The organism is Pseudomonas sp. GL_103, from assembly GCF_057835175.1.
Genome location: NZ_CM174420.1, coordinates 630,953 through 688,623, shown reverse-complemented (window position 1 = coordinate 688,623; position 57,671 = coordinate 630,953). Strand labels below are relative to the sequence as shown.

52 protein-coding genes (1 of these 52 cut by a window edge) are annotated in these 57,671 nt (G+C 61.1%); 35 read left to right on the top strand and 17 right to left on the bottom strand.

Going from position 1 to position 57,671, the window contains the following annotated elements; translation table 11 throughout:
- Nucleotides 1-570: 570 nt before the first annotated feature.
- Nucleotides 571-1,353 (bottom strand): response regulator, encoded by a 783-nt coding sequence (locus AC3IP0_RS03070; RefSeq protein ID WP_489318209.1) that lies wholly within the window; start codon nucleotides 1,351-1,353, stop codon nucleotides 571-573.
- Nucleotides 1,354-1,806: 453 nt separating this feature from the next.
- On the opposite strand from AC3IP0_RS03070, the gene AC3IP0_RS03065 reads away from it, so the two are divergent.
- Nucleotides 1,807-2,043 carry a hypothetical protein gene (locus tag AC3IP0_RS03065; RefSeq protein ID WP_489318208.1) on the top strand — a complete coding sequence of 79 codons (237 nt, stop codon included), beginning with the start codon at nucleotides 1,807-1,809 and terminating at the stop codon, nucleotides 2,041-2,043.
- On the top strand, nucleotides 2,040-4,808 hold the full coding sequence (locus tag AC3IP0_RS03060; RefSeq protein ID WP_489326627.1) for an ATP-binding protein: 2,769 nt from the start codon (nucleotides 2,040-2,042) through the stop codon (nucleotides 4,806-4,808). Before AC3IP0_RS03065 ends, AC3IP0_RS03060 begins: the two co-directional genes overlap by 4 nt.
- A gap of 156 nt (nucleotides 4,809-4,964) precedes the next feature.
- On the opposite strand, the gene AC3IP0_RS03055 is transcribed toward AC3IP0_RS03060, so the two are convergent.
- From AC3IP0_RS03055 to AC3IP0_RS03040, 4 genes are read right to left on the bottom strand one after another with little or no spacing between them, the layout of a single operon-like run.
- Nucleotides 4,965-5,528, bottom strand: coding sequence for a DUF4136 domain-containing protein (locus AC3IP0_RS03055; protein ID WP_489318206.1), 564 nt, complete (start codon nucleotides 5,526-5,528; stop codon nucleotides 4,965-4,967).
- 55 nt (nucleotides 5,529-5,583) lie between these two features.
- On the bottom strand, nucleotides 5,584-6,192 hold the full coding sequence (locus AC3IP0_RS03050; RefSeq protein ID WP_489318205.1) for a DUF4136 domain-containing protein: 609 nt from the start codon (nucleotides 6,190-6,192) through the stop codon (nucleotides 5,584-5,586).
- A 12-nt stretch (nucleotides 6,193-6,204) separates the two neighbouring features.
- Nucleotides 6,205-6,954: a methyltransferase domain-containing protein gene (locus AC3IP0_RS03045; protein ID WP_489318204.1), complete on the bottom strand. Its 750-nt coding sequence runs from the start codon at nucleotides 6,952-6,954 to the stop codon at nucleotides 6,205-6,207.
- Nucleotides 6,954-7,256 carry a MazG-like family protein gene (locus AC3IP0_RS03040; RefSeq protein WP_160389556.1) on the bottom strand — a complete coding sequence of 101 codons (303 nt, stop codon included), beginning with the start codon at nucleotides 7,254-7,256 and terminating at the stop codon, nucleotides 6,954-6,956. The genes AC3IP0_RS03045 and AC3IP0_RS03040 overlap by 1 nt, the downstream gene beginning before the upstream one ends.
- 157 nt (nucleotides 7,257-7,413) lie before the next feature.
- On the opposite strand from AC3IP0_RS03040, the gene AC3IP0_RS03035 reads away from it, so the two are divergent.
- Both AC3IP0_RS03035 and AC3IP0_RS03030 read left to right on the top strand, forming a co-directional pair.
- Entirely contained in the window at nucleotides 7,414-7,707 is a 294-nt protein-coding gene (locus AC3IP0_RS03035) for a hypothetical protein (protein ID WP_489318203.1), read from the top strand.
- A gap of 175 nt (nucleotides 7,708-7,882) precedes the next feature.
- Nucleotides 7,883-9,232, top strand: coding sequence for an MATE family efflux transporter (locus AC3IP0_RS03030; RefSeq protein ID WP_489318202.1), 1,350 nt, complete (start codon nucleotides 7,883-7,885; stop codon nucleotides 9,230-9,232).
- A 28-nt stretch (nucleotides 9,233-9,260) separates the two neighbouring features.
- On the opposite strand, the gene AC3IP0_RS03025 is transcribed toward AC3IP0_RS03030, so the two are convergent.
- From AC3IP0_RS03025 to AC3IP0_RS03000, 6 genes are all read right to left on the bottom strand, one after another.
- Entirely contained in the window at nucleotides 9,261-10,061 is an 801-nt protein-coding gene (locus AC3IP0_RS03025; protein ID WP_489318201.1) for a DUF4123 domain-containing protein, read from the bottom strand.
- Complete coding sequence (locus AC3IP0_RS03020; RefSeq protein WP_489318200.1) at nucleotides 10,058-11,377, bottom strand: type VI secretion system Vgr family protein; 1,320 nt, start codon at nucleotides 11,375-11,377, stop codon at nucleotides 10,058-10,060. Before AC3IP0_RS03020 ends, AC3IP0_RS03025 begins: the two co-directional genes overlap by 4 nt.
- 231 nt (nucleotides 11,378-11,608) lie before the next feature.
- Entirely contained in the window at nucleotides 11,609-13,522 is a 1,914-nt protein-coding gene (gene speA, locus AC3IP0_RS03015) for an arginine decarboxylase (protein WP_056725278.1), read from the bottom strand.
- Nucleotides 13,523-13,741: 219 nt separating this feature from the next.
- Nucleotides 13,742-14,113 (bottom strand): translation initiation factor Sui1, encoded by a 372-nt coding sequence (locus tag AC3IP0_RS03010; protein ID WP_008053936.1) that lies wholly within the window; start codon nucleotides 14,111-14,113, stop codon nucleotides 13,742-13,744.
- A gap of 280 nt (nucleotides 14,114-14,393) precedes the next feature.
- A complete protein-coding gene (locus AC3IP0_RS03005; protein ID WP_046039968.1) occupies nucleotides 14,394-14,951 on the bottom strand; it encodes an NUDIX hydrolase in 558 nt (185 codons plus the stop codon).
- Between the two features lie 3 nt (nucleotides 14,952-14,954).
- Entirely contained in the window at nucleotides 14,955-16,022 is a 1,068-nt protein-coding gene (locus AC3IP0_RS03000) for a DUF2333 family protein (RefSeq protein WP_489318199.1), read from the bottom strand.
- A 486-nt stretch (nucleotides 16,023-16,508) separates the two neighbouring features.
- On the opposite strand from AC3IP0_RS03000, the gene gcbA reads away from it, so the two are divergent.
- From gcbA to AC3IP0_RS02930, 14 genes are all read left to right on the top strand, one after another.
- Nucleotides 16,509-18,179 (top strand): diguanylate cyclase GcbA, encoded by a 1,671-nt coding sequence (gene gcbA, locus AC3IP0_RS02995; protein WP_489318198.1) that lies wholly within the window; start codon nucleotides 16,509-16,511, stop codon nucleotides 18,177-18,179.
- 52 nt (nucleotides 18,180-18,231) lie between these two features.
- A complete protein-coding gene (locus tag AC3IP0_RS02990) occupies nucleotides 18,232-20,178 on the top strand; it encodes a methyl-accepting chemotaxis protein (RefSeq protein ID WP_489318197.1) in 1,947 nt (648 codons plus the stop codon).
- A gap of 161 nt (nucleotides 20,179-20,339) precedes the next feature.
- On the top strand, nucleotides 20,340-22,085 hold the full coding sequence (locus AC3IP0_RS02985) for a protein-disulfide reductase DsbD (RefSeq protein WP_489318196.1): 1,746 nt from the start codon (nucleotides 20,340-20,342) through the stop codon (nucleotides 22,083-22,085).
- A 132-nt stretch (nucleotides 22,086-22,217) separates the two neighbouring features.
- Complete coding sequence (aroQ, locus tag AC3IP0_RS02980) at nucleotides 22,218-22,670, top strand: type II 3-dehydroquinate dehydratase (RefSeq protein ID WP_489318195.1); 453 nt, start codon at nucleotides 22,218-22,220, stop codon at nucleotides 22,668-22,670.
- A gap of 48 nt (nucleotides 22,671-22,718) precedes the next feature.
- A complete protein-coding gene (gene accB, locus AC3IP0_RS02975; RefSeq protein ID WP_489318194.1) occupies nucleotides 22,719-23,174 on the top strand; it encodes an acetyl-CoA carboxylase biotin carboxyl carrier protein in 456 nt (151 codons plus the stop codon).
- A 17-nt stretch (nucleotides 23,175-23,191) separates the two neighbouring features.
- A complete protein-coding gene (gene accC / locus AC3IP0_RS02970; protein WP_489318193.1) occupies nucleotides 23,192-24,550 on the top strand; it encodes an acetyl-CoA carboxylase biotin carboxylase subunit in 1,359 nt (452 codons plus the stop codon).
- A 230-nt stretch (nucleotides 24,551-24,780) separates the two neighbouring features.
- Complete coding sequence (gene prmA, locus AC3IP0_RS02965; RefSeq protein WP_489326626.1) at nucleotides 24,781-25,659, top strand: 50S ribosomal protein L11 methyltransferase; 879 nt, start codon at nucleotides 24,781-24,783, stop codon at nucleotides 25,657-25,659.
- Nucleotides 25,660-25,689: 30 nt separating this feature from the next.
- On the top strand, nucleotides 25,690-26,943 hold the full coding sequence (locus tag AC3IP0_RS02960; protein WP_489318191.1) for a DUF3426 domain-containing protein: 1,254 nt from the start codon (nucleotides 25,690-25,692) through the stop codon (nucleotides 26,941-26,943).
- Between the two features lie 184 nt (nucleotides 26,944-27,127).
- Nucleotides 27,128-28,138: a tRNA dihydrouridine synthase DusB gene (gene dusB / locus AC3IP0_RS02955; RefSeq protein WP_489318190.1), complete on the top strand. Its 1,011-nt coding sequence runs from the start codon at nucleotides 27,128-27,130 to the stop codon at nucleotides 28,136-28,138.
- Complete coding sequence (fis, locus tag AC3IP0_RS02950) at nucleotides 28,135-28,455, top strand: DNA-binding transcriptional regulator Fis (protein WP_015093301.1); 321 nt, start codon at nucleotides 28,135-28,137, stop codon at nucleotides 28,453-28,455. The genes dusB and fis overlap by 4 nt, the downstream gene beginning before the upstream one ends.
- 82 nt (nucleotides 28,456-28,537) lie before the next feature.
- Nucleotides 28,538-30,145: a bifunctional phosphoribosylaminoimidazolecarboxamide formyltransferase/IMP cyclohydrolase gene (purH, locus tag AC3IP0_RS02945; protein WP_489318189.1), complete on the top strand. Its 1,608-nt coding sequence runs from the start codon at nucleotides 28,538-28,540 to the stop codon at nucleotides 30,143-30,145.
- Nucleotides 30,146-30,334: 189 nt separating this feature from the next.
- Nucleotides 30,335-31,630 carry a phosphoribosylamine--glycine ligase gene (gene purD, locus AC3IP0_RS02940; RefSeq protein WP_489318188.1) on the top strand — a complete coding sequence of 432 codons (1,296 nt, stop codon included), beginning with the start codon at nucleotides 30,335-30,337 and terminating at the stop codon, nucleotides 31,628-31,630.
- Between the two features lie 100 nt (nucleotides 31,631-31,730).
- Nucleotides 31,731-34,508: a hybrid sensor histidine kinase/response regulator gene (locus AC3IP0_RS02935; RefSeq protein ID WP_489326624.1), complete on the top strand. Its 2,778-nt coding sequence runs from the start codon at nucleotides 31,731-31,733 to the stop codon at nucleotides 34,506-34,508.
- Between the two features lie 65 nt (nucleotides 34,509-34,573).
- Complete coding sequence (locus AC3IP0_RS02930) at nucleotides 34,574-35,170, top strand: MarC family protein (protein ID WP_008053960.1); 597 nt, start codon at nucleotides 34,574-34,576, stop codon at nucleotides 35,168-35,170.
- An 84-nt stretch (nucleotides 35,171-35,254) separates the two neighbouring features.
- On the opposite strand, the gene AC3IP0_RS02925 is transcribed toward AC3IP0_RS02930, so the two are convergent.
- The 6 genes from AC3IP0_RS02925 to cobG form a co-directional block, all read right to left on the bottom strand.
- Entirely contained in the window at nucleotides 35,255-35,905 is a 651-nt protein-coding gene (locus tag AC3IP0_RS02925) for a hypothetical protein (RefSeq protein ID WP_489327776.1), read from the bottom strand.
- Between the two features lie 47 nt (nucleotides 35,906-35,952).
- The gene (locus AC3IP0_RS02920) at nucleotides 35,953-36,768 is read right to left on the bottom strand and encodes a hypothetical protein (RefSeq protein WP_489318185.1); all 816 of its coding nucleotides are present in this window, start codon (nucleotides 36,766-36,768) and stop codon (nucleotides 35,953-35,955) included.
- A gap of 211 nt (nucleotides 36,769-36,979) precedes the next feature.
- Entirely contained in the window at nucleotides 36,980-38,683 is a 1,704-nt protein-coding gene (gene cobJ / locus AC3IP0_RS02915) for a precorrin-3B C(17)-methyltransferase (RefSeq protein WP_489318184.1), read from the bottom strand.
- The gene (locus tag AC3IP0_RS02910; RefSeq protein ID WP_033063580.1) at nucleotides 38,683-39,414 is read right to left on the bottom strand and encodes a precorrin-2 C(20)-methyltransferase; all 732 of its coding nucleotides are present in this window, start codon (nucleotides 39,412-39,414) and stop codon (nucleotides 38,683-38,685) included. The genes cobJ and AC3IP0_RS02910 overlap by 1 nt, the downstream gene beginning before the upstream one ends.
- The gene (locus tag AC3IP0_RS02905) at nucleotides 39,414-40,040 is read right to left on the bottom strand and encodes a precorrin-8X methylmutase (protein WP_489318183.1); all 627 of its coding nucleotides are present in this window, start codon (nucleotides 40,038-40,040) and stop codon (nucleotides 39,414-39,416) included. Before AC3IP0_RS02905 ends, AC3IP0_RS02910 begins: the two co-directional genes overlap by 1 nt.
- The gene (gene cobG, locus AC3IP0_RS02900) at nucleotides 40,033-41,355 is read right to left on the bottom strand and encodes a precorrin-3B synthase (RefSeq protein WP_489326623.1); all 1,323 of its coding nucleotides are present in this window, start codon (nucleotides 41,353-41,355) and stop codon (nucleotides 40,033-40,035) included. The genes AC3IP0_RS02905 and cobG overlap by 8 nt, the downstream gene beginning before the upstream one ends.
- Nucleotides 41,356-41,523: 168 nt before the next feature.
- Here cobG and cbiE point away from each other — a divergent pair, with 168 nt between their 5' ends.
- From cbiE to urtC, 17 genes are all read left to right on the top strand, one after another.
- The gene (cbiE, locus tag AC3IP0_RS02895) at nucleotides 41,524-42,735 is read left to right on the top strand and encodes a precorrin-6y C5,15-methyltransferase (decarboxylating) subunit CbiE (RefSeq protein WP_489326621.1); all 1,212 of its coding nucleotides are present in this window, start codon (nucleotides 41,524-41,526) and stop codon (nucleotides 42,733-42,735) included.
- Nucleotides 42,728-43,825 (top strand): cobalt-precorrin-5B (C(1))-methyltransferase, encoded by a 1,098-nt coding sequence (locus AC3IP0_RS02890; RefSeq protein WP_489326620.1) that lies wholly within the window; start codon nucleotides 42,728-42,730, stop codon nucleotides 43,823-43,825. Before cbiE ends, AC3IP0_RS02890 begins: the two co-directional genes overlap by 8 nt.
- Nucleotides 43,822-44,547: a cobalt-precorrin-6A reductase gene (locus tag AC3IP0_RS02885; protein WP_489318180.1), complete on the top strand. Its 726-nt coding sequence runs from the start codon at nucleotides 43,822-43,824 to the stop codon at nucleotides 44,545-44,547. Before AC3IP0_RS02890 ends, AC3IP0_RS02885 begins: the two co-directional genes overlap by 4 nt.
- A 56-nt stretch (nucleotides 44,548-44,603) precedes the next feature.
- Nucleotides 44,604-44,939 carry a type II toxin-antitoxin system RelE/ParE family toxin gene (locus AC3IP0_RS02880; RefSeq protein ID WP_489318179.1) on the top strand — a complete coding sequence of 112 codons (336 nt, stop codon included), beginning with the start codon at nucleotides 44,604-44,606 and terminating at the stop codon, nucleotides 44,937-44,939.
- Between the two features lie 4 nt (nucleotides 44,940-44,943).
- The gene (locus AC3IP0_RS02875) at nucleotides 44,944-45,267 is read left to right on the top strand and encodes a helix-turn-helix domain-containing transcriptional regulator (protein WP_008016808.1); all 324 of its coding nucleotides are present in this window, start codon (nucleotides 44,944-44,946) and stop codon (nucleotides 45,265-45,267) included.
- A 110-nt stretch (nucleotides 45,268-45,377) separates the two neighbouring features.
- Nucleotides 45,378-45,776: a DUF2946 domain-containing protein gene (locus AC3IP0_RS02870; RefSeq protein WP_489318178.1), complete on the top strand. Its 399-nt coding sequence runs from the start codon at nucleotides 45,378-45,380 to the stop codon at nucleotides 45,774-45,776.
- Nucleotides 45,777-45,823: 47 nt separating this feature from the next.
- Nucleotides 45,824-46,303, top strand: coding sequence for a copper chaperone PCu(A)C (locus AC3IP0_RS02865; protein ID WP_489326619.1), 480 nt, complete (start codon nucleotides 45,824-45,826; stop codon nucleotides 46,301-46,303).
- Nucleotides 46,304-46,324: 21 nt separating this feature from the next.
- Nucleotides 46,325-46,780: a DUF2946 domain-containing protein gene (locus AC3IP0_RS02860; protein ID WP_489326617.1), complete on the top strand. Its 456-nt coding sequence runs from the start codon at nucleotides 46,325-46,327 to the stop codon at nucleotides 46,778-46,780.
- A 192-nt stretch (nucleotides 46,781-46,972) separates the two neighbouring features.
- The gene (locus AC3IP0_RS02855; RefSeq protein ID WP_489326615.1) at nucleotides 46,973-49,090 is read left to right on the top strand and encodes a TonB-dependent copper receptor; all 2,118 of its coding nucleotides are present in this window, start codon (nucleotides 46,973-46,975) and stop codon (nucleotides 49,088-49,090) included.
- Nucleotides 49,091-49,197: 107 nt separating this feature from the next.
- Nucleotides 49,198-50,577 carry a PepSY-associated TM helix domain-containing protein gene (locus AC3IP0_RS02850; RefSeq protein WP_489318174.1) on the top strand — a complete coding sequence of 460 codons (1,380 nt, stop codon included), beginning with the start codon at nucleotides 49,198-49,200 and terminating at the stop codon, nucleotides 50,575-50,577.
- 156 nt (nucleotides 50,578-50,733) lie between these two features.
- A complete protein-coding gene (locus AC3IP0_RS02845; protein ID WP_489318173.1) occupies nucleotides 50,734-51,522 on the top strand; it encodes an ABC transporter ATP-binding protein in 789 nt (262 codons plus the stop codon).
- A complete protein-coding gene (locus AC3IP0_RS02840) occupies nucleotides 51,519-52,478 on the top strand; it encodes an ABC transporter substrate-binding protein (RefSeq protein ID WP_489326614.1) in 960 nt (319 codons plus the stop codon). The genes AC3IP0_RS02845 and AC3IP0_RS02840 overlap by 4 nt, the downstream gene beginning before the upstream one ends.
- Entirely contained in the window at nucleotides 52,475-53,485 is a 1,011-nt protein-coding gene (locus tag AC3IP0_RS02835) for a FecCD family ABC transporter permease (RefSeq protein WP_489318171.1), read from the top strand. The genes AC3IP0_RS02840 and AC3IP0_RS02835 overlap by 4 nt, the downstream gene beginning before the upstream one ends.
- Nucleotides 53,486-53,682: 197 nt before the next feature.
- Complete coding sequence (locus AC3IP0_RS02830) at nucleotides 53,683-54,105, top strand: hypothetical protein (RefSeq protein WP_489318170.1); 423 nt, start codon at nucleotides 53,683-53,685, stop codon at nucleotides 54,103-54,105.
- A gap of 338 nt (nucleotides 54,106-54,443) precedes the next feature.
- A complete protein-coding gene (urtA, locus tag AC3IP0_RS02825; protein ID WP_489318169.1) occupies nucleotides 54,444-55,709 on the top strand; it encodes an urea ABC transporter substrate-binding protein in 1,266 nt (421 codons plus the stop codon).
- A 155-nt stretch (nucleotides 55,710-55,864) separates the two neighbouring features.
- Complete coding sequence (gene urtB, locus AC3IP0_RS02820) at nucleotides 55,865-57,367, top strand: urea ABC transporter permease subunit UrtB (RefSeq protein ID WP_489318168.1); 1,503 nt, start codon at nucleotides 55,865-55,867, stop codon at nucleotides 57,365-57,367.
- Nucleotides 57,367-57,671: the 5' end (the start) of an urea ABC transporter permease subunit UrtC gene (gene urtC / locus AC3IP0_RS02815; RefSeq protein WP_489318167.1), read on the top strand. The gene runs 775 nt beyond the window's last position; the window shows 305 of its 1,080 coding nt (coding positions 1-305); it begins with the start codon at nucleotides 57,367-57,369; its stop codon lies beyond the right edge, outside the window. The genes urtB and urtC overlap by 1 nt, the downstream gene beginning before the upstream one ends.

Here is a 57,671-nt window from a genome sequence, read left to right as displayed (position 1 = left end):
AAAACATGTCGGAGGTTTCCTCGGGACTTGAGGAAAACTACACAGGATTGGTCGGCTGACAGGCCGCCATCGCGAGCAAGCTCGCTCCCACAGTTGGGACGGGTACATCTGAAAGAAATGGGTCGGCTGTCAGGCCGCCTTCGCGAGCAGGCTCGCTCCCACAGAAGAGCAAAGGCAGGTCGGCGCACACCATCGTTCTTCACCACTCATCAGGCCGAGCGTTAGCTCGCCTGCAGCTCTTGATCTTGATCCACCCGCCCCCTCGGGAGGCTGAGCGGAGGTGTTCATCCGGGGATTGGCGCGCAGCGCCGTTCGACGCAGTCGAACTCATTGCATGCAGGTCGAAGCGAAGCCGACCGGAGGGCAATGCCCCCGGATGAATACCGCAGCGAAGGAACCCCGAGCCTTAGCGAGGGGCCGTACGTAAGGGGCGTGACCTTTTGGTTCCTTTTGGGGCGTTTGCCAAAAGGGACTCGCCGTAAGGGCGAAACCATAAGCCGCCATTACCGAAGAAATGGATATGTACACAACCCGAACCACCAGCATGGTCGGCCCAGAGGCCGCCAAGACTCAGTGCGCCGTAACCCGCTGCCACACCCCGGAATTGCTGGGCGACAAAGCCAACGCCAACTGCGTCCGATTATGCATATGCGTCAACCGCAAAACCTGCGACACATACAACTTCACCGTATTCTCGGTAATCCCCAACTCACAGGCAATCTGAAAATTGGTCTGCCCCTTGCCCACCAACCGCGCCACCTCCAGTTGCCGCGGCGACAGCTGATTGAAAATCGCCGGAGTCTCCACCGCATCAACATCAGCGACACCCCGGTCACCCGCGCCCACCGCATGCGGACCACGCCGCACCTTGTCCAGGTCCTGATACAGATCATCGATCGACTCGGACAAATGCTGCAGCTTCTGATTCAAATGCCCCAACTGCAGATTCTTGTGCTTTTCCTGCAAGGTCACTTCCTGACGTTGCAAACCTTCGAGCAACTCATCCAGATCGATCGGTTTCTGGTAATAGTCGGCAACGCCAACACGCAGGGCCTTGATCACGTCCTGCTTGTCGGCACACCCGGTGAGCATGATCGCCTCGAATGCCCGGTGCTTGCCCGATAGCCGTTGCAGCTCCTGCATCAGCTCAATGCCGTCCATGCCGGGCATGTGCAAGTCCAGCAGCACCAGGCCGATATCCAGGTCCTCGTTGAAACGCTCGATCGCCTGACGGCCCGACTCGCAAGGAACACAACGGTAGCCTTTGCTCTCCAGAAATTCGCAAAGCTCTTCAACGATCAATGACACATCGTCGACCACAAGGACTTTTACTGTCGAAGTAAACTTGCTCACGAGCAACTCCCTGTCAGGTCAAAGGTTGACCCGTCCCTCACCGATAGACACCGGCTGTACAACTTCTGCCTGAAAAGTAGACGTAGTTTCCGGCTATGTACATCTAAGGGCCGACTTGCGGGGCCAGGCGAATGTCAGCATCAGCCCCACCAGCACAAACGGAGCAAATGGCTGTTTCTTTGACATTTCAGGCGCCATACAAAAAGGATGGGTTCTAAGCCCTTGACTCACAGGAAGCCAGACTCTTGGCGCCCAAAACAGCCAGAAAACACTGGTCAAACCAGTGCCAGTAAACGTGTCGAGCACGTGCAGACCGTCCATCGCAAGGCCCAGGGCGGCGCAAAGCGCCAGTCAGATCAGCAGGACAAAGCTCTGCATCCGGTAAAAAACGTCCGTTTTGTCTGAATGATTCTATGCTGACATTACACAGTGATGGTCAGGGTAGACGCACTCATGAAAGCCAGCCTCCCCCACAAACAAAAAGGTGCCGTTGCGATTGAGTTTGCCCCGGTGTTCATCATTTTTTTTGGTGTGTTCACCACGACGTACACGAGCGGATTGCTGACCGTCGCCATTTATTACCCGACCAATAAAATCAACGCCACCATCCCGTTCCTGAACCTGTCGGGCACCGGTCAGGTGCCCAATCTGCCGGCGACCCTCACGGCCAGTGCGAGCCTGCAATTTTGAGTGCCGGGGATAAATTGTTCGGGCGCCTGCTCCACCGCCATCCGCCGCCCCCGCCGGAGCCGCCGGAGGCACTGCGGGTACACAGCTTCGGATTGCAGATGCAGCTCAATGCCGAGGGGCGTGTCGTTCAATTGAGCGGTCCGCTGCGGCACTTGCTGGCCCAGCAACCTCCCAGCGCACAGGCACCGCACCTGCTCGACTTCCTGTTGCCCCACAGCAGCCTCGTCATCGAAGGCTCGCCGGCGGACTGGCTGGGACAAACCCTGGACCTGGACTTTTACAGCCTCAAGGGTCCACCGCTGCATTTGCGCGGCTGGGTGCAGCCCTTGGCCGATGCCTGGCTGTTGCAGATGCTGGACATCGGCGACTTGTTGCTCGAACGCCGGCAATCGCGCAATCGCGAGCAATGCCAGGTGCTGGCGCTGCAAATCGCCGGACAGTTACGCCTGTGTAGCCTGACTCGCCTGCCCGAGGTGCTGGCCGAACAACTGCAAAGCCTGGCCCAGCGCTTTCAGATTCCGTGCATTGCCCTGGCCTTGCTCGATGAGCAGGAACAGGTTTGGCAAATTTACCAGCACTACGCGGCCCTCGATGCACCGCAACTTTGGCAAAACGATCAACGCCTGGGCACGGGGCTGGACAGTTTGAGCGGCTCGGCACCGCAACACCTGACCCCGCGCGAACACCCGCGCCTGCAAGGCACGTTCGGCAATACCGATGGCTTCGCCGTGCCTTATCACGATGCGCAAGGGGTGGTCGCCTGGTTGCTGTGCGGCTTCTTCATCGCGCAACAACGCGCCCCCGATGTCACGGAACGCGACTGGCTGCAAATCACCGCCGCGCTCGCCAGCCCCTTGCTCGAGCGCCTGCGCGAGCACCGGCATCATTTGCAACTGGAACGCCTGGAATCACTGCAAGCCTTGCTGGGAACCGGCTGGTGGGAAGTCTTGAGCGACAGCGACGAGGTTCAGTTGGCACCTTCGCTGGCCACTACCCTGAACCTTGGCACGTCGCGTTTGTCCATGCAGGACTGGCTCGATCAGGTGTTTCCCGCCGACCGCGAAGAGCTGCGCATCTGCCTGCAAGACTTGCAGGAGACAGGCACTCCCCTGCTGCTGTGCGTGCGCCTGTATCGCCATTACGGTGCGCCCGAACCCATCTGGTATCGCCTGCAGGGCCAGGCCCTGGGCGCGGGGAAAAACCGTCGGCTGGTGGGGTTCATGCTCGACATCAGCGACATCAAGAACCAGGAGCAGAGCGCCGCCGCCGCCCATGCCCGCCTGGACAATCTGATCGCCAGCTCTCCGGCGGTGATTTACGTACAGCGCTATGTCGAAGGCACCTTGCAACCGGTGTTCTTCAGCGACAGCCTGCTGCCGCTGCTCGGCTGGACTCTCGCCGACTGCGCACCCGGGGCGCTGGTGGAGCGGGTGCATCCCGACGACCGCCTGCAGTATTTCGAGCGCACGCGGCTGTTGCTGCGTGAAGGCTCGGTGCGCGCCCGCTATCGGTTGCGTGACAGTCGCGGCGACTATCACTGGCTGCTGGATGAAGCGAAGTTGTTGCGCGACGACCTCGGCTTGCCGGTGGAAGCCGTGGGCCTGTGGCTGGACATCACCGAAGCGACCCAGGCCACCGAACAGGTCAGGCAGAGTGAAGAACGCTACCGGATTCTGGTGGAAGACTCGCCGGCGATGATCTGCCGCTACCAGCCGGACCTGACCCTGACCTTCGGCAACCACCCGTTGGCCACCTATCTGGAATTGGCGCCCGAGCAATTGCCGGGGGTGAATCTGGGCAACTGGATGTCCGAGGAACAGCGCGATGCATTCACCCGACGGCTGAACCAGTTGAGCCCCGAGTTTCCGGTCAGCACCGCCGAGATCAACCTGCAACTGCCCGGCCGCGAACACGCCTGGTGGGGCTGGTCCGATCGCGGGGTGTTCGATGAGCAGGGCCGGTTGCTCGAGGTCCAGGCCGTGGGGCGCGACAACACCGAGTTGCGGCGCTCGCAGCAGCAGCTCACACAAAGCGCGAAAATGGCCACCCTCGGTGAAATGGCCACCGGCCTGGCCCATGAGATCAACCAGCCGCTGAACGTGATGCGCATGGCCATCGTCAATGTACTCAAGCGCCTCAACAACGGCGACGTACAGGTCGATTACCTGATCGACAAACTCACTCGCATCGACACCCAGGTGCAGCGCGCCGCGCGGGTGGTGGATCACATGCGGGTGTTCGGCCGCCGCTCGGAAATCGAGCAGCAACCGTTCAACCCGGCCCAGGCCATCGAAGGCACGCTGGCGCTGTTGTCCGAAGGGATGCGCGGTGAAGGCGTCGACCTGCGCATCAGCGAGACCGGTTTTGAAGTGCTGGTGCGCGGCTACGTCGATCAGCTTGAACAGGTGCTGATCAACCTGATGGTCAACGCCCGGGATGCATTGCTCGGCAAGCGCGAGGCCAACCCCGATTTCAGGCCGTGGATTTCGGTTTACGCCGATCGGGATACACACTCGGTACGCCTGTGGGTCGAGGACAACGGCGGCGGTATCGACTCGCGTTTGCTGGAGCGGATTTTCGAGCCATTCTTCACCACCAAACCGGTGGGTGTCGGCACCGGTCTGGGGCTCTCGGTGAGCTACGGCATCGTCGAGAACATGGGTGGCAAGTTGAGCGTCAGGAACTCCGCCGAGGGGGCGCGGTTTTGCATTGAACTGCCGATTGTAGTGCCGGGCCAGATCACCAGGGATGGGCGTCCCGAGTGACAACTGAGGTTGGCACCCACCTCGACTTTGTTCAGATGGATCCCCAGGCTCGCAGCAAGGTATTGATCAGTGTGGTAGTCGAGGCTGCTGGCAACTCGCCGGTATCGACCATAAAAAACCCCTGCTGGAGCACAGGGGTTCAGGGACTGGCTGATTCTAGGAAGCGTGCGGTGGGTAGTTGGCCAATATCCGCGTGACCGTTTCCCATATGGCATCGCGACGATCCGTCGGGTTCGGCGTTCGGCTGAGTATCTGTTCGTCACTGCCGCGCCATACCAGCTTGCCGTCCTTGCCATCGAGCAGGTCGATCTGGATGGTCGCCACTTTGTAGCTGACGTTGCGGGTTTCGTTATACATGGGGGCGCCGTAGTAGCCATACCACGGGTTACCCCAGCCGCCGCCGTAATTGGTGGTCACCTGTTGTTGCCGCTCTTCGACAATCAGGTAGGTCTGCACATTCAAGTCACCCTTGGCACCTGCGGCGGCCGGACGCAGACCGCGCTGATCCAGCTGATCGGCAACCGCCTGACGGATGCGCTGCTCGGTCAGGTCGCTCTTGATCCGTGGATCGTCGGGACGGTATTGCAGGGCGGGTTCTTTCCAGGTCCAGCTGCGATAGGCAGCAAAATCGCGGCTGGCGTCGAAGTCATGATTGACTTGGTTGGCGGCGCAGGCACTGAGCAGCGCGACCACTGCCAGTAAAACAAAACGGCGGAACATGATGAGTCTCCGGTTGAAGGCATGATCCTGCGGAATGCTTCTTATCTACAAGAAGCTAACTAGGAGGATACGCCGACATTGCCTTTTCCACAGCCTCCCGTATGGCATCGGCCCGCTCGCTTTCGCTTCCCCGGTTGCCGGTTTCAGCGCTGGCGCTCCACACTGGCTGGCCGCTCCTGGCGTCAAACATATCCACCTGAACCACCACGACTTGCTCCTGATAGGTACGAACGATCGGTACGGTGGCGTACCCGCCATATCCAGGGCCGTAGCCGTTGTAGCCGCCATAACCGCCGCCGTAATAGTCGTCCTGAACCTGACGCAAGCGGGTTTCCAGGCGCAGGTCGGCGCTGACAAACAGGTCGGCCGGGCGATTGTCGTGCAACGGGCGCAAACCGCGTTGATCCAGCGCATTGCTGACCGCTTCGGCAACCTGCGCCGAGTCCGCCCACGCGGTGCCCGGCGGCAGATGGCCATTGAGCCAGGCCCAACTGCGGTACTTGCCGTAGTCACGGGGCGCCGCCGGGTAGGCGCTGCGGTCAAAGGTGTTGGCGGCCTGGGGTGGCGCCGGTGGCAAGGGGTTGGATGTGGCGACATAAGGGTTGCTGCCCTGACAAGCGGCCAGCCCCAGGCAGAACACCAGTACACCTGAATGATTTTTCATTGCGTGCTCCGATCAGACAGGCCGACAGATCCAGTGCAAGTAACGCCCAAGCCCGGCAAAGCTCGGATGGCGACGGTGGGCCAGCTCCATTTCCAGCAGGTCCGCCAGCTCGGCGCGGGCCTGGAATTCCACCGGCATGTAATCGTGAAAAACCCGCACGCCACTCTGTGTTTCGACCTGCCACAGACCTTCAAGTTGCGCCGCCAATTCGCGCGGATCAAGGGGCTGTTGCGGGGTCAGGCTCTGCTTTTCGCCGGCCATGTCGTTCTTGCGCATCTTGCGGAAATGGCCCTTGAGCAAGTTGCGATAAATCAGCGCGTCGCGGTTGTAGAACGCCAGGGATAGCCAGCCGTCGGCCTTGGTCAGTTGATGCAGCACCGGCAGGATGGCGTGGGGTTCGGCCAGCCATTCCAGCACGGCGTGGCACAGCACCAGGTCGTAGGGTTCGGTGAGTTGCCCAAGCAGTTCCTGCCAGGGTGCCTGAATGAACGTGGCGCTCTGCCCGGCTTCGGCAAAGCGCTGGCGGGCGCCTTCAAGCATCGGCGCGGCCGGCTCGGCGAGGGTCACCTGATGGCCGCGCTGGGCCAGCCACAACGACATGTGGCCAAGGCCGGCGCCAATGTCCAAAACGCGCAGCGGTCGGTCGGGCAAGATTTCGACCAGATCGGCCTGCAACACCGCCAGACGGATCGCCCCTTTGGCACCGCCGTAGATTTTTTCGGCGAAACGGGTCGCCAGTTGATCGAAATGACGGTCGCTCATCAGCTGAACCTCCGCTCGCTGTCCGCCAGTTTGCTGCGCACCACGGCGTCCATGTCCAGGCCCAGCTCGCTGCACAACAACAAAAGATAAAGCACGATGTCACCGACTTCCTGCCCGGCGTGGGCGAGTTTGTCCGCCGGCAACTGGCGTGACTGGTCTTCGCTCAGCCACTGGAAAATTTCCACCAGCTCGGACATTTCCACGCTCGCGGCCATGGCCAGGTTTTTCGGGCTGTGAAATTGCCGCCAGTCATTGCGGTCACGGATGGCGTGCAGGCGTTCGGTCAGTTCAACAAGGTTCATCGGGCTCTCCTGAAGGCGTATAGCTTCGGGGGGATCACAGGTGAAGGCAAGGGGCAGAAGATGCATGCTCATCTGTGCAACGCTCTATGCTTGTGGGAACTCGGCAGCATGATCGACAGCCCAAGACTCAATTCTCTTTAATCAGGACGTTCACTCCATGCAGGTAGAAGGTTTTTCCGAATGGCTCGGCCAGGTACTCGGCTCGATCATCCGCTTCATCGTTGATGGACTCAGCGGGCTGTTCAATCTGTTGAGCAACGCCAGCAGCAATTTTGTCGAAGGCCTGTCCCAGGCGCTGGGCATGGATACCTCGGTGATCAGCATCGCGACCTTGATCATCGGGCTGATCCTGCTGTGGTCGGCGATCCGCGCCTTTCTCAATGCGTCGTTCATCATGGGTTTCATCTGGTTGGTGCTGGGGCTTTGGTTGCTCAGCTGGATCATCCACTGACACCACCGAACACCTGTGGGAGCGGGCTTGCTCGCGAAAACGGAGTGTCAGTCGAATGATTATTGACTGGACGACCGCTTTCGCGAGCAAGTCGGATCGCCGCACCGCCGCTCCCACAATTGATCGCGGTTTGCTCTCGATGTGCCGCTACAATGCCTGCTCCCAAGGAGCCTGCATGTCCAACCTGACCGCCGACTGGCGCGACCGCCCTACCCATCGCCGGGTCTGGGCACTCGCCGCGCCGATGATTCTTTCGAACATTTCCGTACCGCTGGTGGCATTGGTCGACAGCACCGTCATCGGTCACCTGCCCCACGCCCATCAACTCGGCGCCGTCGCGGTCGGGGCCAGTCTGTACACCTTCCTCGCCTGGGCCATGGGCTTTCTGCGCATGGGCTCCACCGGGTTCGCCGCCCAGGCAGCGGGGCGTGGGGATGGTGCGGCCTTGCGGCAGATTCTGCTGCAAGGCCTGCTGCTCGCCATCGGCCTGGCCGTGGTCCTGGGGGCGGTGGGCGTGCCTTTGAGCGGGGTCGCGTTGCACTTCATGCAACCCTCGGCGGAGCTCGATCAGCTGACCCGCGAGTTCTTCCACACCCGCCTGTTCGGCCTGCCGGCGGCGCTCGCCAGTTATGCACTGGTCGGCTGGTTTCTCGGCACCCAGAATGCCCGGGCACCGCTGGCGATTTTGCTCAGTACCAACATGGTCAACATTGCCCTGAACCTGTGGTTCGTCCTCGGCCTGGAATGGGGCGTGGTCGGTGCTGCCCGGGCCTCGGTGATTGCCGAATGGACCGGCGCACTGATCGGTTTGCTGATGACCCGCAAAGCCCTGCGCGCCTACCCCGGGCATATCGCCTGGGCGGCATTGGCACTGTGGCAGAGTTGGCGGCCATTGCTGGCGGTCAACCGCGACATCTTTATCCGCAGCCTGGCGCTGCAATCGGTGTTCTTCCTGATCACGGTGCAAGGCGCACGGCTGGGCGACGCCACGGTCGCGGCCAATGCTCTTTTGCTCAATGGCCTGCTGCTGACCGCCCACGCCCTCGATGGCCTGGCCCACGCTGTCGAAGCCCTGTGCGGACATGCGCTTGGCGCCCGTGACCGCGATGCCCTGCGCCGTTCATTGGTGGTGGCGGGTGGCTGGTCGTTGCTGGCAAGCCTGGGCTTTGCCGCGCTGTTTCTGTTCGCCGGACATCTGTTCATCGAGATGCAGACCGACATTCAAACTGTGCGCGACACCGCGTTCATCTACCTGCCCTACCTTGCCGTACTGCCGCTGATTGCCGTCTGGAGTTACCTGCTCGACGGCCTGTTCATCGGCGCCACCCGCGCAAGGGAAATGCGCAACGGCATGCTGCTGACCGTGGCGCTGGTGCTGCCTTTCGGCTGGGCACTGCAAGGCGGGGGCAACCATGGCCTGTGGATAACCTTTCTGTTGTTCATGCTGCTGCGCAGTCTGACCCTCGGAGTGATCGCCTGGCGCCTGCGTCGCAACGATGGCTGGTTCGCCGGTGGCATTCACTGATCGGGCGTAGCCCCGACAATATTCGACCTCATGGCCAGGGTCGATCGTTCTGCCACAGGCGACGCAGGCTATCGAGTCGTTCCTGTTGAGTCCCGCCCGGCAGCGGCTGCACGGGCACGGCATCGGGATACTGCAGGCGTAGCCATATCCAGCCATCGAGCACCGGGCGTTCGCTGAAACCCAGCGCCAGCCCTTCCTGCACATGGGTCCACAGACGGGGGAAATCGACACCGGTGGATCGGTTCCAGCGCCAGGCATGCTGTTCGAGCAGGCAGGTTTGCAATTTCCCCTGCTGCCCGGCGCTGAGGCTTTCCTCGACTGCCAACGGGCTGACCGCCAACCCCGGGTTGGACAAGCGCTGCCAGCCCTCACACCCCATCGCACGGTCGGCCCAACTACCGCCGAACCAGCGTAACTGGTGGATAGGCCCTAGCCAGCGACTCAGTTCAACGGCGTCACAGGCATCGAAAAAATAGCTGGCCGTGGTTGGGTTGTAGTAACTCAAAAGCGCCCGGTGCAGGCCAAGCGTGACCGTAAGCATGCGCCGCAAATGCACCAGCAACGACGCAGCGCCGGCTTCGCTGACCATCAGCAATCCGGGCCAGCGTTGTCCGTCGACGATGCATAAATCGGCCAGTGCCGGGCAGGTGCGCAGATCGACCAGGACCGGCCCCTGTTCATGCAGCGCATGCCACTCCGTACCTTCGAACAACCCGAACCATCGGGCCTGGGCAAACATCTGCCGAAGTGTGACACCCGCCTGCGGCGTGCCCGGCACATCCAGCAACAGCCACTGCGGGGGTGCCTCGGGCGTGCGTGTGGCGATCATGTTCCAGAGCTCTGGCCAAGCTGCGTCGCCAGACGACAGGTGCACAAAGCCTGTGCGCAATGGTTGAAGCTGCCGCCACCGGGTAGCAGGCACAACATCAGCAATGGCTCCCCCGAGCGCAACCATTGCTCCAGGCCCTCATCATGGGTGCAGCCGGGCTCGGGGGTGTCAGGGTCCGCCACCTCGACCGTTGCCGGCGCATGCAGCAACCCGGTTATCTGCGGTTGATCGGGATCGCCCTCGACAAAACTCACGACCAGTTCAGTCCCTTCCCGCAAGGGCGAGAACGTCGAGGCCTGTAACTGCCTGGCCAGGGGCAGCCAGCAATGACTGGGCGTCGCCCCTTCGCCCTGATAAAGCCAGTCGAATTGCACCGGTACCGGCCTTGCCGGGTCGGGACCAGGCTCATCGACCTCGACCACCCACGCCCGTTGCGGACCATGCATCCTTGGTTTGACCGCCGCACAGGTTGGCTCGATGGGTGCCGGCCACTGCAGGGCACGGGCCTGATTGTGGTAAGGCGTCGTCGCATCCTGGCTGCCCCAGTGTTCAACGCGGGTCAGCAGCCAGAGCCGATTGCAATCGGCAACCGGATGACCGGACAGTGGCATCAGTCGACCGCTGCGCAAGGCCGCCAGGTCCGTCCGGCATTCGGCGCTCTGCACCGCAGTCCCACCGTAGCGCTGACGCTCGAACTGCCGCACCGCCGGCCGTTCGCCCTCGCTGCGCAATACCGCAGGTTCGCCGGTTGGAAAATGCTGCCGGTCATCACCAAACACCACACAGTGCCCGCGGGCCCGGTGTTCGAAGTGGTAGTGCAGCCCTTCCCGGGCGCACAGTCGCTGGAGAAATTGCAGGTCTGACTCTCGATATTGCGTGCAAAAATCCCGGGGCGGGTATTCACCGCTTAGCTCCAGGCGTCGATCCTTGCCGGTAATGCCGTGCTCCTTGAGCACCTGGTCGAGGATTTGCGGCACTGAGCGAGCGCTGAAGATTCGTTGGCTGAAGCGCTGGGCCAGGCAAGCCAGCCTTGGCCCCAGGCGCACCTGGCAGAGTCGGGGTCCGCAGGCGTAGTCACGCTGGACGAGTTCATGCAATTGTCCATGCACGTGGCTTCCGGCGGGTCCGAAATGCAACGAGGCCGGGCGGTACAGCAAACTGGCAAGGTCAAGCACCGGGTCTTCGATCAGCAGTTCCAGGTCGAACACGAACGGCTCGCTGATGGCTTCTCTGCCGGTAAAGGCCAGGACCTCTAAGGAGTCGGGCAGACCTGCAACATCCAGACGAAATGACGGTTCGCTGACTGGATTGAACATCGGCGTTTCTCTACAGGAGGGGCGGCCGGGGATTCTCGCTGAGAGACATGGCCGAGTAGAGAGCCGAAATACAAATTAGGAAATAACCTACGCGAAAAGAGGACCAAATGCGTTGGGTTTCGAAGATGCTGGAAATTTCGCCTGGAACAGGAGAATCGCCGCACCAGGTCATCTGAAATTTCCGCAGCAAACGGAAAATTTTCAGACAACCTGATGAGCGTGACGCTTACCTCAGGAAGACAGGTAAGACGAACGGGTCAGCCCCAGACGCAAGGCATCGAGGAACTGCGTGCGCTCGGTTGCGCTGATGCGGGCACTGGCGCACTTGTCGCGGTAGTGGGTCATCAGTTCTTCCGGCGACAAGTGCACGTAACGCAGCATGTCTTCGATGGTGTCGTGGGTTTCGATACCGGCGTGGTACACGCTGCCGTCGGCGTTCTGGTAGATGTTCACCGAGTCGGTGTCACCGAACAGGTTGTGCATGTCACCAAGAATTTCCTGGTAGGCACCGACCAGGAACACACCCAGCAAGTAGTCTTCACCTTCCTTGAGTGCGTGCACTGGCAAGCTGGTCTCGATGCTCTGCTCGTCGACGTACTGGTTGATCTTGCCGTCGGAGTCACAGGTCAGGTCTTGCAGTACCGCACGACGCAGCGGCTCTTCGTCGAGACGGTGCAGCGGGATGATCGGCAGGACCTGGTCGATGGCCCAGGTGTCCGGCAGGCTCTGGAACACCGAGAAGTTGCAGATGTACTTGTCGGCCAGCTTGTCGTTGAGTTCGTCCAGCACCTGACGGTGGGAACGCTGGCGCGCCTTCAACGAGTTGTGCAGGCGACGGCACACGGCGAAGTAGCACTGCTCGGCCAGGGCTTTCTCGGCCAGGGTCAGCTTGCCGTCGGCGTACTGGGAGGCAACATCACTCATGTAGTGCGTGGCGCGCCAGTAGGTTTCGGTGACCATCTCGATGTCGGTCGGACCCAGCAGGTCCACCAGCCACTGCACGGTTTCCGGCAGCGCTTCCTTGTTCTCGATCTGCGGCACGTCGTCGTTGTGTTTCTCGACGTCGGTCACCTGGATCACCAGCATGGCGTGGTGCGCGGTCAGGGAACGGCCGCTTTCGGAGAAGATGTTCGGGTGCGGCAGGCTCTGCGCATCGCAGAATTCCTTGAGCATCCCGACCACGACACCGGCGTAGTCGTCCATGTCGTAGTTGATCGAACTGGCGTTACGCGAGTGCGTACCGTCGTAGTCCACGCCCAGGCCACCGCCGACGTCGATGTGATCCACCGGCAGGCCGAGGTTGCGCAGTTCGCCGTAGTAACGGATCGCTTCCTTGAAACCGTGCTGGTAGTCCGCCAGGTTGGCGATCTGCGAGCCCATATGGAAGTGCAGCAGGCGAATGCCCTGGTCCAGGCCGGCCGCGCGGAAACGTTCGACCACTGACAGCAGTTGCGCCGCTGACAGGCCGAACTTGGATTTCTCGCCGCCGGTGTCCGCCCACTTGCTCGAGGCCAGGGACGACAGGCGCACGCGCAGGCCGACCTGAGGCTTGACCTTGAGCGAGTTGGCTTCTTCGATCACCAGGCCGACTTCGGATTCTTTCTCGATCACGATGAACACGTTGTGGCCGAGCTTCTGGCCCATCAGCGCCAGGCGAATGAATTCGCGGTCCTTGTAGCCGTTGCAGACGATGGTGCCGCCCTTCGGCGCCAGTGCCAGCACTGCCAGCAGTTCAGGCTTGGACCCGGCTTCCAGGCCGATGGAAACGTTCTGGGTGGCGATGATGTTTTCGATCACCGCTTCCTGCTGGTTGACCTTGATCGGGTACAGCGCGGTGTACTTGCTCTGGTATTCCAGACGCTCGATGTTCGAATCGAACGCGCCGGTCAGCTGACGCACGCGGTCTTGCAGGATGTCCGGGAAACGGACCAGCAATGGCAAGGACAGGCCGCTTTTGCGCAGCTGGTCGACTTGCTCGTACAGGTCGATAGGCGAGCTGCTCGGACCGTTCGGACGAACTTCGACGCGACCGGCGTCATTGATCGCGAAATACCCGGCCCCCCAATGGCGAATCCCGTAAACACTGCGGCTGTCCGCAACTGTCCATTGGCTGCCATCGTCTTTGCGTGTGCGTCGTACGGACATCGAAGTCCCCTATAAAGAAGTCATAGTGCGTCGCCTGGGTTCAGGCCGGCGCAGTCTAAAGAATGAAAATGACGGTTCGTCAACGAGGCAATAGACCCCGCCGACCGCAGTGAGTTTAGATACCGGTCATGAACAGGCTCTGTGAAAACCATGTAGACGATGCCGGACCTGAATGTCATCAGGAGCGGATCAAGCCGAGGGTGGTTTTCACAGAGGCTGCTAGCCGCCGGACTTCTTCGCTTTGAAACCGAGCTTGATCAGTTCTGCCAAGAGTAGCTCGACATGATCGCCCTGGATTTCGATGACACCGTCTTTCAGCGCCCCACCGGTACCGCAACGTTTCTTCAACGTCGTGGCCAGGTCCTTGAGCGCGTCTTCAGCCAACGGCACGCCGGTGATGGTGGTCACCGTCTTGCCGCCACGGCCCTTGCTTTCGCGACGCACGCGAGCGATGCCGTCGCCGGCCGGGATAACGGTTTGTTTGCAGATACAGGCGTCCACCGGCTTACTGCATTCCGGACAATGACGACCTGCGTCGGTGGAAAATACCAAGCCACCGAGGGCGGCGAAGGATGCGGCTTTTTTGGCCACCGGCAATCCTCTTCGGAGGACAAAGACTGGTCGCAGCACTTGGGAAGGCTATCGACCGCGAAGCCCCACTCAGGCAGGGGCAGCGCTACTGAAACGGTAAAACTCTTTGTAGGAGCTGACGAGTGCAACGAGGCTGCGATCTTTTGATTTCGACGCAAAAGCAAAGTCAAAAGATCGCAGCCTGCGGCAGCTCCTACAACGGGCAATGCCGGTTCAGCTTGAAAAGGTCGCGCAGTGTAACGGCAAAAACGCCGATTGCTAAGAGCCAATCGGCGCCAATTTATAGCTGTTTTGCGACGTCGATCCGGCGTGAGCGCAAATAGCGCTTCAACGCGGCCAGAGAGTCCGGGCAATAAGGCTTTTGCTCGATTTCCAGCATGACCTGATCGATGGGGATAAAGCGCGCTTCGAGCACCTCTTCCGGTTGCAGGATCAACGGGCCGTCCCACACCGCCGAGAACGCCGAACACCACAGGCGATTGCCGGTGTCTTCGAAGAAGAAGTGGTCATGGGCGGTCAGCTCCACGCCACTCACGCCCAGCTCTTCCTCCAGCTCCCTTGCCGCCGACTCGGCGTAGGTTTCACTGGCGAGCACCATGCCCCCCGCCGCCACGTCCCAGTAACCGGGATAGATCGCCTTGCTCAGGGTGCGCCGGTGTACGCACAACTCGCCAGCGGAGTTGAACAACATAATGTAGGTGCCGCGCCCGATCAGCCCGCGCTCGCGCAAATCGGAACGGACCAGGGCGCCGAGCAGGTTGTCCTGCTCGTCGACCCAGGCGATCTGTTCGGCATCGGAAGCCGCACGGTGCGCGGCCTCCCTGGCGTTATCGACCATGACTCAGCCCTGATTGAGCAATTGACGCAAATCGATCACCGCGGCGTTGGCCCGGGAAATGTAGTTGGCCATGACCAGCGAGTGGTTGGCCAATACGCCAAAGCCACTGCCGTTGAGGATCATCGGACTCCACACCGGCTCCTGCGACGCCTCCAGCTCACGAATGATCTGGCGCACGCTGACCGTGGCGTTCTTCTTGGCCAGCACATCGGCGAAGTCGACTTCGATGGCGCGCAGCAAATGCGAGAGGGCCCAGGCCTGACCGCGAGCTTCGTAGAACACGTTGTCGATCTGCAGCCATGGGGTTTCGACGATTTCTTCATCGACCTGCGGCGCCACACCCGGTGCCACCACCTCGGTCTTCAGCGCAGTGTTGAGCTTGACCCGGCCGACACTGGCCGACAGCCGTTGCGACAGCGAACCCAGACGGGTGCCGACGTCACCCAGCCAGTTGTTCAGGTTGTCGGCACGGGCATAGAACAGCGCGCTCTTCTGGTTCGGATCGGACAGGCGCGCCTGATAGCGGCTCAGGGAATTGATGCCTTCCTGGTACTCGGACTCACTGGATGGCAGCACCCAGCTCTTGTTGTCGAAGTTGAAACGCGGCTCGGCCTTGGCCAGGTCGGCGTCTTCGGCGGACTGCGACTGCGAACGGGCGAAGTCTTTACGCAGTGCCCGGCTCAGGTCGCGGACCTGCACCAGCACGCCATATTCCCAGCTCGGCATGTTGTCCATCCACAGGCCTGGCGGGAACCGGTCGTTGGAAATATAGCCGCCCGGCTTGGTCAGCAAGGTGCCGGCGACGGTCTTGAGGGTTTCCACCGTGGTGTAGCCGACGACCATCTGCTTGCCTTCTTTCTCGGCCGCCAGTTGCGCGGTTTGCTGGACCGGGAACAGCGCCGGCTCCTGGCTCCAGTACCAGCCCAGGACACCCGCCACCAACAGGTAGATGCCCAGCAGAGTGGCCAGTGCCCGGCTGAACAACAGACCACCCAGATAACTGCGGGTCTCCGACTTCGGTTCAGCGGCACGTTCAGGCGCACTGTCTGTGCGGTTCTTCCAGTCCAGCATGGCGATATCCTTTCAAGCTCTTGAGTTCAACGGTTCGACCACAACCATACAACAACGTGCCTTGGCCCGGCACCCGCCATCGCACCGATGCGGAAAATTACCGGGCTTGAGGATCAAACGAGTGCCTGTGCACCTGACGACGCCGTCGCCATCGAAATCTTCCCCTAATGGTTTGGATTGCCACCCTAAGGGAATCCCCGACCCTCTGAAACCCAAAAAAAGTGCCGATCAGCACCGGTAAAAAATCATGAATGGCCGATTGTCAGCCACTTGCCCATTTCCACCTCATACCCGCCAAGTGCCCTGATTCAAGCACTTCGCCCCCTGCAAAGCGCGACTAGAAAGGCCAAAACAAGACCGATCAGTCACAAACTGAATGAAGTCACATTGCAGATTATTGACGTACAGCACTCATGCAATGGAAAAGTGGTGCTAGCATAGAGCCACCACTCGACCTCAGTGTGCACCCTAACTAGTAGTCAGGATATGACCGAGCCAGAAGACCCCAGCCGCGAGCGCCTCAAGCACCACTTTGCCCAGCGGGTAATTCATCAGGCTCGTCAGATTCTTGAGATATGGCAGCGCCTGCAACGCAGTGAGTGGTCCACCGCCGACCTTTCGGAACTGAGCGAGGCCAATCTGCGCCTGCTGCGTTTCGCCGAGCGTTTCGAACAACCGGAACACTCGCAACTGGCACGCCACATCGGTCAGTCCCTGGAGGCGGTCGACGCCAATCGCGGACGCCTGAGCAGCGGCCTGATCACCGACCTCAATCGTTTGATGCAGCGCCTGTCACGCACCGGCCTGCGCCATGGCGACCAACTCGATCAAACCTTCCTGCCACCGCTGCGCAAGCCCATCTACGTGATGCTGCAGGATCACGACCGTGCCGAGCGCCTGGCCAAGCAACTGGAATTCTTCGGCCTCAGCGCCCAGTCCCTGGACAGCGTAGACGCGTTTCGCTCATCGATGGTCGAGCGCCTGCCGGCGGCGATTGTCATGGACGTGGATTTCAGTGGCGCCGGCGTCGGCCTGAAACTGGCCGCCGAAGCCCAGGAAGGCCTTGATCATCAGCTGCCGCTGCTGTTCTTCAGCCTGCACGAAACCGACACTCCGACTCGCCTGGCCGCCGTGCGTGCCGGCGGCCAGGAGTTCCTCACCGGCACCCTCGAAGCGTCGAGCCTGCTGGAGAAGATCGAAGTCCTGACCTGCGTGGCCCAGTACGAACCTTATAAAGTGCTGATCATCGACGACTCCCGCGCCCAGGCCCTGCACACCGAGCGCCTGCTCAACAGCGCCGGTATCGTCACCCGCACGCTGATCGAGCCGATCCAGGCCATGGCCGAACTGGCGGATTTCCAACCGGACCTGATCATCCTCGACATGTACATGCCGGCCTGCACCGGTACGGAACTGGCCAAGGTCATTCGCCATAACGACCGTTACGTCAGCGTGCCGATCATTTACCTGTCGGCCGAAGACGACCTGGACAAGCAACTCGACGCCATGAGCGAGGGCGGCGATGACTTCCTGACCAAACCGATCAAGCCCCGGCACCTGATCACCACCGTGCGCAACCGCGCGGCACGGGCCCGCAACCTCAAGGCCCGGATGGTCCGCGACAGCCTCACCGGGCTGTACAACCACACGCATATCCTGCAATTGCTCGAAGACTGCTCGTTCCGCGCCCGCCGCGAAAGCAAGCCGCTGAGCTTTGCCATGCTCGACATCGACCACTTCAAACGGGTCAATGACAGCCACGGCCACCCCATGGGCGACCGGGTGATCAAGAGCCTGGCGCTGTTTCTCAAGCAGCGCTTGCGCAAAACCGACTTCATCGGCCGCTACGGTGGCGAAGAGTTCGCCATCGTCATGCCGGACACCGATATCGAAGCGGCCTACAAGGTGCTCGATGAAATCCGTCAGCGTTTTGCCGAGATTCACTACCCCGCGCAGCCCGAGGATCTGTGGTGCACCTTCAGCGCCGGAGTGGTTGAGCTTTGCGAAAGCTCCGACAGCCTGATGATGGCCAGCCAGGCGGACGAAGCGCTGTACCGCGCCAAACACGGCGGACGCAATCGCGTCCAGGCTGCGCGAACGTCAAAGCAAAGTGCCACTTTTTTATCGGAATCGACCGATACAGTCATAACCCTGTAACAGAAACGCAATAACTTCAGGCACTTACCATTTCTGCCGTTGGTAGTCCGTAATGCGCCTGAAGCTGCTGACCAATCTCAATACCCTCCTTCTGGTGGCCGTGTGCGTGGCCCTCGGCGCTACGCTGTGGTGGTCGCAGAAAGCCCTTGAGCGTCCGTATCTATTAATGGAGCGCTACCTGGGCCTGTCGCAGCAGTTTCAGAATGACGTCGCCCGCAGCGTCGAGGATTACCTGGGCAGCGGCGATGCGCTGCGTCTGAGCAGCGCAACCCAAGGCATCGACAGCCTGAAAAAAGAACTCGACGAATTGCCACCAGCCCTGGCCGAGACGTTGCGCCCCAGCCTGTCGACCCTTGAAGAATTCAGCAAGACCGACCTGCTGGCCGCCGGCAAACTGGCAGGCGATCCACAGGCCTTGCTGCTGCAGGCCGAGCGCGAACTGGGTGCCAGTCTCGATCAGCTCAACCAGTACGCCAGTGGCAATGCGGCCTACCTGACCCCGCTGCTCACCGCATCGCAACACCTGGGTAAATTGTCCCTGGCCCGGGACAAACTGGTCAGCAGCGGCCGCAGCGAACTGGCCGCCGATGTCGAACGCGAAGTGGCCAACATCCGCACCCAGGCCGAAAAACTCGACGCCCTGCCATTATTGGGCGTGACCACCAGCAGCGAATCGAACACCGATGATTTCGCCTCGATGATGGGCCTTGAGAACAAGGAAAAAACCGTCGCCGAAGATGCCGGCGTCGGTCTCAAGCGCGAGCTCAACAGCCTGCTCACCCGCTACCCGGCCGAGCTCTCGCGCACCCGCGATCAAATCCAGAAGCGCGCCGACCTCAGCGCGGCGACCCACCTGAAAATCGCCGACGTGCAACAGGCCATTGCCGGGCTGGAACCGGTGGTACGCGCCCAGCACGGGCAGATCCAGGGTGAAGTGCGGCTGATGCAAGGCGTGATGATCGGCTTGATTCTGTTGATCGCCCTGCTGATCGACACCCTGCAGCGCAAGCTCGCCAGGACCCTGACCAACCTCGCCCCGGCCCTCTCGACCTGGGCCGAAGGCGACTTCAGCCGCGACATTCAACTGGGCAACACCAACCGCGAATTGCATGACATTGAAGCCTCGCTCAACCGCTTGCGCGCCTATCTGGTGGACTTGGTGGGAACCATTCGCCGCAACGCCGAGCAGGTGGCCGACAGCAGCCGCACCCTGGCCGACCTGAGCAACGACCTGCATGACGGTGCCGAGCATCAGGCCGGTGACACGGCACTGATCCGCGACTCCCTCAGCGAACTGGAGGCGACCATTCAACAAGTCGCCGGCGACGCCAGCCAGGCCGCCGACGCCAGCCGCCACGCCGGCCTGGCCGTGGAGCATGGACAGAAAGTCATCGGCCTGAGCCTCACCGGCCTGCATGCGCTGGTGAATGAAGTGCAAGGCAATGCGCAAATGATCGAACACCTGGCCGAAGAGTCGGCGACCATCGGTGGCGTGCTGACGGTGATCCGCTCGATTGCCGACCAGACCAACCTGCTGGCCTTGAACGCCGCCATCGAGGCGGCCCGGGCCGGGGAAATGGGCCGAGGCTTTGCGGTGGTGGCCGAAGAGGTGCGCTCACTGGCGCAACGTACCGCCGGGGCCACGGCAGAAATCCAGACGCTGATCGCAGGGCTGCAAACCGCCGCGCGGCAATCGGTGGAAGGCATGCGCGCCCAGGTCGAACACGCCGAAGCCACGGCCAGCCAGGCCCAGGCCGCTGATGGCGCGCTGGATAAAATCGTCGGGGCGATCCAGACCATTTCCGACACGGCGGTCCGCATCGCCGACGTCACGGCCCAGCAAAGCGGCGCTGTCAGCGAAATCCGCGACCACAGTGAGCGAATTCATCAGTTGGGTGGGGATAACCTGCTGCGTATCGGCGAAGGCCGTGAGCAAGGGGAGAATCTGCTGGTGCTGGGCGGTCGACTGCATACCGCCGTTCAGGCCTTCCGCGTCTGATCAATCGCCTTTACTGTAGGAGCTGCCGAAGGCTGCGATCCTTTGATCTTGCTCTTGAGAGGCAAAGTCAGAAGATCGCAGCCTTCGGCAGCTCCTACGCAGTTCGATGTGGTCATGCTCTCTCAGCTATCATCCCCCCAATTCCGATACGCGAGATTGTCATGCGCCGTTTGCTTTGCCTGCTGTTTTTAGTGTTCGCCCTGCCGGCCAGCGCCACTGGCTTGCTGGAGAACCGACCCAGCTCAAGCCTGGGCTCGATCAACAACAGCGCCGACTTCCTGCCGGTGCGCGAAGCTTTCCAGCTGAGCCTCGTAGAAAGCACGCCGCAATCGATCAAGCTGCGTTTCGTCGCCACCGAAGGTTATTACCTCTACCGTCACCGCTTTCAATTTCGCGCCGATCCGGCCGATGTCGTCCTCGGCGCGGCGAAACTGCCCGACGGTCAGAAAAAGCACGATGAATACTTCGGCAATGTCGAGGTCTACCACGGCATTCTCGACGTCGAGTTGCCGCGCTACGACCAACGCGCCTTCACCCTGGCCGTGACCTATCAGGGATGCGCCGACAAAGGCCTGTGCTATCCGCCGGAAACCGAGCGCCTGAGCATCGACGGCAGCGGCGCTCCGGCGACGGTTTATCCATGGAGCTGGCGCGAACTGGCGCTGTTTTTCCTCGCGGGCCTGGGCCTGACGTTCACGCCATGTGTGCTGCCTATGCTGCCGATCCTGTCAGGCGTGGTGCTGCGGGGCCAGGTCGGTGGCTGGCGCGGTTTCAATCTATCACTGGCCTATGTGCTGCCGATGGCTGCCTGCTTTGCCCTGCTCGGAGCCCTGATGGGCCTGTTTGGTGCCCAGCTCAACCTACAGGCGCGACTGCAGTCGGCCTGGGTGCTGGTGCCGTTCGCGATGTTTTTCGCCGTGTTTGCCTTGGCGATGTTCGGCGTCTTCGAGCTCAAGTTGCCGCACGCCATCAGCAGTCGCCTGGACCGCATCGCCGGTCGCACCAAAGGCGGGTCATTGTTGGGTGCCGCGGTGTTGGGCGTGGTCTCCAGCTTGCTGGTTTCACCCTGCGTTTCCGCACCATTGGCCGGGGCGCTGCTGTACATCAGCGCCAGTGGCGATGCACTGGGCGGCGGCTTGAAACTGTTCATGCTCGGCCTCGGCATGGGCGCACCGCTGTTGCTGGTAGCCACCGGTGGCGCAGCCTGGCTGCCGAAAAGCGGTCCGTGGCTGGTCTACGTGAAAAACGCAATTGGTGTGTTGTTGCTCGGGTTGGCCATCGGCCTGCTCAGCCGCGTCTTGCCGGGTCAGGTCACCTTGTTGCTCATCGGTTTGCTGGCCGGCGGTGTCGGCTTGTTCATGGGGGCGCTGGAGTTCGTCTATAAACCACCGCGCAAACGCCTGGGTCAATTGCTCGGCATGTTCTTGCTGTTTTACGCACTGGCGTGCTGGTACGGCGCCTTCAGCGGCCAGACCGACCCGCTCAACCCGATCGGACAGCCCCGTATCGTTGCCAACAGCGGCCCGGCGCAAAACACCAGCACCTGGCAAACCGTCAGCACGCCGGCCGATCTGGACCGCGCACTCGCCGATGCACGCTCATCCGGCACACCGCTGCTGCTCGACTGGTACGCCGACTGGTGCATCAGCTGCAAAGTCATCGAGCATGAGGTGCTGGACGACCCAGTCGTCATCGAACGCCTCAAGGGTTACCGGCTGATCCGCTTCGACATCACCGCCAGCAACGCCGAACAACGCGCCCTGCTCGACCGCTACCAGTTGTTCGGTCCACCGGCCCTGATGTTTTTCGGCAAGGACGGTGTCGAACGCGCCGATGTGCGGGTGATCGGCGAGATCAACGCCAAAGACTTCGCCGAACGTGTAACCAGGGCGAATGACCAAATTTAATCAAGCAGTCATATATTTCGCGCAAACATCGGTCATCGTGCTGGCTATTGCAGAGAACTGGACAGTCACAAAGGCTTTGCGGCATAGTCGCCGGGTTCTGACAATTGCCCACAGATAACATAGGAACCGCCGATGGCGACGTTACTCGTTCTGCACGGACCCAACCTGAACCTGCTCGGCACTCGTGAACCGGGCACCTACGGCGCCACGACGCTGGCGCAGATCAACCAGGACCTGGAACGCCGTGCCCGCGAAGCCGGTCACCATTTGCTGCACCTGCAAAGCAACGCCGAGTACGAATTGATCGACCGCATCCACGCTGCCCGCAGCGAAGGCGTGGACTTCATTCTGATCAACCCAGCAGCTTTTACACATACAAGTGTCGCATTACGTGACGCGCTGCTGGCGGTGAGCATCCCATTCATCGAAGTGCATTTGTCTAACGTGCACAAACGCGAACCTTTCCGCCATCACTCTTACTTCTCCGACGTAGCGGTGGGAGTGATCTGCGGCCTTGGCGCCAGCGGTTATCGACTGGCCCTGGAGGCCGCCCTAGAGCAGCTTCAAATACAGGCAACAGCTTGAACAACAAGCGTTAAACGCCCCTGACCGACCCTTGGGAGTTGATGATTCATGGATATCCGTAAAGTTAAGAAACTGATCGAATTGCTGGAAGAGTCCGGCATCGACGAGCTCGAGATCAAGGAAGGCGAAGAGTCCGTACGCATCAGCCGTCATAGCAAGACCCCGGCTCAGCAGTACTACGCGCCAGCTCCAATGCATGCTCCGGCCCCCGCGCCTGTCGCTGCCGCCGCTCCGGCTGCACCTGCTGCCGCCGCCGCTCCAGCACTGAACGGCACCGTTGCCCGCTCGCCGATGGTCGGTACTTTCTATCGCAAGTCTTCGCCAACCTCGCCGTCCTTCGTGGAAGTCGGCCAGACCGTGAAGAAAGGCGACACCCTGTGCATCGTTGAAGCCATGAAGATGATGAACCACATCGAAGCTGAAACCAGCGGTGTGATCGAATCCATCCTCGTCGAAGACGGCCAGCCGGTTGAGTACGACCAACCGCTGTTCACCATCGTTTGAACCGCGGAGAGCCTTTGATGACTGCGAAGTTGGAAAAAGTTCTGATCGCCAACCGCGGTGAGATCGCCCTGCGGATCCTGCGCGCCTGCAAAGAGATGGGCATCAAGACCGTCGCCGTTTACTCCAAGGCTGACAAGGAACTGATGCACCTGGGCCTGGCAGACGAATCCGTCTGCATCGGTCCGGCATCGGCCGCCCACTCCTACCTGCACATTCCGGCAATCATCGCCGCGGCCGAAGTGACTGGCGCCACCGCCATTCACCCGGGCTACGGTTTCCTTGCGGAAAACGCCGACTTCGCCGAACAGGTCGAGAAATCCGGCTTCGCGTTCATTGGCCCGAAAGCCGAAACCATTCGCCTGATGGGCGACAAGGTATCGGCCAAGCACGCCATGATCGCCGCCGGCGTACCGACTGTTCCGGGCTCTGACGGCCCGCTGCCGGAAGACGAAGAAACCGCTCTGCGCATTGGTCGCGAAGTCGGTTATCCGGTGATCATCAAGGCCGCTGGCGGCGGCGGTGGTCGCGGCATGCGCGTTGTGCATAAAGAAGAAGACCTGATCTCCTTCGCGAAACTGACCCGTACCGAAGCGGGGGCTGCGTTCGGCAACCCGATGGTCTATCTGGAAAAATTCCTGACCAACCCACGTCACGTGGAAGTCCAGGTCCTTTCCGACGGCCAGGGCCACGCCATCCATCTGGGCGACCGCGACTGCTCGCTGCAACGCCGTCACCAGAAGGTTCTCGAAGAAGCGCCGGCACCGGGCATCGACGAGAACGCACGTGAGGAAGTACTCGCACGCTGCGTCAAGGCTTGCATCGACATCGGCTACCGTGGCGCCGGCACTTTCGAGTTCCTGTACGAGAACGGCCGTTTCTACTTCATCGAGATGAACACTCGTGTCCAGGTAGAACACCCTGTATCGGAAATGGTCACCGGCATCGACATCGTCAAGGAGATGCTCAGCATCGCCGCCGGCAACAAGCTGTCGTTCACCCAGGATGACGTAGTCATCCGCGGTCACGCGCTGGAATGCCGGATCAACGCCGAAGACCCGAAAACCTTCATGCCGAGCCCGGGCACGGTCAAGCATTTCCACGCTCCAGGCGGCAACGGCGTTCGCGTCGACTCGCACCTGTACAGTGGTTATGCGGTTCCGCCGAACTACGATTCGTTGATCGGCAAGCTGATCACTTACGGGGCAACCCGTGACGAAGCCATGGCGCGCATGCGCAATGCGCTGGACGAAATCGTGGTCGACGGGATCAAGACCAACATCCCGCTGCACCGCGACCTGACCCGCGATGAAGGCTTCTGCAAAGGGGGCGTGAACATTCACTACCTCGAGCACAAGCTGGCTGGCGAGAAGCACTAAGCTTCGACCCCATCGACAAAGCCGCCTTCGGGCGGCTTTGTTGTTTAAGATCAAAAGATCGCAGCCTTCGGCAGCTCCTACATTTGGAATGCGTTCCCCTGTAGGAGCTGCCGCAGGCTGCGATCTTTTTGCTTCACCCCTATAGTCGTCTTCTGCCCCGCGCTCGCGTAAACTTGCGCGCTTCTCGCAGCCCGCTAGGCTGCAATCAATATTTTTCAAAGGTGCCCGCCATGCCTTGGCTGCAAGTACGTCTCGCCATCAGCCCAGAACAAGCCGAAACCTATGAAGACGCGTTCCTTGAAGTGGGTGCCGTGTCGGTGACTTTCATGGACGCCGAAGATCAGCCGATCTTCGAGCCGGAACTCAACACCACGCCGCTGTGGTCGCACACGCACCTGTTGGCCCTGTTCGAAGGTGGCACCGAGCCAGGCCCGGTATTGGCCCATCTGGAGCTGTTGACCGGCAGCCCGCTGCCCGAGCACCACAGCGAAGTGATCGAAGACCAGGACTGGGAACGCAGCTGGATGGATGGTTTCCAGCCAATGCAATTCGGCCAGCGCCTGTGGATCGTGCCGAGCTGGCACGCCGCACCGGAACCGGATGCAGTCAATCTGTTGCTGGACCCGGGCCTGGCATTCGGCACCGGTACCCACCCGACCACCGCACTGTGCCTGGAATGGCTCGACGGTCAGGACCTGAAAGACTGCAACGTGCTGGACTTCGGCTGTGGCTCGGGGATTCTGGCAATTGCCGCACTGTTGCTGGGCGCCAAGGAAGCCGTCGGTACCGATATCGACGTGCAGGCGCTGGAAGCCTCCCGCGACAACGCCGGGCGCAACAACATCGCCGAACACCTGTTCCCGCTGTACCTGCCGCAAGACCTGCCGCAGGTGCAGGCCGACGTACTGGTGGCCAACATTCTCGCCGGCCCGCTGGTTTCCCTGGCGCCGCAGCTGTCGGGCCTGGTCAAGTCGGGCGGTCGCCTGGCGCTGTCGGGCATCCTCGCCGAACAGGGCGAAGAAGTCGCTGCCGCCTACGCCAAGGACTTCGATCTGGATCCGATCGCCAATCGCGATGGCTGGGTGCGCATCACTGGCCGTCGGCGCTAGAATGAGCGTCTGCATAATCCGGATCGCCGCATGACCGACAGCTTCGTCACCCAGTGCCCGCATTGCCAAACCAGCTTCCGCGTGAGCCATGCCCAGTTGAGCGTGGCTCGCGGAGTGGTTCGTTGCGGCTCCTGCCTGCAGGTGTTCAATGCCGCCAGGCAGTTGCTTGAGCAGGCCGGCAAGGAAGCACCGGTCGCGACGCCGCCCCCGCCTGTGCAGCCTGAGGAGCCCCTTGAGCCATCGCCACCGCGCGCCATCAGCCAAAAGCAATGGAGCGCGACCGAACTGGACCTGGACAGTCTCGACCTCGACGAAGAGCTCGCTCGCCTCGAACAGCGGGAAATCCAGCCGACCACCGAACTCGGCCGCCATCGCGACGACTCCCTGAGTGCCCGTCGCGACAGCAACGAGCAGGATGACCAGGAGCCGTGGTCCGACAGCCTGTTCAGCGAGTCGGCGGTCGATCGTGCGCAACTCGACGAACCGCTCGACAGCCTTGAAACGCCAGAGCCGACGGTCGAACCGGGCAAAGCCTCGCGCACCGAACCTTCGCTGTCCCTGGAGCCGGTTGATCTCGACGACGAACAGCAGCCACCCCATTTGCGACTGCACGACCCCCTCGATGCGCCGCTGAACCACGAACGCCTGTCGGCCGCCGACGAGAGCGAAATCGACGACAACCTGCCCTCGATCGAACCGCTGCGCAAGCGACGCGAACGTAGCGAACCTGGCGTGCGCGCCGAAGCGCTGCAAGACCTGACCGACGACCCGCTGCAACTGGACTGGCAAAAACGCCGCTCGCCCTGGGGCCGACGGCTGTTCTGGTTGCTGCTGGTGCTGATTGCCGCTGGCGCCCTCGCCGGCCAGTACATCGCCTACCATTTCGACGAACTGGCGCGACAGGATCAATATCGCCCGTGGTTCCAGCAACTGTGCCCGCAAATCGGCTGCACCGTGCCCTCCAAAGTCGACATCGCGAAAATCAAGAGCAGCAACCTGGTGGTGCGCAGCCATCCCGAGTTCAATGGCGCCCTGGTGGTCGATGCGATCATCTATAACCGCGCACCCTTCTCCCAGCCCTTCCCGCTGCTGGAACTGCGCTTCGCCGACCTCAATGGCCATCTGATCGCCAGTCGCCGCTTCAAGCCTGGCGAGTACCTCAATGGCGATCTCGAAGGCATGGCGGAGATGCCTCCGCAAACGCCGATCCACATCGCACTGGATATTCTCGACCCAGGTACCAAGGCCGTGAACTACAGTCTGAGCTTTCACTCTCCGGAGTGAAACGCTTCATTGCTCCCGGATTAATGTCAGCTTTCTGACTCCCCCAGGCAAACCAAACCACGGGTAATAACAGAATAACTGTTCAGAATTTGTTCAATTCAGCCTTTATCCAGTCATCGAGAGCGGGTATCATGCCAACCCTTTTTCGAACTCTCATGATCCGGCCCCACAACAGGGAAGTCCTATGTCGGCGGTACGCATCGGCCCATACACATTACATAACAGCTTGATTCTCGCCCCCATGGCGGGAGTCACCGACCAGCCCTTTCGTCAGCTGTGCAAGCGCCTGGGCGCGGGACTGGTCGTCTCGGAAATGGTCACCAGCGACATGAGTTTGTGGAACACCCGCAAATCGCGCATGCGCATGATCCACGAAGGTGATCCCGAGCCACGCTCGGTACAGATCGCCGGTGGGGACGCGCAGATGCTGGCGGACGCCGCCCGTGCCAATGTTGAAATGGGCGCGCAGATTATTGATATCAACATGGGCTGTCCGGCAAAAAAAGTCTGCAACAAGGCCGCCGGTTCCGCACTGTTGAAGGATGAACCCCTGGTAACCGAGATCCTGCAGGCCGTCGTGGCTGCGGTCGATGTGCCGGTTACCCTGAAGATCCGGACCGGTTGGGACCGGGACAACAAGAACGGCCTGACGGTGGCGAAGATCGCCGAACAGGCAGGCATTACGGCGTTGGCGGTGCATGGCCGCACCCGTGCCGACCTGTACACCGGTGAAGCCGAGTACGACACCATTGCCGCGATCAAGCAGGCGGTGTCGATTCCGGTCTTCGCCAATGGCGATATCGATTCGCCGGAAAAAGCCCGGTACGTGCTCGACGCGACCGGTGCCGATGGCCTGTTGATAGGCCGGGCTGCCCAGGGGCGGCCATGGATTTTTCGCGAGATCGACCATTTCCTGCGTACCGGCGAGAAACTCCCGGCGCTCGAATTGATCGAGGTGGAACGCATTCTGCTAGAGCATCTGGCTGCCCTGCACGCCTTCTATGGTGATGTCATGGGTGTGCGCATTGCTCGAAAGCATGTGGGCTGGTATCTCGCAACCCTGCCGGGCGCCAGGGAGTTTCGCGCCCACTTCAATCGTTTGGATGGTACGGATACACAATGCGCCAACGTTCAGGCGTTTTTCGCCGAACGTTACAAAAGCCTGACAGGGGACGGAGAGTGGGTGGCCGCATGACGATGATGACCGAGACTTTAGTGAGTGGAACAACACCCGTGAGCGACAACGTGAATTTGAAACAGCACCTCAATACGCCAAGCGAAGAAGGCCAGACCCTTCGCGGGAGTGTCGAGAAGGCGCTGCACAATTATTTCGCCCACCTTGAGGGCGCTGCCGTCACGGATGTGTACAACCTGGTGCTCTCCGAAGTCGAGGCTCCCCTGCTCGAGTGCGTGATGAACTACGTCAAGGGCAACCAGACCAAGGCCAGCGAGATGCTCGGGCTGAACCGGGGCACGCTGCGCAAGAAACTCAAGCAGTACGATTTGTTGTAAGCATTCAATCAAACCAGAAAGGCGCCCGCGTAAAACCGGTCGCCTTTTTTGCTGACTTCCTTTGCTTTTGATGGAAATTGAGATGACCGACCAGACTACCCGCCTGCCGATCCGCCGCGCCTTGATCAGCGTTTCCGACAAGACCGGGATCCTCGAATTCGCCAAGGAGCTTGAAGCCCTGGGCGTCGAGATCCTCTCCACCGGCGGGACGTTCAAGCTGCTGCAGGACAACGGCGTTGCCGCAGTGGAAGTCGCGGACTACACAGGTTTTGCCGAAATGATGGACGGCCGGGTGAAGACCCTGCACCCGAAAATCCACGGCGGGATCCTCGGTCGTCGCGGTATCGACGACGCCATCATGAACGAGCACGGCATCAAGCCGATCGACCTGGTAGCGGTCAACCTGTACCCGTTCGAAGCCACCATCAACAAGCCAGGCTGCGACCTGCCGACCGCCATCGAGAACATCGACATCGGCGGCCCGACCATGGTTCGTTCGGCAGCGAAAAACCATAAAGACGTAGCGATCGTGGTGAACGCCAGCGATTACGCCAGCGTCCTGGAAAACCTCAAGGCCGGTGGCCTGACCTACGCCCAGCGTTTCGACCTGATGCTCAAGGCCTTCGAGCACACCGCCGCCTACGACGGCATGATCGCCAACTACATGGGCACCGTGAACCAGGCGGCAGAAACCCTGAGCACCGAAGGTCGTAGCGAGTTCCCGCGCACCTTCAACAGCCAGTTCATCAAGGCCCAGGAAATGCGCTACGGCGAGAACCCGCACCAGAGCGCGGCGTTCTATGTTGAAGCCAAGCCTGCCGAAGTCGGCATCGCCACCGCGACCCAACTGCAAGGCAAGGAACTGTCGTACAACAACGTGGCCGACACCGACGCTGCGCTGGAATGCGTGAAGAGCTTCGTCAAGCCGGCTTGCGTGATCGTCAAGCACGCCAACCCGTGCGGCGTGGCTGTCAGCCCTGATGCCGAAGGCGGCATCCGCAAGGCCTACGACCTGGCCTACGCCACCGACACCGAATCGGCGTTCGGCGGCATCATCGCGTTCAACCGCGAGCTGGATGCTGAAACTGCAAAAGCTATCGTCGAGCGTCAGTTCGTCGAAGTGATCATTGCCCCGTCCGTCAGCGAAGAAGCCCGCGCCATTGTGGCTGCAAAAGCCAACGTACGCCTGCTGGCCTGCGGCGAATGGTCGGCTGACCGCGCGGCGGCCTGGGACTACAAGCGCGTCAACGGTGGCCTGCTGGTACAGAGCCGCGACATCGGCATGATCGGCGCCGACGACCTGAAAGTGGTGACCAAGCGCGCACCGAGCGAGCAGGAAATCCACGACCTGATCTTCGCCTGGAAAGTCGCCAAGTACGTCAAGTCCAACGCCATCGTCTACGCCAAGAACCGTCAGACCATCGGTGTCGGCGCCGGCCAGATGAGCCGCGTGAACTCCGCGCGTATCGCTGCAATCAAGGCAGAACATGCCGGTTTGCAGGTTCAGGGGGCGGTCATGGCATCCGACGCGTTCTTCCCGTTCCGCGACGGCATCGACAACGCGGCCAAGGCCGGTATCACTGCGGTGATCCAGCCAGGCGGCTCGATGCGTGACAACGAAGTGATTGCTGCTGCCGACGAAGCCGGCATCGCGATGGTATTCACCGGCATGCGCCACTTCCGTCACTAATACGGCAACGGTCGCACTGAAGCCGGCATCTGCTGCGTTGGAGCCGACCTCGATGATGCTCATTGCCAAAAGGCAACTCCGCTCATCGAGGCCGACTCCGCCTTGCATCTACCGGCTTCATTGCAACCTCCTACAGCGTGAAGCGCTTTAGGTTCTAAAACAGAATTAGCGTCATCCGAGGTTTTTGAAATGAATGTTTTGATCATTGGCAGCGGTGGCCGTGAACACGCACTGGCCTGGAAAGTGGCTCAGGATCCGCGTGTGCAGAAGGTGTTCGTGGCTCCGGGCAACGCCGGTACGGCCATCGAAGCCAAGTGCGAGAACGTCGCCATCGACGTACTGGCGCTTGAGCAACTGGCAGACTTTGCCGAGAAAAACGTTTCCCTGACCATCGTTGGCCCTGAAGTGCCGCTGGTTGCCGGTGTTGTGGATCTGTTCCGCAGCCGTGGCCTGGATTGCTTCGGTCCGACCGCTGGCGCTGCGCAGCTGGAAGGTTCGAAAGCCTTCACCAAGGACTTCCTGGCGCGCCACAAGATCCCGACTGCCGACTACCAGAACTTCACCGAGATCGAGCCGGCCCTGGCTTACCTGCGTGAAAAAGGCGCTCCGATCGTGATCAAGGCCGATGGCCTGGCCGCCGGTAAAGGCGTGATCGTCGCCATGACCCTGACCGAAGCCGAAGACGCCGTGCGCGACATGCTGGCGGGCAATGCCTTTGGCGATGCGGGTTCGCGCGTGGTCATCGAAGAGTTCCTGGACGGCGAAGAAGCCAGTTTCATCGTCATGGTCGACGGCAAGAACGTGCTGCCGATGGCCACCAGCCAGGACCACAAACGCGTCGGCGACGGCGACACCGGGCCAAACACCGGTGGCATGGGTGCTTACTCCCCGGCGCCAGTGGTCACCGCCGAAGTGCACAAGCGTGTCATGGACCTGGTGATCTGGCCGACCGTGCGCGGCATGGCCGAGGAAGGCAACGTCTACACTGGTTTCCTGTACGCCGGTCTGATGATCGACAAGGCTGGTAACCCAAAAGTCATCGAATTCAACTGCCGCTTCGGCGACCCTGAGACCCAACCGGTGATGCTGCGCCTGCAGTCGAGCCTGGTGCTGCTGGTCGAGGCCGCCCTGGCCCAGGCGCTGGACAAGGTAGAAGCACAATGGGATCCACGCCCGAGCGTCGGCATCGTCCTGGCCGCTGGCGGCTATCCTGGTGACTACGCCAAAGGCGTGGCCATCAATGGCCTGGATGCAGCGGCTGCACTGGAAGGCAAAGTCTTCCACGCCGGTACTGCGCTCAAGGATGGTCAAGTCGTAACGGCCGGTGGTCGGGTGCTTTGCGCCACGGCCATGGGCGCCAGCGTTGATGCTGCGCAGCAGCAGGCCTACAAGCTGGCGGCATCGATTGACTGGGAAGGCTGTTTCTATCGCAAGGACATTGGCTACCGCGCCATTGCCCGCGAGCGTGGCGAAAATCAGGAATAAGGTAAACACCGCGCCAGGCAATGAACACGGTTTATTGCCTGGCTGTTCCGGCGCCGCGCATCGTTATATTCTGGCATCAACCTAACGAAGGGATTTCGCCGTGCGCTGGCTCAGGATTGCCATAAGCTTGACCGTCACTTTGCTGACCTTGCTCTGCATGCTACCGGCCCAGGCCACGCAAGGCAGTGGCTGGGCGGTATTGCTCGACGAACAGGGCGACCTGCAACTGAGCGACATCCGTTCCGCACGTTACACCAATCAATTCAGCCCCATCGAACTCGACCGCATTACCGCAGCCGAACCCGATGGCGCGTTATGGTTGCGATTCAGGCTTGCACCGGGCAAACACGAACAGTTGCTGCGCGTGTTCGCGCCTGACCTGCGCCAGTTCAACATGTACGTACTGGACGGCGACAAGCTGATCGATCAATCCAGCACGGGCAACGAACGTCCCCAATCCGAGCGACCATTGCCCAGCAGCGACTTCATGCTGGCCCTGCCGCAAAGCGACAACCCCCTCGACGTATACCTGCGACTGGCCTCCGACCACCAGTTACGGCCCTATATCACCTTGCAATCGGCAGTCATCTCGGCCGCCAACCAGAACCAGACGCTGATCTATGGCCTGCTGTTCGGTTGCATCGCCATGCTGATCCTGCACAACCTTATCCGCTACGCCTACACCCGCTCGCGCAGCGCCCTCTGGTTGGCAACGTGCGAAGGGTTGTTGATGCTCAGCCTGCTGTTGTTGCTGAACCTCGCCGGCCCTTGGCTGCCGGACTGGCATGCACTGCAAACGCCAGGGGCTTACCTGGCATTGATAATGACTGCGCCCTGCGGCCTGATGCTTGCCTATCGCTTCTTCGCCCCGCTCGGGCCGCATCCGCTGAACCGGTTGCTGCTTGGCGAGGTCCTGCTCATCACCGCGTGCGGCCTGATGCTGCTGTTCGTCAATACCTTGCCGCTGAACTTCATTACCTACGGCATGGTCGCCCTGGCTGGCCTGACCATGCTGTTCATCAGCGCCTATCACTGGCAAAAAGGTTATCGCCCGGCTCGCCTCTTCGTGGCGGCCATGGTGGTGTTCAACCTCGGGACACTGGTCATCCTGCCCGCGCTGTTGGGGCTGACCCTGATCGAACCCCATGGTTTGATCACCACCTTGCTGGTGTTCATCTGCATCAGCGGCCTGTTGATGAGCATTGCACTGAGCGAGCGCCAGCGCCGCATCACCGAAGACCGCTTCAGCATCAGCCGTGACCTGGCAGCCAGCAACGCCGAGATCAACGCCAAGGCCGAGTTTCTGGCGAAGATCAGCCATGAGATCCGCACCCCGATGAACGGCGTCCTCGGCATGACCGAGCTGCTGCTGGGCACACCGCTTTCGGTCAAGCAACGCGACTATGTGCAGACGATCCACAGCGCCGGCAACGAGCTGCTGACACTGATCAACGAAATTCTCGACATTTCCAAACTCGAGTCCGGACAGATCGAGCTGGACGATGTGCAGTTCGACCTCAACGCGCTGATCGAAGACTGCCTGAGCATCTTCCGCGCCAAGGCCGAGCAGCAAAACGTCGAGTTGATCAGTTTCATCCAGCCGCAAGTGCCGCGGGTGATCAGCGGTGACCCGACACGCTTGCGCCAGACGCTGTTGAGCCTGCTTGAAAACGCCCTGAAAAAAACCGATGAAGGCGAAATCCTGATCGTCGTGGCGCTTGACGAGCGCAACACCAAACCACGCCTGCGTATCGCCGTGCAGGACAGCGGCGAGCCAATGGACGCCGAAGAACGCGACGCCCTGATGCACGCCGAACTGCACAGCCGGCATTTTCTTTCGGCCACCCAGCTGGGCGGCAACCTGGGGCTGGTGATTGCGCGCCAGCTGATCCGCTTGATGCAGGGGGAATTCGGGATCAAGAGCGGCAACAACCAGGGCAGCACCCTGTGGCTGACCCTGCCGCTGGACCCGGATCGCCTCGAACACCCGACCTCCGACCTCGACGGCCCGCTGCAAGGTGCGCGGGTATTGGTGGTGGACGACAATGACACCTGTCGCAAGGTACTGGTGCAGCAATGCAGCGCCTGGGGCCTGAACGTCAGCGCCGCATCTTCCGGCAAGGAGGCGCTGGCCCTGCTGCGGACCAAGGCTCATTTGCGCGATTACTTCGATGTGGTCCTGCTGGACCAGAACATGCCCGGCATGACCGGCATGCAACTGGCGGCCAAGATCAAGGAAGACCCGAGCCTGAACCATGACATCCTGCTGATCATGCTCACCGGCATCAGCAATGCGCCGAGCAAGATCATCGCGCGCAACTCCGGGATCAAGCGCATCCTCGCCAAACCGGTGGCCGGCTACACCCTCAAGACCACCCTGGCCGACGAACTGACCCAGCGCAACAAAGGACTCGTCGCGACCCAGCCCGTGCCGAGCGGCCCGGCGCTGCCGGTCAAGGTCCCCTGCGACTTCCGCATTCTGGTGGCTGAAGACAACAGCATCTCGACCAAGGTAATCCGCGGCATGTTGAGCAAGCTCAACCTGCAACCGGATACCGCCTGCAACGGCGAAGAAGCCCTGCAGGCGATGAAAGCCCAGCGTTACGACCTGGTGCTGATGGACTGCGAAATGCCGATCCTCGACGGCTTCTCGGCCACCCAGCAATTGCGCGCCTGGGAAGTCGGCAACCAGCGGGTTCGCACCCCTGTGGTGGCGTTGACCGCCCATATCCTTGCCGAACACAAAGAGCGTGCGCGCCAGGCCGGCATGGACGGACACATGGCCAAGCCGGTGGAACTGTCGCAGTTGCGCGAACTGATCGAGCACTGGGTCGCCCAGCGTGACCAGCAGAATCGCACCACAACCCAAACCTCCTGAGCCGACAGACTTCGCAACCCCTGATAGACTCCCTCTCGACTTCCCTCGCCAGTGAGCCCGGCACCATGCTCCATGTGTTGTTCAGCGTTTATCTGAAGATGCTGGTGCTCTACAGCCCATTCTTCGTGTTGTCCTGCTTCATCAGCCTGACCCGTGGTTATTCGCGCAAGGAACAGCGTCGGCTGGCCTGGAAAGTAGCGGTCGCCACCCTGGTCTCCAGCGTCCTGCTTTACTTGTTCGGCCGAGTGATTTTCAGTGTGTTCGGCATTACCGTGGACGCCTTTCGTATCGGTGCCGGCAGCGTGCTGTTCATCTCGGCGCTGGGCATGGCGCAAGGTAAATCGGCGGTACAGACCGACAACGTGCAGCAGGATGTCACCATCGTTCCGCTGACCATCCCGCTGACAGTCGGCCCCGGCACCATCGGCGCCTTGCTGGTGATGGGCGTGAGCCAACCGCACTGGGACGACAAGCTCACGGCCATTGTCAGCATTGCCCTGGCCAGTTTTACCGTGGGCGTGGTGCTGTTTTTGTCCGGTCGTATCGAGCGCATTCTCGGCGACCAGGGGCTACAGATCGTCAGCCGATTGATGGGGTTGTTCGTGTGCGCACTGGCGGCTCAGATCATCTTCACCGGGGTCAAGGGCTACCTGGTACCCTGAAGCGATGGCTTGTGCAAACCCGAAAACAAGGCCCTGTGCATCAATCACAGGGCCTTGTCGTTTACTGCGGGCAAAGCCTTTCAATCAGGACTGGAGTTTACGCACGAACACCTTGTTCGAATAAGCTTCGATTTTCTCATGGACCCGTTTACGGTAGTTTTCAAACGCCCGTCGGTCGAACACGAACACCCCGCCATCGGGAATGATCGCTAGCTCTCGATCGAACTCGCTCCACAGGAAAAAGTCACTTTCAATCACGGTCGCGCTGTAGCGCAAGCCAAGCAGGCAGACGATCACTTCACCCGAGGCGAGTCGCTCGCAAGGCGCGCACTTGAGGATACCCGAGCCGCCTTTGGCAACATTGCTGCGAAAGAACTCCCAGGCAAACTCATCCAGCCGCAACGCTTTATAGGTGTTATTGAAGAGCTGGCCCAAGCGCTCCACGCCCACGCTGCCCATCACGCTGTAGCTGGCACCGAGCAACTGATGGACACTCTTGACCCGGATCGGCTCCGCCGGAACGATGGTCTTGAGTGTGTATCCCGCCTTGAGCAATCGCCCTTGAAAGTAATCGAACCAGACCTTCCTCGACACCTGCCCCGGGTATTTTTCATTGGCCGCCAACTCCGCGTACAACAGACAGTCCTGAATATCCTGCTGATCTTGCGAGTTCACACTTTGCGCAAAAGACAACAAGCAACCGCCCACTACAACAGCATTAACAGACGCAGGCATATTCACTCCATATAGTCAGTATCTTGATCGATTAAAGCCTACCCGCCTTATTGACCTGCCAGTTGTTTGAAAAGGCCATCGGCAAATTGATCGTTATAGGCATAAACCATGTTTTTCTTTCGATCAAATGCACGCCGATTAAACTTGCGCACACCGGCACCCTGGAAAACCTGCAAACCTTGGGTCTTGTATGTCACGAATAAAAAATTGCCGTTGTATTCCTTGTCCACCAAGTCAAGGCCGCCCATCAACATGGACATGCCACCGCCTGGCGTCGCAATGCAAGGCACCGCCTTGAAACTGACGACGTCGTTTTTCTTGCTGCCGGCATCGACAATCTTCAGTGCGTCCTTATCGCCTTTAAGCTTGCTGAAACCCGACGCCACCAGGTTCAGGACGCTGCTCGCACCTCCGGAAATGACGGTCTCCAGCACCTGCAACACGGCCTCATTCATCGTGATGGTGAGCTGTTTGCTGACATATTTCTTGTAGGTAAAGCTTTCCGTCACCCAGCCCACCGCCAACAATGCCTCGTTGTACTTCAGGTAGCGCTCTTCGTTGCTGGTTCCCTCGGGCAGGCGCCGGACCACCGCCTCAGCAAACTGCTGGCAGTCCAGCGCATCTTGCCTGTCGTCCTCCGAAAGCGCCTGGTCGAAGACCACCAGCGAGGGCCCTACTACCGAAGTCCCTACACCTTGCGCCGACGAATCACTCGATGCTGTGCTCAGGATCGAGGCGGAACGCTTGGCCCGCACCCTTGGCGCGACGCTTTTCAGTTCTGCCGCAACACCTTTGAAATACCTATCCTGCATGGCATCATCAAATGCAACTTGAGTCATTGAGTAATCATTTATATCGGTCATTTAAACTTCCTTTTAATAAATAAGCCGCCTCATGCGACCACCTGAAAACTAAAGCGCAAAGTTAAACCGGTCAAAGCAAAAACACTTAGAACTTATTTCAGGAGTTATTAGAAAATAAAAAGGCCCGCGACAACTTTCGTCAATCGCAGGCCTTATCATTAGTTACTTATTACCTTGAACATCAGCGACCTTTGAACAAAGTCGCTTTCACTCAGGTAGCGGGTTTGCGTGGGTACCAACGAGGCGTGTAGACCCACTCTCCGCCTCCAGCGCGAGGAAAAACACAGGTCAGGGATGAACCGATCAACACCATGGTGCGCATGTCGACCTGATCCGGGGTCAACTGACCAAGGGTGGTGGCCCGCAGCGTCTGCCCCGGACGCCCGATATCCCGACCCAACACCACAGGAGTCTCAGGCACGCGGTGCCGGGCGACGATGTCCAGCGCCTGGCCCAATTGCCACGGACGAGAACGCGAGATCGGGTTGTAGAAGGCCAGGGCCAGGTCGGCTTGCGCGGCCAGGTCCAGGCGTTTCTCGATGATTGCCCATGGCTTGAGGTTATCCGACAGCGACAGCACACAGAAGTCATGCCCCAGCGGCGCACCGGCCTGGGCAGCCGTCGCCAGCGAAGCCGAAACCCCCGGCAGAATTTCCAGATCGACGTTGTGCCAATGGACGTCGGTGGACTCGTGCAGCGCTTCCAGCACCGCAGCGGCCATGGCGAAAACACCCGGATCGCCTGAAGAAACCACCACCACCGAACGTCCTTGGGCCGCCAGTTCGAAAGCGTGACGGGCGCGTTGCATCTCTTCGCGGTTGTCGGTGCAATGCTGCACCTGATCATCGCGAAACGGCCCGGCCATGCGCACGTAGGTTTCGTAACCCAGCACGTCGGTTGCCCGGGCCAGTTCAGCCTTCACGGCCGGCACCATCAGCTCGGCAGCGCCTGGCCCCAAGCCGATCACGGCCAAACGTCCACGCGGGCGGCCGATCTGCAGCGGGTCCAGTGGCTGATCGGCCACCGCAATAGCGAGCGTATCGTCGCCATGGAGGGTGACTGGCTGGCCGATGGCTTGACGCAGGCGCTCGTCGAGATCAGCCCCGACACCGGCAAAACGCAACGGCACACCCAGTTCAAGCACTGCCTCACGCAACGCCGCGCTGGCCATTTCGGTGTCGGCGGCCAACAGGCAGGCCAGCGACTGCACGGCGATTCCTGCCTGATGCAACGCCTCGCGCGCCGCTCCCGCGACGTTCACCAGACCAGCTTCCACGGCGACCACCACATTGCGCGGGTAGATCAACAATTCGTTGGCCGCAGGTGCCCGTTCGGCATGACTGACATGCACCGCCAGTCGAGCCTGCGCATCTTCAGGCAACTGCGCCTGCGCCAACCACGGGGCCTCACCTTCAATACGCACCGTTTCGCCGGCGAGCAAATCGGAGACGAAACGCTTGCCCAGCTCCAGATCACCAAGGGCATAACCGCTGGGCGGGTTGAGCAGGCAGGTGCCGAAACGCAACTCGCCGCTGGTGGTGATCGCCGCCGCGACTTCAAGCGCGGCGGCAATCTCCCGCGCCATCACATTTACCCCACCAAGACCACCCAGCAGTGGAACCACGGCGCTGCCGTCTTCGGCCACCGCCAATACCGGTGGTTCGGCGCCTTTTTCCAGTAACAAGGGCGCCAGCGTGCGGATCACGATCCCGGCCGCGCACAGGGCAATGATCGGTGTGCCCTGTTGATAGAACTCGCGCAGGGTCGCGCCGAATTCGTGATAGACACGATCCGCGCCTTCGACCCGTTCGGCCAGGCCATGGATCAGGGCTTCGGGGTACACCTGCTGAATGTTGCGTGCGGTAGCGAGGCTGCCATTGCCAAGAATGACAATCGCCGGGACTGGACGGGTCATCAGCCTTGCCACCTTTCACCGGGAACGATGATCAACGAGAAGTACGGCGAGGACATCGGCTCGACCTGATCCAGCGGCACGATCTTCTGATTGGCCATGGTCGCGCGCTCGACATACAACGCGCGCTCGGCCAGACCGAGTTCTTCCAGTACTTGGCGAACCTTGGGAAAGTTGCGCCCCAATTTCATGATCACCGCCGCATCGGCATCGGCCAGGCGACGCTTGAGTTCGTCGTGCGGCAACACACCGGACAACACCGACAGACTCTGATTGCGATACACCAGCGGCGCACCGAGCACCGAGGCGCCGCCGAGCATCGAGCACACGCCCGGCACGACTTCGGCCTGATAACGCTCGGCGAGCCGGTCGTGCAAGTACATATAGGAGCCGTAGAAGAACGGATCGCCTTCGCAGATCACCGCCACGTCGCGACCGGCATCGAGATGCGTCGCCAGTTCGTCGGCGGCGTCATCGTAGAAGTCGCTGATCACTTGCTCGTAGGACAACGGTGCCGGCAACGCTTCGGTGGTCACCGGGTACACCAGCGGTAACAGATTCTGTGCTTCCTGCAGATGCGCCTCGATGATGCCGAAGGCGTTGCCCTTCTTGCCCTTGGCGACGAAGTACGCCACCACCGGCGACTCGCGCAGCAAGCGCAGGGCCTTGACGGTAATCAGTTCCGGATCACCAGGGCCGACGCCGAGGCCGATCAAACGTCCAGGTTGCTGCATCATTCGATCTCCGTGGCGAGGGCATTGACGGCGGCGGCGGCCATGGCGCTTCCGCCCAGGCGACCTTGCATGATGACGAAAGGCACGCCACGGCTGTCGGCCGCCAGCGCTGCCTTGGATTCGGCGGCACCGACGAAGCCCACTGGAAAACCGAGGATCAGCGCCGGTTTCGGTGCACCGGCGTCGAGCATTTCCAGCAGGTAAAACAGTGCCGTCGGGGCGTTGCCGATGACCACCACGCTGCCTTCCAGGTGCGGGCGCCACAGTTCCAGCGCAGCGGCAGAGCGGGTGTTACCCAATTCACGAGCCAGTTCCGGAACGCTCTCGTCGCGCAAGGTGCAGATCACCGGATTGTTCGCCGGCAACCGCGCGCGGGTAACGCCTTCGGAGACCATCCGCGCATCGCACAGAATCGGCGCGCCGGCCGCCAGCGCATCACGCCCGGCCTTGCCCGCCCCTGCGGAAAACTGCAAGCCGTCGATGGCATCGACCATGCCGCAGGCGTGAATGACACGGACCGCAAGTTTCTCCAGATCGGCCGGGATTCGGTCGAGGTTGGCCTCGGCGCGAATGATCGCGAAGGAGTTGCGATAGATCTCCTGACCGTCGCGGATGTAATCAAGCATCAAGGGGGCTCCGTGAGCGGGCGTCGAGCAGGGCCGCGACCGCTTCAATAGTAAGGTTGCGTGCGTGCAGCGCGCCGAAACCCGGCTGCGCTGCATCGCGAAAATAGAGATCGTAGTGACCGTGGGCGACGGCCAGTAATGTGGCGGGCGCCGTATGCGCGGCGGCGCAGGAGCGCGGGCAACCGCTCAGGTGTATGTTCAGTGCCGGTCCATGGCTGTGCAGCAGCGCGGCCAGTTGCAGGGCATCGCCCTTGGTCTCGGCCAATCCCTTGGCGCAGCCGCTGGAACCAGTGCAGGCGATCAACCGGGACAATGGCTGACCGGCTTCACAGGACAAGCCCAAACGTTGCAAACGCCCCATGACTTCGGCGGCGTTTTCCATGCGGACATTGGACAGCAACAGGCTTTGCCAGGGCGTGAAGCGCAGACTGGAATCACCAAACTCGCGCGCCAGTTGTGCCACCCCCCGCAGCATCGCCGGATCGAGCCGCCCCAGCGGCGGGACGGCCCCCACATAGACAACACCGGACTCGGCCTGGGGATGGGCGCCCAGGTGCAAATCACCGGAGCCCGAAACCCGCTGCCAACCGACAACGGCTTGCAGCGGCACTCGCTCGGCCAGTCGAAGCAAAATGCCCTCGATCGGGTACTCGGCCAGCAAATGGCGCATTCGCGTCTGCTCGGGGCGCGCCAGTTCAAGAAACAACTCAAGGACCACGACCACCAGTGTGTGTCCGTCAGCCAGCGCAACCGAACCTGCCGGGCTGTCCGTCGGGCATCCCGCCAGACCGAACGCCAACCGTCGCTCGCCGTCTTGGTCAAACGCCGAGAGCCACAAGTCATGGGGATGTTCGAGCATCGCCAGGTCTTCGCCGCCATCAAGCTGCACGGCGAACTTGGCACTGAGGTCGTGGAACGCTTCCTGGCTTTGCAGTGTGGCGAGGATCTGCCCGGCCAGCGGGCGAGTGTCGAACAGCATGCGCCGATCGATCCCGGCGCCGGGGCTGAGCATCAGGTTGCGCACATCATCGCCAGCCGCCGTACGCGGCCCCAGACCGGTGGCCAGCAGGCTGTCGATCAACGCCGCTTGCTCGTTGCCAATGCCGCGGATCTGCAGGTTGGCCCGGTTGGTCGCCTCGATCGCCCCGCCGGCGTAACGTTCGGCCGCAGACGCTACGGCCTCGGCCTGGTCGCTGCTGATCGAACCACCGTCCAGCTTGATCCGGCAGATGCCGCCATCCAGCGCCGGGACAATACGCAGCAACCCCGGACAGGCCGAGGGGCGTAAGGCAGCGGACAGCGGACGTTGGTTCAAGGCGGACCCGTTCAGGTGGCGAGGCAGTTCACGGCGAAAGTGCGCGGTATTATGCCTGCTTTACTTCGCAGCATGAAAAGACTCCGGTCGGGAAGACAAGGCAGTCAGCTCAAGGAACCCGCGCTATCATGCCGCCCAACAACGTTGAACGCGTGATTGAGGAATGGCATGACACCCTGGCTGACGGTAGTAGGCATCGGCGAAGACGGTTTCAAGGGCCTGGGCAAGAACGCCCGGCATGCGCTGTTGCGCGCCTCGAAAATCTTCGGCGGCCAGCGGCATCTGGATTTGCTCCCGCCGTGTATAGGCGGTGAGCGCCAGCCGTGGCCGAGCCCCTTCTGCCTTGAGTCGCTGCTGTCGCTCCGTGGCGAACCCGTTTGCGTCCTGGCCAGTGGCGATCCGATGTTTTTCGGCGTCGGCGCCAGCCTCGCACGGCAACTCCCCGCCGCCGAGATGCTGACGCTTCCTGCACCGTCCTCCTGCTCACTGGCTGCGGCACGAATGGGTTGGCCCTTGCAGGAAGTGGTCACGTTATCGGTGGTTGCCCGCCCCGTCGCCGCACTCAGCGCGCAATTGTGTAGTGGCGTGCGCTTGCTGGTGTTGAGTAACGACGGCAGCAGCCCCGCCGCCATCGCCGCACTGCTGCGTGAACGTGGTTTCGGTCCGAGCCGGATAACCGTGCTCGAACATTTGGGCGGTGAAGCCGAGCGACGTGTCGACGGCATCGCCAAGGACTGGGCCGATCCTGTGATCGCCGACCTGAACCTGATCGCCATCGAGTGCATCGCCGAACCGAACACGCTGCGCCTGTCGCGACTGGCCGGCCTGCCGGACTCTGCCTTCAAGCACGACGGCCAACTGACCAAACGCGATGTACGCGCCATCACTCTCGCGCGCCTGGCCCCGATCCCCGGCGAACTGTTGTGGGACGTCGGCGCCGGCAGCGGCTCGATCGGCATCGAATGGATGCGCGCCCACCCCGGTTGCCGCGCCCTGGCCATCGAGGCGGATGCGGGCCGACAAGGGTTGATCGAACATAACCGCGATGCCCTCGGCGTTCCCGGTCTGCAACTGGTTCGCGGCAGCGCGCCGCAAGCATTGACCGGGCTGGAGCGGCCGGATGCGATTTTCATCGGCGGCGGTGTCACCCGCGAGGGCGTGCTCGATACCTGCTGGGCCGAACTCAAACCCGGTGGCCGGCTGATTGCCAACGCAGTCACCCTGCAAAGTGAAATGACCCTGATGGCCTGGCGCGAGCAACACGGTGGGGAGCTAACGCGAATTCATATCGCCCAGGCCCAACCCCTGGGCGACTTCGACACCTGGCGCCAGGCCTTGCCGATTACCTTGCTGGACGTGACGAAACCCTTCGATGCGTGACGAAACCGCCGAACAACCCGCCCCCCTGCGCAGCGGCCTGACCACCGGCAGTTGCGCCACGGCCACCAGCCTCGCCGCCGCGCGCCTGCTGCTGGCTGGCACAGCGGCCGATGCGGTGGAAATCGTGTTGCCCAAGGGCAAACAGGTGCAGATGCGCCTGGAGTTCTGCCGCCTGACCGAGGACGGCGCCGAAGCGGGAACCCTCAAGGACGCCGGTGACGATCCGGACGTGACTCACGGTGCCCTGCTCTACTCCCAGGTGCACCTGAGCAGCGAACCGGGGACGCGCTTCAAGGCCGGTCGTGGCGTCGGCACTGTGACCCGTCCCGGGCTGGTGCTGGGTGTCGGCGAGCCCGCGATCAACCCGGTGCCGCGCAAAATGATCAGCGAACACCTGGCCCGACTGGCCGATGAACTCGGCTACAGCGGCGGCTTCGAGGTCACGGTCAATGTCGAGAACGGCGAAGCACTGGCACTGAAAACCATGAACCCGCGCCTGGGCATTCTTGGCGGCCTGTCGATCCTCGGCACCAGCGGCATCGTCCGGCCGTTTTCCTGTGCGGCCTACATCGCCTCGATCCACCAGGGCATCGACGTGGCGAAAACCAACGGTTACCTGCACATCGCCGCCTGCACCGGCAACGCCAGCGAAGACACCATGCGCCGGGTCTACAACCTGCCGGAAATCGCCCTGATCGAAATGGGCGACTTCGTTGGCGCCGCGCTCAAGTACCTGCGCAAAGTACCTGTGGATAAACTCAGCCTGTGCGGTGGATTCGGCAAGATCAGCAAACTGGCGGCCGGGCACATGGATTTGCACAGTCGTCATTCGAGCATTGACCTGCCGCAACTGGCGTTATGGGCGGCGCAGGTCGGCGCCGATGCGGCGTTGCAGCAGAATATCCGCGAGGCCAACACCAGCCAGCAGGCACTGGCCATGGCCGCCGCAGCCGGGGTCGCCCTGGGTGATGCAGTCTGTCAGCACGCCCTGGATTTTGCCCGCAGCGTGGTGCCGGCGCAGGTTCAGGTGGAAGTCTTCGCCATCGATCGCCAGGGCGGGATCGTTGGCCATGCGGGAGCATTTCAATGAATCGCATCCTCTTGCTCGGCGGCGTGACCGAAGCCATGGCCATTGCCCGCACGCTGGGACCGCAACATATCTACAGCTTGGCCGGTGTCGGTCGGGTGCCGACCGATCTGCAATGCCAGGTGCGCGTCGGCGGCTACGGCGGTGCCGAGGGTCTGGCGCAGTTCATTGGCGATGAAGGTATCGATCTGCTGCTAGATGCCACTCACCCCTACGCCGCCCAAATCAGCCAGAACGCCGCGACCGCCGCGCGCTTGAGCGGCATTCCCTGCTGGGCGCTACGGCGTCCGGCCTGGCAAGCCCAGGCGGGTGATGACTGGCGGGAAGTCAGTGATTGGGCCGGACTGATCGACGCCCTGAAGCCCTTCCGTCGCCCGCTGTTCACCCTCGGGCGCGAGCCCCTGCAACACCTGGAGGAAATTCCTGCGGAGCAATTCTGGACCCTGCGCGCACTGGACGTGTATCCGGGCAACGAGCGCTGCGAAGTGATCGGCGCACGTGGGCCCTTCCTGATCGACGATGAACGAGAGTTGTTCGAACGGCGAAACATCGACGTGCTGATCAGCAAGAACAGCGGCAGCACAGCGACCGAGCCGAAGCTGGAAGTGGCGCGAGAGCGTGGTGTGCCGGTGATTGTCTTGAAGCGGCCGATGTTGCCGGGAGTTGATCGGGAGTTCCTGACGCCTGAGGAAACACTTGGCGCGTTGTCGGTCTTCGCTCATTAGGTCAGGATCATTGGCTTGCATGATAAGTAACCTATTTGTTACCGTCAGGGCCGCCTGTGATCACACTCGAAGAATACGTACAGGACAACGAAACCAGCCCCTTTGGTCGCTGGTTTTCCAGCTTGAATGTGCAAGCAGCGCTTAAGGTATCCACCGCGTTGCTGCGCCTCGAGTTAGGAAACACATCAAACATCAAGTGGTTCGACGGGCTCGGCGAGTACCGGATAAATTGGGGGCCGGGCTATAGAATCTATCTCGTTCAAGAAGGGAAACACCTGATCATCCTTTTTGGTGGCGGTGAAAAGTCCACACAAAAAACTGACATCAAACAGGCGAAAGTACTGATAGCCGAGTTTCGATCCCGAAAAAAGACTGAACGACACCGGAGATAACGTCATGGCGCTCACCCGAAGCTACAAACACACCATTGCCGAGCGTGCCCAACGTGATCCCGAGTTCGCCCAGGCACTGTTGGATGAGGCTGCTACTCTGTTTCTTAACGGCGAACCCGAAATGGCGCGGATCATCCTGCGCGACCTCATCAACGCCACCGTTGGTTTTGAAGAACTGGCAAAGGAAACGGCAAAGCCCAGCAAAAGCCTCCATCGAATGTTGTCCGCCAAAGGCAACCCAAGCATGGACAACCTGGCTGCAATATTCGCCGTAATTCGCGCTACGCTTGGAGTAGAAATACAAGTACATGCGGTACGTGCGCACTGAGCTGACGTCTTTGTGCTGCGACACCAAACCGCACGCCGCCTTTTTACTTATCGGCCCTGATCAGGCTAAATAGCCCGCGCCTGATCGCCCACCCAAACGGATTTTTTCCCATGTCCCGACAACGGCTCGCAATTGCCTGGATAGCCTGCTTCGCAGTGCTGTTCAACATGCTCGCCATGCCGATGTCCGGAGCGATGGCGCAAACGGCAAATTCACCTGCCGAACAGTTGTTGTGGGGCAGTTTCTGCAGCTCCAGCGGCACCAGGATGGTGGCGATTTCCATCGGGGACCTTGAACGGAAAGCCCCGCAAAACGACGATCATTCCAACATGCAGCATTGCTGGTGCTGCTCCGGTTCTGCGCCATTGGTGGCGTTGCCGGGGCATTCGCCACAGCTGTATTTCGCGCACTTCGAATCCAACCGAAGCCTGCCCGCCACCTCGCTCGACAGCCCGTCACCGCGCCAGCAATGGCCGAGTCTCAACCCCCGCGCGTCCCCTCTGGTGTGATTTTTTCTCGCAATTGACTGCGTTTTAAATCGTTCCGGAGAACTGCCATGTTGAACAAACTCATCGTTCTGGCTGCGTTGCTGCTGCCTGCCTGCTTTGCCAATGCCCACGAATACAAGGTCGGCACACTGGAAATCGCTCATCCGTGGTCCCAGGAGTTGCCGCCCAATGCGCCCACTGTTGCGGCGTATTTCGTGATCGACAATCAAGGCAAGACCGCCGACCGCCTGCTCGGCGTCGACACCCCGATTGCGGGCGAAGCGCAATTGCATGAGCACGTGATGCAAGGCGACATGATGAAGATGCAGCACGTTCCGAGCGTGGAAGTGCCCGCCGGTGGCGAGGTCACTTTCGCCCCCATGGCCTATCACGTGATGTTGCTGGGCCTCAAGGACCGCAGCCTGCTGGTTGACGGCAAGCGTTTCCCCATGACGCTGCACTTCGAGAAATCCGGTGACGTGACGGTCGAAGTCGCGGTGCAGAAGCAGGCGCCGGACACCATGCAAGCGCACGTGCACAAGCCGTAATCGCCTGAACTGAAAACGCCCATGCGCCCGCTTAGCGCCAGGTCATCCAGTTCACGCAATCAGGCATTGAGCCTGACACGCGGCAGCTGGATCAGCCTGTTCGCCATGTTGATGATCTTTATCGGTCCGCTGATTTCTCAGTCGATGCCGGTGGATTCGCGCGCCATGTCGATGAGCATGCCTGCGGGTATGAGCATGGACATGCCGATGGACATGTCGGCGATGGAGCATGCCGGCCATGCCACGCAAGCCACCGCCGAGCATTGCCCGCCAGCCCCCGGGCACCATGTGCTGTGGGAAAAATGCGGCTATTGCAGCCTGCTGTTCAATTGCCCGGCGCTGACCGGTAGCGTGTCTTTCGCCAACTTCGTCATCCCGCCCGTCAACACCTTCACCACACCCTCTCCGCTCCTGGGCCATGCCCGGCAAACCTTCTTCCCCGGCGCCCGCACCCGCGCCCCGCCCGTCGTCGCGTAAACACTCACTTCTGATTTCACACGGTCCGCAAGACAGCCAAAGCAACCTGTGGGAGCGAGCTTGCTCGCGAAGAGGGAGTGTCAGTCAACGTTGATGTCGTCTGGCACACCGCTTTCGCGAGCAAGCCCGCTCCCACAGGGACAGCTTCAGGCTGCCGGCCGTGTCGTTTACGACTGTTCGATGGAAATTGTCATGTCCAGGTTTTCCGCTGTCCCGTGCTTGAGCCCTGCCCAAGCCTCTTATGCCCTGAACGAATCCGGCGTTCGTTTCAGGCACGCCACCGCCATCCTGTGCGGTGCTTTGCTGGCGCCTTCTGCGCTGGCCGATGATCATGCCGGTCACAGTGAAGAACTGAGCCCGACGGTGATTACCGCCGTTGCGCCCAGCTCGCCCTTGACCATCGTCACCAACCCCAAGGACCCGCGCCAACCGGTGCCGGCAAGCGATGGCGCCGATTACCTGAAGACCATCCCCGGCTTTGCCATGGTGCGCAATGGCGGCACCAATGGTGACCCGGTGCTGCGCGGCATGTTCGGCTCGCGGCTGAACATACTCACCAACGGCGGCATGATGCTCGGCGCCTGCCCGGGCCGGATGGACGCGCCGACTTCCTACATCTCGCCGGAAACCTACGACAAACTCACCGTAATCAAAGGCCCGCAAACCGTACTGTGGGGGCCGGGTTCCTCGGCTGGCACTATCCTGTTCGACCGCGAACCGGAGCACTTCGGCGAACTCGGTACACGGGTCAATGCCAGCGTGCTGGCCGGCTCCTACGGTCGCTTCGACAAACTGGTGGACGCCGCAGCCGGCGGTCAGTCGGGTTATGTGCGGGTCATCGGCAACACCGCGCACTCCGACGACTACCAGGATGGCAACAACGACACAGTGGCGTCGCGCTATGACAAATGGAACGGCGACGTGGCCGTCGGCTGGACGCCGAATACCGACACCTTGCTGGAACTGACCGCCGGCCGTGGCGATGGCGAAGCCCGCTACGCCGGGCGCGGCATGGACGGTTCGCAGTTCCTGCGCGAAAGCCTCGGCCTGCGGTTCGAGCAGTCCAACATCGGCGACGTACTGGATAAGGTCGAGGCGCAGGTCTACTACAACTACGCCGACCACGTGATGGACAACTACACCCTGCGCACGCCGTCCGGTACCGGGATGATGGCCGGGCCCATGGCCTCCAACGTCGACCGCCGCACCCTCGGCGCCCGGGTCAAGGCCACCTGGCGCTGGGCTGATGTGCAGCTGATCAGCGGTATCGACGCGCAGACCAACGAGCATCGCCAGCGCAGCGCCATGGGCGTCGACACCTACAAGGACCTGCCCTACACCAAGGATGCCGACTTCCATAACTACGGAGTCTTCGGCGAATTGACCTGGTACGCCGCCGACCGTGACCGCCTGATCAGCGGCGCACGCCTGGACCGTGCCTCGGCCAAGGATTTTCGGCAGAGCATCGGTTCGGGCATGATGACCCGCCCGAATCCGACCGCCGACGACACCCGCGCCGATACCCTGCCCAGCGGTTTCATCCGCTACGAGCATGACCTGGCCGACAGCCCGACCACCTTGTATGCCGGCCTCGGTCACACCCAGCGGTTCCCGGATTACTGGGAGCTGTTTTCACCCAAGTCCGGCCCCGCCGGTTCGGTGAATGCCTTCGATTCGATCAAACCGGAAAAAACCACCCAGCTCGATTTCGGCCTGCAATACAAGACCGAAGACCTCGAAGCCTGGGCCTCGGCTTACATCGGGCAGGTGCGCGATTACATCCTGTTCAACTACACCCCGACGATGATGGGTACGACCTCACAAGCCGAAAACATCGACGCGCGAATCATGGGCGGCGAACTGGGCACCGCTTACAACCTCACCGACAACTGGAAAGCCGACGCGACCCTGGCCTACGCCTGGGGCAAGAACAGCAGCGATGGCAGTGCATTGCCGCAGATGCCGCCGCTGGATGCCCGTTTCGGCCTGACCTACAGCGAAGACAACTGGAGCGCCGGCGCACTGTGGAGAGTGGTCGCCGCGCAAAACCGCATCGACCAGAACAAGGGCAACGTGGTCGGCAAGGATTTCGGCAAGACGCCGGGCTTCGGCGTGTTCTCCCTCAACGGTGCCTATCGGATCAACAGCAACTGGAAGGTCAGCAGCGGCGTCGACAACCTGTTCGGCAAGGCTTACGCCGAGCACTTGAACCTGGCCGGCAACGCTGGTTTCGGCTACCCGGCCAATGACCCCCAAGCCATCAAGGAGCCGGGGCGAACGCTCTGGACCAAGGTGGACATGAGCTTCTAACCCTTGAGGGCGCCCGCTCCCTCTGTGGGAGCGGGCTTGCCCGCGATCGGTTGCGCAGCAACCGCAAAACAAACAACTAAAAGATCCAGCCAAGCGGAGCACACGTGATGAAACAGCCCAAAGTGAATTTCTACAACCTGGCGTGGCGCTGGCATTTCTATGCCGGATTGTTCGTTGCGCCATTCATGGTGATGCTGGCCCTGACCGGCACCGTCTATCTGTTCAAACCACAACTCGACTCGCTGATGTACAGCAGCCTGCTCAACGTCCCGGCCGGTCATCACACCGTCCCGGCTGACGACCTGCTGACGCGGGTGAAATCGGCTTATCCACAAGGCCAGGTCACCCAATACCTGCCGCCGGTCAACGCCGAGCGCAGCGCGCAGTTTGTGGTGCTCAACGATGACAAGGAGCTGAACGTTTTCGTCGATCCGTACCACGGTGACATCCTCGGCGAGCAAGACGCCAAGAAGAACCTGCAAGCCATTGCCCGGTCGATTCACGGCGAGCTGATGATCGGCACCGTTGGCGATCGGCTGATCGAACTGGCCGCCGGTTGGGGCGTGGTGCTGGTGGTGTCGGGCATTTTCCTGTGGTGGCCGCGCGGTCAGGCCGCCGGCATTTTGTGGCCACGCCTGAACAGTCGTGGTCGCGTATTGTGGCGCGACCTGCATGCGGTCACCGGGTTCTGGGGCGCGTCCCTGCTGCTGGTGATGCTGCTGAGTGGCATGACCTGGACCGGCTTCTGGGGTAAGCAATACGCCGAAGTGTGGAACGTGTTCCCGGCCGCCATGTGGGATGACGTGCCGAAGTCCGACGTCGAGGCGCGCAGCCTCAACACCGCCACCCGCCAGACCGTGCCGTGGGCCATGGAAAACACGCCGATGCCGATGTCCGGCGACCATGCCGAGCACATGGCCCACGACGGTGCAGCGGCCGGCCCGGCATCGCCGACCATCCGCCTGCAGGACGTACAAAACATCGCCAGAGAGCGCAAGGTCGAAGCGGGTTACAGCATCACCCTGCCGACCACTGCAACCGGCGTGTTCACCATCGCCCTGTTCGCCGACGACCCGCGCAATGACGCCACGCTGCACATCGATCAGTACACCGGCAAGGTCCTGGCCGATGTACGTTTCGAGCAGTACGGCACCGTCGCCCGCGCCACGGAAATCGGCGTGATGCTGCACGAAGGCAAGATGTTCGGCGTGTTCAACCAGATCATCGTGTTGCTGATCTGTTTGATGATTTTGCTCAGCGCGGTCAGCGGCGTGGTGATCTGGTGGAAACGCCGCCCGCAAGGAAAACTCGGCGTGCCGCCACTGCGCCACGACCTGCCGAAATGGAAAACCGCGATGGTGATCATGTTCGCCCTGGCGGTGGCCTTCCCGTTGGTGGGTGCTTCGCTGGTGGCGGTGTGGGTGCTCGATCGTGTGCTGCTGTCGCGCTTGACCCGGCAGACTGAGAGCGCCTCATCTTCATCATGAAACAGGTGAGATGCGTGGGGTGAAAGGCACTGTAAACTCCCCGCGTTTCACCTCAGCCCCATCGCGAGCAAGCTCGCTCCCACAGGGATTGCGTAAGACCTGTGGGAGCGAGCTTGCTCGCGATGGGGCCCTTGGCATCACCTCAAGAGCCACTGCATGACCTCGCTGAACCTCACAAACCTCACCTGGTCCCCACTGGGTCACGGCCATTGCCACCACCAGTTCCAGCTGCGTGACGCCTCGCTACAGGTCGCCGCCGGTGAGTTCGTCGGGCTGATCGGCCCCAATGGCAGTGGCAAGACCAGCCTGTTGCGGTGTGCCTGGCGCTTCAATAAACCGGAAAGCGGCGAGGTCAGACTCGATCATCAGAATGTCTGGAAGCAATCCTCGCGTTGGTGCGCACAACGCATCGCAGTGGTGCTACAGGAGTTCCCTGATGCCTTCGGCCTGACCGTCGAGGAAGTGGTCGCCATGGGCCGCACGCCGCACAAAGGCTTGTTCGATGGCGACACCCTTGAAGACCGCGACCTGATCAATCAGGCCCTGGAATCCGTCGGCCTCAAGGGCTTCGAAGACCACGGGTTCGCCACTCTCTCCGGTGGCGAAAAACAGCGAGTCATCCTCGCCCGCGCCCTGGCCCAGCAACCACAGCTGCTGATCCTCGACGAGCCGACCAACCACCTCGACCCGCGTTATCAGCTTGAGCTTCTGCAGTTGGTCAAGCGCTTGAACATCGGCACCCTGGCGAGCATCCACGACCTCAATCTGGCGGCGGCTTTTTGTGATCGGCTGTACGTGATCAACCATGGCCGTATCGTCGCCAGCGGCACACCGAAAGAAGTCCTGACGGCTGCGCTGCTGCGCAATGTGTTCGGCGTCGAAGCGCTGATCGATGAGCATCCACTGCACGGCTACCCACGAATCACCTGGATAACCCAACCATGACTTTGCGTTCCCTGCTGCGCTCCTGCCTCCCTCTCGTGATGCTGCTGGGCAGCGCCCAGGCATTGGCCGAAGCCACCCGTTACCCGCTGACAATCAAAAGCTGCAACCGCGAGGTGACCTTCAAGCAGGCACCGCAACACACCCTCAGCCACGACATCAACATGACCCAGATGATGCTCGCCCTCGGCCTCAAGCCACTGATGGCCGGTTACAGCGGCATCAGTGACTGGAAGGCCGTGACGCCCGAGATGCAGGGCATTCTCGAAGGTCTGCCGGAACTGGCGGCCAAGTACCCGTCGGTGGAAACCCTGCTCAATGCCAACGTCGATTTCTTCTTCGCCGGCTGGGACTACGGCATGCGCATCGGCGGCGACCTCACGCCACAAACCCTGCAACCGCTGGGCATCAATGTGTATGAGCTGAGCGAATCCTGCGCCTTCGTGATGAAGCGCCCGCCGGCCAGCCTCGAGGACACCTACAACGACCTGCGCAACCTCGGCAGAATCTTCGACGTGCAGGACCGCGCCAATGCCCTGATCGCGAATATGCAGGCGCAAGTCTGGAATATTCGCAAAGACCTGCCCGCGGAAACACCGCGGGTTTTCCTGTACGACAGCGGCGAAGATCGCGCCATGACTTCGGGGCGCCTGGGCATGCCACAAGCCCTGATCGACGCCGCTGGCGGGCGCAATGTTCTGGAGGATGTCGATGCGAGCTGGACCCGGGTCAATTGGGAAACCGTGGTCGAACGCAATCCGCAGGTGATCGTGATCGTCGACTACAGCGAAGTCACGGCCGAACAGAAGATTCAATTCCTGCTGAACAACAAGGCCCTGCAATCGGTGGACGCGATCAAGCACCAGCGCTTCATCGTCATCCCTTACGTGCAGGCCACGCCGGGGATCGATAACGTGCTGGCGGTCGCCACCCTGGCCAAGGGTTTCCACGGCGAATGATCAACCGACGCTACACCCTGTTGCTGATCGCCCTCGGTGCCCTGTTGCTGGTGTCGTGCGTGGTGTCCCTGGGTTTCGGCCCGGCGCGGGTGCCGCTGGATGTGGTGTGGCGCATCCTGTTGCACAAGCTGTTCGGTTTCGGTGTGCCGCACTGGCCCCCCGGACAGGAACATATCGTCTGGCTGATCCGCGTCCCGCGCATGCTGCTCGGTGTGCTGGTGGGCGCCGGCCTGGCGTTGATCGGCGCGGTGCTGCAAGCGGTCACGCGCAACCCGTTGGCTGACCCGCACCTGCTCGGCGTGACTTCCGGCGCCACACTTGGCGCGGTGATCGTGGTGCTGCATGTCGGTGAAATCGTTGGCCTGCTGACCTTGCCGATCGCGGCGTTCATCGGTGCATTGCTGAGCATGCTGGTGGTGCTGATGATCGCCAGTCGTCATGGTCGCCTGGACAGTGACCGCTTGCTGCTGTGCGGCGTGGCGGTGTCGTTCGTGATGATGGCGATTGCCAATTTGCTGCTGTTCATGGGTGACCATCGGGCCAGTTCGGCGGTGATGTTCTGGATGCTCGGCGGGCTCGGGCTGGCACGTTGGGAACTGCTGGCGGTACCGACAGGCAGTGTGTTGCTCGGGCTGATGTTGCTGCTGGGCATGGCGCGACCGCTGAATGCGCTGATGGCCGGCGAACAGACCGCGGTGACCCTGGGCCTGAATGCACGCAGCGTGCGCCTGCGGGTGTTTCTGATTGCGTCATTGATGACCGGGGTGCTGGTGTCGATCAGCGGCTCGATCGGTTTTGTCGGGCTGATGGTGCCGCACATTGCACGGCGTCTGGTCGGGGCTGAACATCGAAGACTGTTGCCGGTGTGTGTGTTGCTCGGCAGCGTGTTTCTGGTTTGGGTCGACGTCGCTGCCCGGACACTGATCGCCCCCGAAGACTTGCCCATCGGTGTTGCCACTGCGGCGATTGGCGGGTTGTTCTTCATCGGTTTGATGCGACGTCGTTAACGCCATATTTAATTAAAAAATTTCAAAACTGCATTTACGCCTGGAAAAACCTCGTATTGAGTTAGCGCTTAACAAGTTCACCATCATGTTCATACTCCGCACTCGCGAGTTCAACTATAAAACGCTCGCACACTTCAATGACGATTATTCCTACAACTTAATCGCCACAACTCTTACAAGAGCGGAAAGAGGTAAACATGTTCAAGAAACTCATCGCATCCATTGCACTTGTTTCAGCGCCCGCATGGGCAGTGCAGCCACCCTTTACTGGCGTTGACTACAGTGGCCGGTATCAATGCACCGGAATGGACAGCCATATCGGTCCATTTGAAGGTGTTGTCGAGATGAAGCTCAATGCCGAACAGAGTACCGGCGAACACGGTGCCTACAGTTTAACCCTGACGTTGCTCGACAACTCCCGGTATGACGGGTTTGCTGCCGCCAACTTGAGTTCCCTGGCGATTTACTTTGCCCATACGGATCCGTCGCTCAAGGATTACGGTGTCGGGATTGGGAAAATTGCTACAACCCCTGACGGGAAAACTTCATTCACCAAGTACTACTACGGCCCGGAGTACGAAGGTGGCGGACATGGTTTTGAAACCTGCATTAAAAGCTGACATTCGTCGTTTACAAAGCTGATACCCATTGTTGAATCCTGTGGGAGCGAGCTTGCTCGCGATGGCGGTCTTTCATTCAATGCAGATGTTGTCTGACCCAGCGCTTTCGCGAGCAGGCTCGCTCCCACAATTGATCGATGCTACCCGCCCCAATCTGGCGCAACTCTGCGCACCAACGCGCCAGACGCGATCCTTCATGGTGCGACATCAAACCGTTCGACCGCTCTAAAACGACATTTCCCTGCCTTTCACCGACCGGGCACAGCCCTTGCAAAACACACCTTCAGTAGTCCGCATCTGCCAACCAAGAAAACTCATAAGTTCATGGAGATCGCACAATGAAGCGTCGCAGTTTGATCAAGGCTTTCACACTCACGGCAAGCATTGCCGCGATGGGCATGACCTGGACTGTCCAGGCCGCCGAGACCATCAAGGTCGGTATTCTGCATTCGTTGTCCGGAACCATGGCGATCTCCGAAACGTCACTCAAAGACATGGCGCTGATGACCATCGACGAGATCAACGCCAAGGGCGGCGTGAACGGCAAGATGCTCGAGCCGGTGGTGGTCGACCCTGCATCGAACTGGCCGCTGTTCGCCGAGAAGGGTCGTCAGTTGCTGACCCAGGACAAGGTTGCCGTGGTGTTCGGTTGCTGGACTTCCGTGTCGCGCAAATCGGTACTGCCGGTGTTCGAAGAACTCAACGGCTTGCTGTTCTACCCGGTGCAATACGAAGGCGAAGAGATGTCGCCGAACGTCTTCTACACCGGCGCGGCGCCGAACCAACAGGCGATCCCTGCCGTTGAATACCTGATGAGCGAAGAAGGCGGCAGCGCCAAGCGCTACTTCCTGCTCGGCACCGACTACGTCTACCCGCGCACCACCAACAAGATCCTGCGTTCGTTCCTGCACGCCAAAGGCGTGGCCGACAAGGACATCGAAGAGGTCTATACCCCGTTCGGTCACAGCGACTACCAGACCATCGTCGCCAACATCAAAAAGTTCTCGGCCGGTGGCAAGACAGCGGTTATCTCCACCGTCAACGGCGACTCCAACGTGCCGTTCTACAAAGAACTGGCCAACCAGGGCCTGAAAGCCACCGACGTTCCGGTCGTGGCGTTCTCGGTCGGCGAAGAAGAACTGCGCGGCATCGACACCAAGCCACTGGTGGGCAACCTCGCTGCCTGGAACTACTTCGAATCCGTGGAGAACCCGGCGAACAAGAAATTCGTTGCCGACTGGAAAGCCTACGCCAAAAAACACAACCTGCCAGGCGCAGACAAAGCAGTGACCAACGACCCGATGGAAGCCACTTACGTTGGCATCCACATGTGGGCGCAAGCGGCGGAAAAAGCCAAATCCACCGACGTCGACAAAGTCCGCGAAGCCCTGGCCGGCCAGACCTTTGCCGCGCCGTCCGGCTACACCCTGACCATGGACAAGACCAATCACCACCTGCACAAGCCGGTGATGATCGGCGAGATCCAGGCCGATGGTCAGTTCAACGTGGTGTGGCAGACCGAAGGCCCGATCCGCGCCCAGCCGTGGAGCCCGTTCATCCCGGGCAACGACAAGAAACCGGAGTATGCGGTGAAGAGCAACTGAGCCATTGGGCCTGACGGTAGTTCAGGCCCAACACAACTCCCTGTGGGAGCGGGCTTGCTCGCGAAGACGGCGGCACATCCAACATTTATGTGACTGACACACCGCTTTCGCGAGCAAGCCCGCTCCCACATTTAGTCCGAGCAAGGCGACTCTCTATGCCCACTGCCCTTTACCGCTTCCTCCTCGCCATCGCACTCTTGATGCCGATGACCGCCCACGCCGGTGACGCCGAAGACTTCGTCGCCGCCAATCCCGTGCAGCAAGCCAGGCTGCTGGAAGCCTGGGCCGCGCAGCCCGATCCGGCCCGTATCGAGTTGATCAACGCCCTGCAACAAGGCGAGTTGACCGTCGACGGCCAGCCTAAAACCTTGCGTCTGAACAACCGCCTGCGGGGTCTCATCGACACCGCCCTGGCCAGTCATCAATTGCTCGCCGCCGATTCCAAACTCCGTCTGACCGCCGCGCAGCAACTACAGAAAAGCGCCAAGCCGGTGCAGTTGAAATTCCTCGACCAGCAACTGGCAGGCGAGAAGGACGAGAGCGTTCATGCCGCCCTCAGCCTGGCCCTGGCCAATTTGCAACTGGTCGACAGCGATCCGACCGTGCGCCTCGCCGCGGTACGTCTGCTCGGCGAAACCGGAGACCCGCTGGCCCGTACCCGCCTCGAAAACCTTCTGGAGCCGGGCGTTGAAACCGACGCGAATGTGCGTACCGCCGCCGAAACCAGCCTCGCTCAAGTCAAACGCAAACTGCTGGTCGGCGAACTCCTGGGTCAGGCCTTCAGCGGCATGTCCCTGGGCTCGATTCTGCTGCTCGCCGCCCTGGGACTGGCGATCACTTTCGGCCTGCTCGGCGTGATCAACATGGCTCACGGCGAGATGCTGATGCTCGGCGCCTACTCGACCTATGTGGTGCAACTGATGTTCCAGCGCTTCGCACCGCAGGCCATCGAGTTCTATCCACTGATCGCACTGCCCGTGGCGTTTTTCGTCACCGCGGCCATCGGCATGGCGCTGGAGCGCACAGTGATTCGCCACCTCTACGGCCGTCCGCTGGAAACCCTGCTCGCCACTTGGGGTATCAGCCTGATGCTGATTCAGCTGGTTCGCCTGGTGTTCGGCGCGCAGAACGTCGAAGTGGCCAATCCGGCGTGGTTATCGGGGGGGATTCAGGTGTTGCCCAATCTGGTGCTGCCATACAACCGCATCGTCATCATTGCCTTTGCGCTGTTTGTGGTGGTGCTGACCTGGCTGCTGCTGAACAGGACGCGCCTCGGCCTGAACGTTCGCGCCGTCACCCAGAACCGCAACATGGCCGCCTGCTGCGGTGTACCCACCGGGCGCGTGGACATGCTCGCCTTCGGCCTCGGCTCGGGCATCGCCGGCCTCGGTGGCGTGGCCCTGAGCCAGATCGGCAACGTCGGCCCGGACCTCGGCCAGAGCTACATCATCGACTCGTTCCTGGTGGTGGTGCTCGGCGGTGTCGGTCAGTTGGCCGGTAGCGTGCTGGCGGCGTTCGGCCTGGGGATCGCCAACAAGATTCTCGAACCGCAGATCGGTGCCGTGCTCGGCAAGATCCTCATCCTCGCGCTGATCATTCTGTTCATCCAGAAACGTCCGCAAGGCCTCTTCGCACTCAAAGGACGGGTGATCGACTGATGAACCAGCCCCTGCTCGTTACCGCGACCCAAAAAGCCGGCCCCAAAGTCTCGATTGCCGTCGGTGCAGTGATCCTCGTTGTGCTGCTGGCGCTACCGCTGCTGTCGCTGTTATCGCCCGACAGCACGTTTCACGTTTCGGCCTACACACTGACGCTGGCGGGCAAGATTCTTTGCTACGCCATCGTCGCTCTGGCGCTCGATCTGGTGTGGGGTTACGCCGGTCTGCTGTCCCTCGGTCACGGCCTGTTCTTCGCCCTCGGCGGCTATGCCATGGGCATGTACCTGATGCGCCAGGCCTCGGG

Bases quoted from the DNA above. Each gene is read 5' to 3' on its own strand.
- prmA (WP_489326626.1), top strand. From the start codon at position 24,781: ATGCCTTGGCTGCAAGTACGTCTCGCCATCAGCCCAGAACAAGCCGAA.
- AC3IP0_RS02840 (WP_489326614.1), top strand. From the start codon at position 51,519: ATGACTTTGCGTTCCCTGCTGCGCTCCTGCCTCCCTCTCGTGATGCTG.
- AC3IP0_RS02855 (WP_489326615.1), top strand. From the start codon at position 46,973: ATGTCCAGGTTTTCCGCTGTCCCGTGCTTGAGCCCTGCCCAAGCCTCT.
- AC3IP0_RS02960 (WP_489318191.1), top strand. From the start codon at position 25,690: ATGACCGACAGCTTCGTCACCCAGTGCCCGCATTGCCAAACCAGCTTC.
- AC3IP0_RS03035 (WP_489318203.1), top strand. From the start codon at position 7,414: ATGCAGGTAGAAGGTTTTTCCGAATGGCTCGGCCAGGTACTCGGCTCG.
- cobJ (WP_489318184.1), bottom strand. From the start codon at position 38,683: ATGACCCGTCCAGTCCCGGCGATTGTCATTCTTGGCAATGGCAGCCTC.
- cbiE (WP_489326621.1), top strand. From the start codon at position 41,524: ATGACACCCTGGCTGACGGTAGTAGGCATCGGCGAAGACGGTTTCAAG.
- AC3IP0_RS03045 (WP_489318204.1), bottom strand. From the start codon at position 6,954: ATGAGCGACCGTCATTTCGATCAACTGGCGACCCGTTTCGCCGAAAAA.
- AC3IP0_RS03050 (WP_489318205.1), bottom strand. From the start codon at position 6,192: ATGAAAAATCATTCAGGTGTACTGGTGTTCTGCCTGGGGCTGGCCGCT.
- AC3IP0_RS02930 (WP_008053960.1), top strand. From the start codon at position 34,574: ATGCTCCATGTGTTGTTCAGCGTTTATCTGAAGATGCTGGTGCTCTAC.
- AC3IP0_RS03000 (WP_489318199.1), bottom strand. From the start codon at position 16,022: ATGCTGGACTGGAAGAACCGCACAGACAGTGCGCCTGAACGTGCCGCT.
- AC3IP0_RS02860 (WP_489326617.1), top strand. From the start codon at position 46,325: ATGCGCCCGCTTAGCGCCAGGTCATCCAGTTCACGCAATCAGGCATTG.
- AC3IP0_RS03005 (WP_046039968.1), bottom strand. From the start codon at position 14,951: ATGGTCGATAACGCCAGGGAGGCCGCGCACCGTGCGGCTTCCGATGCC.
- AC3IP0_RS02885 (WP_489318180.1), top strand. From the start codon at position 43,822: ATGAATCGCATCCTCTTGCTCGGCGGCGTGACCGAAGCCATGGCCATT.
- purD (WP_489318188.1), top strand. From the start codon at position 30,335: ATGAATGTTTTGATCATTGGCAGCGGTGGCCGTGAACACGCACTGGCC.
- aroQ (WP_489318195.1), top strand. From the start codon at position 22,218: ATGGCGACGTTACTCGTTCTGCACGGACCCAACCTGAACCTGCTCGGC.
- dusB (WP_489318190.1), top strand. From the start codon at position 27,128: ATGTCGGCGGTACGCATCGGCCCATACACATTACATAACAGCTTGATT.
- AC3IP0_RS02845 (WP_489318173.1), top strand. From the start codon at position 50,734: ATGACCTCGCTGAACCTCACAAACCTCACCTGGTCCCCACTGGGTCAC.
- AC3IP0_RS02905 (WP_489318183.1), bottom strand. From the start codon at position 40,040: ATGCTTGATTACATCCGCGACGGTCAGGAGATCTATCGCAACTCCTTC.
- AC3IP0_RS02990 (WP_489318197.1), top strand. From the start codon at position 18,232: ATGCGCCTGAAGCTGCTGACCAATCTCAATACCCTCCTTCTGGTGGCC.
- AC3IP0_RS03030 (WP_489318202.1), top strand. From the start codon at position 7,883: ATGTCCAACCTGACCGCCGACTGGCGCGACCGCCCTACCCATCGCCGG.
- gcbA (WP_489318198.1), top strand. From the start codon at position 16,509: ATGACCGAGCCAGAAGACCCCAGCCGCGAGCGCCTCAAGCACCACTTT.
- AC3IP0_RS02870 (WP_489318178.1), top strand. From the start codon at position 45,378: ATGTCCCGACAACGGCTCGCAATTGCCTGGATAGCCTGCTTCGCAGTG.
- AC3IP0_RS03040 (WP_160389556.1), bottom strand. From the start codon at position 7,256: ATGAACCTTGTTGAACTGACCGAACGCCTGCACGCCATCCGTGACCGC.
- AC3IP0_RS02890 (WP_489326620.1), top strand. From the start codon at position 42,728: ATGCGTGACGAAACCGCCGAACAACCCGCCCCCCTGCGCAGCGGCCTG.
- accC (WP_489318193.1), top strand. From the start codon at position 23,192: ATGACTGCGAAGTTGGAAAAAGTTCTGATCGCCAACCGCGGTGAGATC.
- AC3IP0_RS02830 (WP_489318170.1), top strand. From the start codon at position 53,683: ATGTTCAAGAAACTCATCGCATCCATTGCACTTGTTTCAGCGCCCGCA.
- AC3IP0_RS02910 (WP_033063580.1), bottom strand. From the start codon at position 39,414: ATGCAGCAACCTGGACGTTTGATCGGCCTCGGCGTCGGCCCTGGTGAT.
- AC3IP0_RS02920 (WP_489318185.1), bottom strand. From the start codon at position 36,768: ATGACCGATATAAATGATTACTCAATGACTCAAGTTGCATTTGATGAT.
- AC3IP0_RS02985 (WP_489318196.1), top strand. From the start codon at position 20,340: ATGCGCCGTTTGCTTTGCCTGCTGTTTTTAGTGTTCGCCCTGCCGGCC.
- AC3IP0_RS03055 (WP_489318206.1), bottom strand. From the start codon at position 5,528: ATGTTCCGCCGTTTTGTTTTACTGGCAGTGGTCGCGCTGCTCAGTGCC.
- purH (WP_489318189.1), top strand. From the start codon at position 28,538: ATGACCGACCAGACTACCCGCCTGCCGATCCGCCGCGCCTTGATCAGC.
- speA (WP_056725278.1), bottom strand. From the start codon at position 13,522: ATGTCCGTACGACGCACACGCAAAGACGATGGCAGCCAATGGACAGTT.
- AC3IP0_RS02875 (WP_008016808.1), top strand. From the start codon at position 44,944: ATGGCGCTCACCCGAAGCTACAAACACACCATTGCCGAGCGTGCCCAA.
- AC3IP0_RS03025 (WP_489318201.1), bottom strand. From the start codon at position 10,061: ATGATCGCCACACGCACGCCCGAGGCACCCCCGCAGTGGCTGTTGCTG.
- fis (WP_015093301.1), top strand. From the start codon at position 28,135: ATGACGATGATGACCGAGACTTTAGTGAGTGGAACAACACCCGTGAGC.
- AC3IP0_RS02835 (WP_489318171.1), top strand. From the start codon at position 52,475: ATGATCAACCGACGCTACACCCTGTTGCTGATCGCCCTCGGTGCCCTG.
- AC3IP0_RS02865 (WP_489326619.1), top strand. From the start codon at position 45,824: ATGTTGAACAAACTCATCGTTCTGGCTGCGTTGCTGCTGCCTGCCTGC.
- AC3IP0_RS03065 (WP_489318208.1), top strand. From the start codon at position 1,807: ATGAAAGCCAGCCTCCCCCACAAACAAAAAGGTGCCGTTGCGATTGAG.
- urtA (WP_489318169.1), top strand. From the start codon at position 54,444: ATGAAGCGTCGCAGTTTGATCAAGGCTTTCACACTCACGGCAAGCATT.
- AC3IP0_RS02925 (WP_489327776.1), bottom strand. From the start codon at position 35,905: ATGCCTGCGTCTGTTAATGCTGTTGTAGTGGGCGGTTGCTTGTTGTCT.
- accB (WP_489318194.1), top strand. From the start codon at position 22,719: ATGGATATCCGTAAAGTTAAGAAACTGATCGAATTGCTGGAAGAGTCC.
- AC3IP0_RS03020 (WP_489318200.1), bottom strand. From the start codon at position 11,377: ATGTTCAATCCAGTCAGCGAACCGTCATTTCGTCTGGATGTTGCAGGT.
- urtB (WP_489318168.1), top strand. From the start codon at position 55,865: ATGCCCACTGCCCTTTACCGCTTCCTCCTCGCCATCGCACTCTTGATG.
- AC3IP0_RS02850 (WP_489318174.1), top strand. From the start codon at position 49,198: ATGAAACAGCCCAAAGTGAATTTCTACAACCTGGCGTGGCGCTGGCAT.